Origin of the sequence: Geodermatophilus tzadiensis (assembly GCF_003002915.1) — a bacterium.
Classification (GTDB): Bacteria; Actinomycetota; Actinomycetes; order Mycobacteriales; family Geodermatophilaceae; genus Geodermatophilus; species Geodermatophilus tzadiensis.
Genome location: NZ_PVTG01000021.1, coordinates 57672 through 108856, shown reverse-complemented (window position 1 = coordinate 108856; position 51185 = coordinate 57672). Strand labels below are relative to the sequence as shown.

Genomic DNA, 51185 nt, shown 5'->3' with positions numbered 1-51185 from the left:
ACGCCCACGCCTCATCGGAGACCACGCATCGATGCTGTCGCATCGCCCGGAGCCCGCCGACTCCAACCAACAAGATCCGTGAGACACGCTCTAGCTGTACCCGGCCAGGACGTTGGTGACGGCGGGCTGAGCTTGAACGAAGGAGAACCTCCAAGTGGGGTGTGGCTTGTCGAAGGCCCAGTCCCTGCTCGGAGGTTCTCGTGTCCCACACTAATGCCCGCACGACCGTTCATGGCCGGCAATTGATCGTCCAGCGGTATCAGGCGGGGTGGAAGAAGGCCCACATCGCTGCGGCGATGGGGATCTCCCGCAAGTGTGTGCAGACCTGGATCGGGCGGTGGACGGCCGAGGGCGCGGCCGGGTTGGCCGACCGGTCCAGCCGCCCGCACACCAGCCCGCGGCGCACCACTGCCGAGACCGAGGACCGCATCGTCGAGCTCCATCGCCGCGAGCGTCGTGGCCCGGCGTGGATCGGCGCCGAAGTCGGCGTTCCGGCCCGCACCGTCTCCCGGGTCCTGACCCGCCGGGGTCTGCCGCGGCTGGCCACGCTGGACCCGATGACCGGTCAGGTCATCCGGGCCTCGAAGGCCACCGCGATCCGCTACGAGCGGTCCCGGCCCGGCGAGCTGGTGCACATGGACGTCAAGAAGCTGGCCCGTATCCCGGATGGAGGCGGCTGGCGGGCGCACGGCCGGGCCGCCGGCAGCACCAGCCGGAACCGGGCCAGCCGGGTCGGCTTCGACTACGTGCACTCCCTGGTCGATGACCACTCGCGGCTGGCCTACTCCGAGATCCTCACCGACGAGAAGGGCGCCACCTGCGCGGGCTTTCTGGCCCGCGCCGCGGCCTACTTCGCCGACCACGGCATCGGCCACATCGAGCGGGTGATGACCGACAACGCCTGGGCCTACCGGTGGTCACTGCGCCCGGTCATCCATGCACTCGGCGCCCGGCAGAAGTTCATCCGACCGCACTGCCCGTGGCAGAACGGCAAGGTCGAACGGCTCAACCGCACCCTGGCCACCGAGTGGGCCTACCGGCAGGTCTTCACCAGCAATGCCGAGCGCGCCGCCGCCCTTGCTCCCTGGCTCGAGCACTACAACACTCACCGCCGCCACAGCGCACTGGGCGGATTTCCTCGGATCAGCCGCCTGGCACCAACCTGATGGCCAGGTACATCTAGCCGCATCGGCGGCCCGCTCAGCCGGCCGGGCGGGCGCCGGCGAGCTCGCGGGCGGAGGCGGCCTCGTCCGGCGCGAGGGCGGCGCTGCGCTCCTGCTGCTCGATGGCCGCCTGGAAGCGGGTCCATGCCTCGGCGGGCGTGATGTCGAGGGCGGCGGCGATCTGCTCCCAGCTCGCCCCGCCCCGCAGCGCGGCGCGGAAGCCGGTCAGCTGGCTGTCGTGGGCCTTGCGCGCGATGACCTCGCCGAGCGCGAGCAGCTCCAGCGACTCCGGCACGTCGAGGGAGGTGTCGTCGGCGAGCAGGCTGCTCCAGTCGTCGCCGGAGGTGTCGCGGGCGGTGTTCAGGCTCGTGGACCCGGAGTCCCGCCGGCTCAGGAAGTCCAGGCGGGTGGCGGCCGTCTGCAGGCTGAACTCCTGTTCGAGTGCCTGCGGCGTGATCTCCATGTCCTCCACCTTCCCCGACCGGGCCGCAGGGGTCCATCGGGTGCGACGGGGATCTCCCGGACGCACGGAGGGCCCGCACCCGGGTCGGGTGCGGGCCCTCCAGAGGCTCCGGGCGTCAGTTGTCGACGCCGACGGCCTCCTTGGCGACCGCGGCGAGGGCGACCTGGGCGGCGCTGACCACGCTCGACCGGTTCTTGTGGGTCTCCTCGTAGCGGATGATCACGCGGATGTCGTGCGGCTCGCGCAGCTCCTTGACGGCCTTGGCCGCGTCGGAGGTCGACAGCGAGTCGAAGCCCTTGATGGGCAGCTCGTCGGCGGAGACGTCGCCGAGCTCCTCGCGGGCGGCCTTGGCGGCGTCGGCGGCCTGGCGGTTGCCCTCGCGGCGGGCGATCCGCTCGGCCCGGCGCAGCGCGGCGCTGCGGCCGACCGTCAGGGTCTCGCGGACGGCGTCGGTGAAGGAGCTGGCCTTGTTCGCGGCCTGGCTGACCTCGTCCTCGACGCGCTGGCGGCGCTGCGCGACGGTGTCGAGCGCCTCGTTCACGCGGTTGGCCACGAAGCGGTACGGGGCGTTGGCCGCGCGGGCGGTGGCACCGGCGACGGTCTGGAACGGCGTCGGCTGCAGGGCGGCGGGGCCACCCAGGGCCTCCTCGGCCAGGACCACGGTCAGCCACTCGACGGTGGACTTGTGGGCCGTGACGAGGCCCTCGGCGAGGCGCTCCACCTTCGGCAGCTGCGCCCGCTGGGCGAGCACCTTCAGGTAGGTGGCGCGGTCGAGCAGCTGGTGCTCGAGCGTGAGGTCCTGCAGGAGGGCCTCCTCGATCGGCGCGGCCTGCTCGAAGGTGGCCTTGAGGACGGCGGACAACCGGCCGACGGCGGGGGTGACGACGTCCGGGACGCCACCGAGCTCGCGCAGCTCGGCGGTGACGAGGCGGGTGCGCTCGGCGGCGTTGTCGGCGTTCTGGGTCAGCTCGCGGCGGACGGCGTCGGTCCGGGCCTGGGACACGCGCGTGCGGGCGATCTGCTCCTCGGTCTGGCTGAGCAGGACGAGCGCGCGGAGCTGGTTGACGATCTTGGCGTGGGTGGTGTCGGTCATGACGGGGAGGACTCCAACGATCGGGGATGACCTGACGCTCTCTTCCTGCCCCGCCGATCGCCGCCGCTAACTCCTGCAAGCGCATTGCTAGCGGTGAGGTCCGTCACGCCCCACCTGCGGAGGCAGGGACGTGAGCTTTCCTCGCCTCCCTGCCTCCGCACGTCGGGTCAGCGCTGTGGGCGCGGTACAGCGGGGCGCCGGCGGGTCTCCAGCCGCAGCACCGGCTGGGTCAGCTGCGCCAGCGCGGCGCAGCGGGAGCAGACCGGCCCGGGGTGGGTCTCGGTAGAGCAGGTCGCACAGGGCACGAGTGGTCTCCTCGCTCGGGAGTCCGCAGGGACTCAGGGAGCAGGAATGTGCCACCTCGTGCCAACGTCGCGGCCCGCCGGGTGACGGGTGGGACGACTCGTCAGCGTTCCGTCACCTGACCGGCACCCGGGGCCGCCGGGGCGGGGGTCCAGCGCGGCCGCCGCCGCACGATGATGATTGCCGTCGGACGCCGGTCCGCAGATCCGCTGCAGACAGCACCGGGACGACAGGGCGAAGTGAACACGGGGCCTCCCTGACACGAAGGCCACCGACGATTGCAGTCGCCGTCGCGTGCCGGGGGTCCTGGCCGGGAGATCACACGATCGAGACGCCCCCCGGACCTCCGTCGCCCCAACTTCCCACTTCCAGCACACCGGCAGTTCGTCTCGCACTCCAACCGATCAATCCGCCCCACGGGTCACACTCTCGGTCTCGTTCTGGGCACGGCATGGGTGGGAGTAGCGACACGAAGTCGTTCCCCACCTAGTCTGCCGAGGACCGGCGCACGGGGCACCGGCCGCGAGAGGACGACGCACATGACCACGTTGGTGCGGGGCGCCAACGCACCGCTGCGGACGGCCTCCTCGCCAGCGCCGGCGCAGGTGCGGGTCGAACTCGCCTGGCGCGGCTCGGGCGCACCCGCTGCGCTCGTCGCCGTCGCCTGCGACGGCCGCGGACGTGCGCTGAGTCCGGCGCACCAGGTCACATGGACGTGCCCCACTCCCACGGCTAGCGGCGAGCGCTTCGAACTCCTGGTTGACCTGGCCACCACCCCGGACGACGTCGTCAGTGTCGCCTTTGCGCTGGAGGTGTCGGGCCCAAGCGTGCGCTCGCTCGTCGGGTTGACCGCAACGGTCCGGACCGGCAGCACGGGGGAGCCGCTGGTGGCCTACCCGGTGGAGGACCTTCCCGACGCGCCCAGCGTGCTGGTCACCGAGGTTTATCGCCGGTCGGGTGAGTGGAAGGTGCGGGCCGTGGGCCAAGGAGTGTCGCAGGGCCGTATCGAATTCTTCCGCTCGGTGGGCCTATCAGGCTGACCAGAGTCAGCGAAGACCGCCTCAAAGCTCGTTGCCGCTGTCAGGACCGATGTCGATACTCGACCGGACTCGCACCCGCTGCGAAGCCGACCGAGGGGGGAACCGATGCTCGTCCCTCGCGTGCCCGCGGGCCCGCGGCCGTTCACCCGGAGCGCCGCGTGACCGGCCCGGCCAACCCCTGGGGCCCGCCGACCGGCGGACGCCCGGGCAGCGGCTCGCCCGGCGGGTTCCCCGCCCCTGGCGGCCCTGCGACGGGCGGCTTCCCAACGATCGGGGGCTTCCTGCCTCCCCCGCCGCCCGAGGGCTTACCGCCGGCCGGACCGCCCCCGGGCGGCGGCTCGCCGTGGGGCGCGGCGCCGGCCGGAGCCCCTGCCGAGCGGGCCAGGCCGCCCCTGGCGTTGCTCGGCGCCGCGCTGCTCGCCCCGCTGGTCACCGTGCCGCTGCTGTTCCTCGACGGGTGGGGCTGGCACGTGCTCGGCTGGGCGGTGGCCACCTTCGGCGCCGCCGCGCTGCTCATCGCGGCGACGCTGACCGACACCCGCCGCCGCGCCAGCGCCTGGTACCTCGGCCGCGACGGCGTGGTGCGTGCGCTGCGGCTGGGCACGGTCGTCCTCGCCCTGCTGGCCGCAGGGGCGCACGCCTGGCTGTTCGCCGACTGGTTCTCCCGTCTCGAGGTCTTCGCGTGACCCGCGCCCTGCCCCGCCGCGTCGTCGCCGCCCTGCTGGTCCTGATCGCGGCGGTGCTCGCCCTCACCGGACTTGCCGTCCCCGCCTCCGCCGTGCCGTCCCCTGCGGGGACTGCCGCGCTGCAAGACCTTGGCGCCTGCCTGGCCGAGACCGGGCAGGCCAACGTCCTCCTGTTGGTCGACGAGAGCGGCAGCCTCGGCCGCACCGACCCCGACGACACGCGCGTGGCCGCCGCGCAGCTGCTGCTCGCGCGGCTCGCCGACACCGCCGCCCGCAGCGGCGCGACCATCGAGCTCGCCGTCAGCGGCTTCTCCGCCGGCGTGCGCAGCGCCGCGGACTGGGCACCGCTGACGGTGGCGTCGCTGCCCGCCGCCTCCGCCGCCGTCGCCGACTTCGCCGCGCGCGACGACGGCTTCGAGACCGACTACTGGACGGCCCTGAGCACCGCCCGTCAGCGGCTCGTGGAACACCGCACCCCCGCGGCCGAGCGCCCCTGCCAGGCCCTGGTGCTGTTCACCGACGGCCAGTACGAGCTCTCGGCCCGCGACACCGACGTCGAGCGCCGGCAGTACGGCGAGACGCTGCCCATCCCGGGCGCGGAGGGCACGCCCATCACCTCCGACGCCGCCGCCGCGCAGGTGGCCGAAGCGGGCCGCGCCGACCTGTGCCGCGCCGGCGGCGTGGCCGACCAGCTGCGCGAGGACCGGATCCTGCTCATCGCCCTGGGCCTGTCCGGCGACGGAGTGGACCTGGGCCTGCTCAGCAGCATCGCCGAGTCCACGCCGACCCAGTGCGGTGCGGCGACCGCGTACGGCCTGTTCCTACCGGCGGACGACGTCCAGGACCTGGTGCTCGCCTTCGACGCCGTGGGCGACCCGGCCAATCCGCCGCAGCCGGTGGACGAGAAGGGCGTGTGCGTGGGCGCGGCCTGCCCACAGCAGGCGCACACCTTCACCCTCGACGCCTCCATCACCTCCATCCACCTGGTCGGCACCTCCGACGCGGCCGGCATCGACGTGTACGTGCAGCCGCCGGGCGTGCAGCCGCCGCAGGTGCTGAGTTATGACGCCGCGGACCCCTCGGACGTCGTGATGGCCGGCGCGGTCGCTCTCGACTACACCTGGTACGCCGACGGCGCCTTCGCGATCGACGCGACGATCCCCGCCGACGGCGCCAACTGGTCGGGCACCTGGCAGGTGGTCTTCGTCGACCCGACCGGCCGCAACCCCGACGCGGTGACCCGCACCCAGCTGACCATCCAGGCCGACCTGGCCGCGGTCGTCGCGCCCGGCCTCCCGGTCGAGTATCAGGTCGGCGAGGAGTTCGGCACGGTGCCGTTCGCGCTGGTCCGCTCCGACGACAGCCCCGCCACGCTCGGCGAGCCCGCACCCACGCTCGCCCTCGAAGTCACGCTGCGCGCGCCCGACGGCACCGAGGCCCCGCTCGCGACGGGCGTCCCAGGCGACCAGCTCGGCGCCGTCCCGCTCGACCCGGTCCCGGACGACTTCCCGCAGGGCCGGGCCGAGCTGGTCACCTCGCTGGCGGTCACCACCGTCAGCGGCCAGGTGCTGCAGCCACAGGTGCGCACCCGGCAGGTCGAGGTGCTCCCCCCGCTGGGCTTCCCGACCGTTGCCGTCGACCCGGTCAACGTCGGCCGGCTGGAGGGCACGGAGCCCAGCGAGTCCGTGGCCCTGCCCGTCACCGGCCCCGGCTGCGTGTGGGTGGAGTCCGCGACGGCCAGCGTCCGCCCGCGTGGCGTCGAGACGGTGGCCGCCCTCTCGCCGTACGACAGCGCCGGGAATTGCCTCGAGCTGGCCGAGGGTGAGACCGGCGAGCTGAGTGTGCAGCTGCAGTCCGACGTCGTCGGCGACGGTGACCTGCAGGGCACGATCGTCCTGCGCGCCGCGCCCGAGGGCATCGACGCCGGCGAGCGGGACGGGCGCGCGGTCGAGGTCTCCGTGTCCTACACCGCCGAGATGGTGCGGCCCGCCGACACCGGCGTGCTCGTGGGCGTCTTCCTCGCCGCGCTGCTCATCGGCATCGGCCTGCCGGTGCTGGTGTTCCTGCTCGGCCGCCGGATCGCCGCGAAGCTGCCCGACAAACCGCTGCAGTCGACCGTCCTCGACGTGCGCGTGGGCCCCGGCGGCCTGTCCGGCGCCGCCCTCGACCGCCCGTGGGCCCCGGTGCCCCCGCCCGACGGCGGACGCCGGCGCGCGGTGCTCTCCGGCATCCCGGTCCGTGCCCGCGCCGGCGTGCGGCTCACCGAGGCCGGCTTCGCCGAGGTCGAGGACCCGGCGCAGGTCGGCGTCTCGGGCGCTCCGGGCGGCCGGGCGCCGAAGACGCTGGCCGCGCGGCTGCCGCTGGCCCTCGCGGGCAGCTGGACGCTGCTGCTCGACCGCACCTCGGCGGCCTCCAACGCTCCCGAGGTGCCCGCCCGGCTGCTGCTCGTCGTCGACGCGGTCGCGCCGGAGGAGCAGCGGCAGGCGCTGCTGGCCCGGGCCCGCGCCGAGGGCGCCGGTGCCGTCGACAGCCTCCGCGCCGCGGCCCGGCAGAGCGCCGACGCCCCGGCCAGTTCCCCGCCCCCGCCGGACCCCTTCGGCGGTCCGTCCGGCGGCGGCCCGGCACCGGATCCGTTCGGTGGCCCACCGTCGGCCTGGCCGGGCGGCGGCGGTGCCTGGCCCCCCGCCGGCACGCCCGGGACCCCGGTGCCGCAGCCGGCCCACGACCCGTTCGCCGGCGGCGGCTCCCCATGGCCGTCCTCGTCCGATCCCCACCGGCGCTGAGCGCGCCCGGAACCCGCACCGACCTGGAGTGACCCCTCGTGTACAAGATCTGCGTCGTCGGCCTGGGCGGCTCGGGCGGAAAGACCCTGCAGTTCCTCATGGACCAGCTGCGCTCAGGGCTCGCCACGCTGGGCTGGACCGCCGACCACCTGCCCCGGTGCTGGGAGTTCGTGCACATCGACGTCCCGTCGGCGCCGGACGGGGTCGGCCCCGGTCTGCCGCAGACCGTGCCGGCGCAGGGCGGCACCTACGTCCCGGTGAGCACCCCGGTGGACAGCTACGCGGTCCTGGACGCCGCGCTGCAGTCGACCCTGTCCCACCAGCCCACCGGCAACCAGCTGCGCCAGCTGGCCCGCTGGCGCCCCGACCCCAAGGCGGTCACCACGCCGATCACCGCTGGCGCCGGCCAGTACCGCGCGGTCGGGCGGCTGCTGACGCTGGCACGGGCGGGCCTCGTGTACGAGCGGCTCGTCCCGGTCGCCGAGCGGCTCAACCAGAGCGCCGCCGACAGCGACCTGCGCACCCTCGCAGGCCTGCTCGACCTCCCGCAGGGGCCCGCTCAGGACACCCTCGTCTTCGTCGTCTCCTCCCTGGCCGGCGGCACCGGGGCGTCCATGACCCTCGACGTCTGCAACCTGCTGCGCGCCGTCGCCGGACAGGTGCCGAACTTCCCCGCTGAGCAAGCACTGGCCTTCCTCTACACGCCCGACGTCTTCGACCGGCTGCAGCCCAACCGCCGCGCCGGGGTCAACGCCAACGCCCTGGGCACCGTCGCCGAGCTCATGTCGGCGATGGCCGCACGCCAGACGCGGTGGACGGCCGAGGAGTGGTCGGTCTACGGCGGCGTCCCCCAGCCGGTCGAGCCGGGCCGCGGGCCGCTGCTGACCTTCCCCGTCGGCGCCTACAACGGCGTGACCGGCGCCCGCTTCGGCGACGGCGCCTCGGAGACCATCTACCGCGGCTTCGCCCGGTCGCTGGCCTCGCTCTTCCTGTCGGAGTCGCAGCAGACGAGCCTGCAGGCCTACGCCGTGGGCAACCTCGAGGCGGCCGCCAACCACCTCGAGGACCGCACCCAGCTCAGCCTGCAACCGTCCGCCCACAGCGCACAGGGCGAGACGACCGAGCCGCTGGTCTTCGGCTCGATCGGCTTCGCCTCCCTCGGCCTGGGCCGCGACCGGTACGCCGAGTACGCCTCCCAGCGGCTGGCCCGCCGCGGCCTGGAGCGGCTGCTGCGCGGGCACTGGGACGTCACCGTGCAGACGGGACAGCGCAGCCCCCAGCAGGCGGTCACCTCGACCGCCGCCGAGTACTACCCGCAGTTCCTCCAGTGGGCCGGGCTGCCCGACCTGCGTGCCCGCGACACCAGCTACCTGCGCCACCTCGTCGACGACGTGTGGACCGCCGAGGCGCGCGAGACGCTCGCCGCGAACTCAACCTCCGCGGCGGTGGCCCCGGCCATGGTCCCGGGATACACCGCCAAGGGAGCGCACTTCGCGCAGCAGCTGGCCGGTCTCATCAGCTCCTCGTTCCAGCGGATCAGCGGCGACGCCGACGCCGAGCTGCGCGAGGCCGCCGTGCGGTGGGTGCCGCACGTCCAGGCCCGGTTGGAGACGGCGGTGCTGCGGGTGGCCGGCGAGCGCGGGCTGCCCGTGGCCGAGCGACTGCTCGAGACGCTGGCCACGGACCTGCAGGTCGCCGCCGAACAGCTCTCCCGCAACTCGGCCATCACGATGCACCCGCAGGAGATTGCCGCCGACGTCACCGCCGAGCTGCAGACGGTCACCGCCGCCATCGACGCCAACCACGGCGTCGTCGGCCGGGCGACGACCCGCATCCGGCAGCACTTCGGCGACCTGTTCGTCCGCAAGGGCGCCGCGCTCGCCGGCGATCTCCTCGCCCAGCTGGGCACCGACCTGCTGCCGCCGCTGCGCACCGGGCTGCAGCACGCCCGCGAGGAGCTCGAGGCCGCCGAGCGGGCCACCGTCGGCCAGATCCCGGTGTCGACCGTGTCGACGACGCAGGTGCAGCAGTGGCCGGTCGGCGAGGACGTGCCCGCCCGCTTCGCGACCGCTCAGAACGAGGTCCTGCTCGAGGACATCGCCACCTACCCGCGGTCCTACGCCGACCAGCTGGTGCAAAGTTTCAACGGCTTCGCCCCCGGCGGTGGCGCGGTCTCGGCCGAGCGGGCCGAGGAGCACGCCGTCTTCGAGGTGCTGACCTGGCTGCACGCCGACGTGCGCAGCCGGCTGCGCACCGCCGACCGGCTCACCGGCATCGACACCAACGGCTCGCCGGTCCGCATCGGCCGGGTCTCGGAGTGGTGGCCGCAGGCGCTGGCCACGGTGAACCCCTCGCGGCGGGCCACCTACCGCGTCCGGCTCGACCACGTCGCGCTGCTCGACGGCGCCCGCGCCTGGGTCACCCGCCCCGACGAGGTCATGGGCGGCTTCATCACCCAGGGCCTGGACGCCTACCTCGACCGGCCGGGCGCGGGTGTGCACGAGCAGGAGGAGCTGGCCCGGCACTTCGTCGACCGCTTCGAGGCGGCCCTGCAGCTGGCCGCGCCGCTGGTCGCCGTCGACGCCGCCATGGTCCAGGCGGTGCACAACGAGCAGGTGCGGGTCACCTACCAGTTCAACGAGCTGCCGCTGGCGCGCAGCCCGCACGTGGTCGACCGGATGGCCGACGCGCTCCAGGACGGCCGGCGGCCGATCGACGGGGACGCTGTCACGCGGCTGCGCGCGGCGGTCACCGACGTCTCCCGCAGCCGGATCGACATCCTCGGCAACTACGCCGGCCTCTACAACCCAGTCGCCTTCTCCTCCCTCCAGCGCCCGGTGCGCAAGCAGTGGAACGAGTCGGCCTCCCCGCAGCTGCGCGGCAGCTTCTGGCGCTGGCGACGCGGCCGGTCGCTGACCGACTTCGTCCCGGTGTCGCGCAGCTGGCTGCAGTCCCTGGTCACCGGCTGGGTGGTCGGCCGGCTGACCGGGGAGGTCCTGCGCCCCGGCGAGGGCCCGATCCTCGACGGCGGCGTCGCCGTGTGGTCGGAGGAGCTGCGCACCTTCACCCGGCTCCCGCACCCGCTGCTGGGCGCCGAGGACCCGGCCCGCGATGCGCCGGGTTGGGGTCTGCTCGCCGCCGCCGTCGAGTCGCTGCCGCTGGCCCTCGCCCTGTGCGACAGCGACACGCAGCTGCCGGCGCTGCGGCCCTACCAGGCCCTGTTCCACCTCGGCCGGTACCTGCAGTCGGCCGACGAGCGGCAGCCGAACGAGGCTCTGCTGACGTGGATCCGGGACGGGCGCACCCGCAGCGGTGCGCTGCCCTGGGGTGAGCCGGCGGCCGCCTCGACCGCCGAACAGCGGCTGGCCGAGGCCCGGGACTGGTGCGCCTCGCTGCGCGACGACGCCACGAGCCTGCTCCCGCCGGACCCGGCCGTGCCCGGTGCGCGCGGCGACTTCAGCTCGGTCACCGCGCACAACTTCTGGCAGGTGCCGCGCGACTGGGAGATCGCCGCGCAACTGGTGACGGCGAGCACCCAGGTGCTGACCAATCTGGAGCTGCCCGACCACGTCGGCGCGTCGTTCGTGCCCACCGCCACCCGCGGCATCACGGGGACCCGGGCGTGACCGCCCCCGCCGGTCCCACCACCGTCGTCCTCGCCCGGCTGGGCAGCGGCGCGGCGACGGACGTGCGCGAGGTCGTCCGCGACTGGACCGCCGCCGACCTGCTCGGCCCGTCCGTGTGGATCGACCTCGACCAGCCCCCGGGCCCACCCCTGCTGACCGTCGTCGACCGCGACGGCACCCGGACCTCCCCAGCCGAGCAGTGGCTGGCCGTCTCCGGCATCACCGGGGCACGCGTCCTGCTGCTGCAGGTGTTCACCGACCGCGCCGGCGAGAAGCCGGTGCCCGCGGTCCCGGTGACCTCCGCATCGCTGGCCCTGCTGGACCGGATCGGCCTCGGGACGGCACCGCTGGTCAACCTGCTGGTGCCCGCCACGGGCAGCACGCCGGTGCCCGAGGACGCCGTCGTGGGATCGCGGCCCAACGTGCTGCTGCAGGCGCGCGACGGGCAGAGCCCCACGGCGGTGAGCCGTCCGGTGCCGGCCGACGAGTTGGCCGCGCACGCCGCCACGGGCCTCGCCACGGTCGCCGGCCTCTGGACGGCGATGGCAGAGGCGCCCCTCGACGGCACCCAGGTCTGGCCGGGGACGCAGGTCACCGTCGCCCGCGCCTACGCCCGCACCCTGGACTCGCAGGCGGTGTTCACCGGCCTGTCCGAGCAGGTGTACCGAGCCGAGGGGACGCTCCCCCGGGCCCGCACCCAACGCGGGGACCGGCTGACCGACGTCCCCGACGTGCAGGCGCTGCCCGCCGCGGAGGCCGCCGCGACCGCCGTCCTGGGTCTGCACCGCGACCTCACCACCTTCGCTGCCCCGCCCCCCTACCAGTCGCCGCCCAAGCGGAGCGTCGGGCTGCTGCAGGCGGTGCGGATGTTCCTGTCCTTCCTGTGGGCGGCGATCCGCAACGCCCCGGCGGCGTGGGTCGCAGGCGTCCTGCACCGGACCGCGAGCGGCATCGCCGGCTGGGCCAACGACCGGCTCTTCGGCGACCGCTCCGGTTACGAGGTCCTCGTCCTCGGCGTGCGACCCGCCGACCGGGCGCCGCAGTCCGCCGACGAGGACGACATCAGCGTCCTCATCGACGAGGCGACCCGGTTGGCAGCGCAGGTCTCCCCCGGCACCGAGACCAGCACCGTCGACGCCGGCACCTTCTGGTCCGACGTCACCACGGTGGGCGTCAGCCTGGCCGACGGCTCGGCCGTCCACCCGGCCGTGCACATGCCCCAGTTCGGCCAGGACCGGCAGGTGCTCGACCGGCCCGAGGCCGTCGTCCCGTCCCCCGACGAGCCGGTGCACCGGCTGCCGGTCGGCGCGCTGCCCGAGGTCGGCGCCCTCGCGGTGCACCCTGACGACCCCTACATGGCCGCGCAGGCCGAGCGGCTGCTCGTCGCCGAGCGCGACCGGCCCGCCTCGGGACCGGGCGATCCCGCCCGTTACGGCGTGCTCGACGGGACGCTGCGCTCGCTCGGGGCGTGGATGGGACGTCAGCGCAGCTTCACCTGGGCGCTGGGCTCGGCGCTGTCGTGGCAGCTCGAGCAGGCCCGTCGGACGCTGGGCGAGGCGATCGGCAGCGCCGACGAGACCGGCGACGACCAGCCGCCCGCTCGGATCCTCGAGACCCAACGGCGCACCCGCAGCTTCGTCCTCGGCGCGCTGGCCGCGGTGGTGGTCGCACTGCTGCTCGTCGTCGGGCTGGTCGTCGGGGACGTCCTCTCCCCGCTGATCGGCGGCCTCCTCGCCGTCCTCCTGCTCCTCGTGTGGTTCGTCGGCTCCGCGCTGGTGTTCATGCGGCGGCAGAAGGAGCTCTTCACCTGGCTGCACGAGCGGGACGAGCGGCGGGCCCGCCGGGCGTGGGCGCAGCAGCACGTCGCCCACGTCGCCCGCGAGGTGCAGCGGCTCGGCGTGCTCTACCGGCAGAGCCGGCTGTGGACCCGGGTGCTCTCCCACGTCGTGCACGACCCGTTCGGCGCGGCCGGGACGGCGGACGAGGAGTCGGCGTACCCGACCGGGCTGTCCGGCGCGCTGCCGCTGTCGGTGGCGGTCGGGTCGGCCGGGTTCTTACCGGAGGACCACGCGCAGCTCGTGCACGAGGCGCGACGGGCGCAGGTGCACGTCGGCTGGCTGGGCGCGCAGCTGCACGCCCGGATCGAGACCGCCCTGGCCGCCCGCTCGCAGCGCTACGGGCGCGCCGAGCACCGCGCCGTCTGGAGCGACACCGGCTACTCCGACCAGGGGCCGCTCCCGGAGCTGGTGCGCACGCTGGGCACCCCCGAGGACCGGCGCGCCGCCGCCGCAGCCGCGGACGCCCGGCTGGTCGACTGGCTCACCCGCCTCGGCGCCGAGCGGGGGCTGGAGTGGTCGCTGGCCGTCGTCCACCCGACGGTGACGGTGACCGCGGGCATGCGCCTTGAGACGGTGCCCGGCCCGGTCTTCCTCTCCCCGGTGCTCGGCACGGTGGCGCACCTCGACCGGGATGGCTTCAGCTCCACCGGCGCGGTGGACCTGGCCAATCAGGTCGAGTCCACGGTGCTGGCCGCGGTCGGCGTCCCGGTGCCACCCGGCGCGGCCACCCAGCTGCGGGTCGTCCCGCCCGGCGGACGGCACAGCATGGACCGCTTCGTCGCCCGGCTCGACCTCACCCGGCAGCTGACGCTGGACCAGGTCGAGCACTTTACCCCGTCCGCCCCCGAGGTGCCCGGGCCGCAGACGCAGTCGTCGGGCGCCATCGGGACGAGGAGCTGACCGCCGTGCTGTGGGACCTGCTGTCCCTGACCGGCCAGCTCTTCGGACTCCTCTGGCTGGCCACCGCCGTGTTCTGGGGGCTGGCCGGGGCCGCGCTCGCCGCCACGCTGGGCCGCCCGGCCTGGCAGGGCCTGCTGCTCGGCGCGGCGGTCCCGGTGATCGGCCCGGCGGTGCTGCTGGTGGTCGACGTCGTCCGCCGGGGCGGCACAGCCGGACTGCACGGCCGGCTGCCGGGCCCCTGGCCGGCGCGCGGCGCGCGGGAGGCCGCGGTCGCCCTGACCGTGCTCGGGGCCGTCGCGGTGGTCGTCGTCACCGGCCTGCGCGACACGCGGCTGGCCGTGGCCTCCGGCGCGATCTCGCTGACCGTCCGCGACCTGGGGCTGGCCACGGTCACCGGGGTCACCGTGGTCGTCCTGCTCGCTGCGGCCGCGCTCGCGTGGCGGCGGCCGAGCCGGATCGCCGCCCTCGCGGTCGCCTGGTGCGCCTCGTGGTGGCTGCTGTGGGCGGCCGCAGCGCTGCTGGTCGGCGACACGCTCCGGGTGTTCGCCGACTCGACCGGCCTGGCCGACGCCCTCGACGCCTCCGTCCAGGTCGGCACGTCGTGGTGGCTGGTGCTCGGGCTCTCCGTCGTCCTGCTGGCGTGGAGCACCGTGCTGCTGCTCACCGGGAACCGCTCCGGCGTCCCGGCGCCCCTGATGACCGGCCTGCCGCAGCCGGGCGTGCCCCTCCCCCATGCCGCGGGCGACCCGTTCGCCTCGCCGTTCCCCCGCGCCGTGGGTCCGCCTGCGTCGCGGTTCCCCAGGTCGAGCGACCCGTTCACCGGTGCGGCCGACCTGTTCGCCGGCCCGGCCGACCCGTTCACCGGGCCGGCCGGTACCCGGCCGGGCTCAGGCGGCTGGTGAGGACGCGTGCGCCAGAGCCCTGACCACCGACACCGCATCGGGCCGGGGCTCCGGGACGACGACCGTGCCGGCCCGGCTCGCGGTGACCGCCCGGCCCTGCTCGGGGGCGGCCAGCACGACGCGGTAGCCGGGAGCCGCGGCGCCGCCCTCCTGGTCGGTCACGGTGATGACGAGGCCGGGCCGACCGGCGCCGGCGGCGGCGACCGGCGCGGACCCGGTGCGCAGGCCGATGTCGCGGGTCCAGGCGCGGACGAACTCCTCGGGGTCGTCGGCCAGGCCGAGCTCTCGCGGCGGGTGCGGCCGGTCGCTGACCGCCACCACCGTGACGGCGGGCTGGTCGGCGGCGGCGGCGAGGGCCTGCACGGCGGTGAGGACGCTGGCGACGGTTCCGGCGACCAGCCGCGGGCGCATCGACGCGGACAGGTCGAGCACCGCCGTCACCGGCACGCCGTTGCCCACCAAGCCGGAGTGGCCGGCCAACGCGCTGGCCTCGCGCAGCGCCGGGGGGACCTCCACCAGCGTGGGCGCTATGCCGCCGCGCCCCCACGGGTCGCGTGTGGCGTCGTAGGGCGACTGCTGGGGGACGACGGCGTAGCCGCCGTCGACCTCCGCCAGGCTCAGTACCGCGGTCTCCGTGCCGGCGACGGCGTCCACGCCGGGGTGCTGCAGCACCTGCTCGGCGGCGGCCGGCGAGGGAGAGCGCACGGCAAGCAACAGCGACAGCGAGTGCGCGGCGGGGCTCCTGACCACCATGTCCAGACGCTGCCAGCCCGCGGGGAGCGCGTCGGCGTCGAGCAGCCAGGTGTTCTCCGACCACGGCTGCCGGCGCAGTCCGGGGACCTGCGTCGCCGGGAAGTCCAGGCGCTGCCCGGAGGTGGTTACCAGGTGCGCACCGACCTCGTCCCCGGGCCGCAGACCCTGCCACTCGACCCGGCACTGGGCCCCCGACAGCGCCTCCCGCTGGTTGACCGTCATGAGCACCGTCATCGGGTAGCTTCCCCCTCCGGTTCCGGTTCGTCCGCCCCCCGGCTCCCCGGCCGGACGCCGCCGCAGTCTGGCAGAGCATCGACACGCCCGGGCCTGTTCCCGGTCCACCCGCGCGTCCCCTTCGGAAGGCCCCCTCCGGCCACCCCGTCCCCGCACCACACGAGGAGTTCCAGTGGCGTCAGCCCTCTACAACGAGCTGCGTACCGCGCGTGACCACCACGGGGTCGCTCCCGATGCGAGCGACGGTGTACTACTGCTCGTCGCCCGGTCCCGCGTCGGGGACCCCGACGAGCTCGCCGAGCTGCTGCGCGGCAAGGGCATCACGCTGGCCCCGGCCTCCGTGCAGGCGCTGGCCCAGCTGGTCCGCGACACCGGCGGCGCCCCCGGCCGCGCGGCACCCGCAGCTCCTGCGGGAGCGCCGGCTGGCGGCGCCATGGACTTCCTGACCCGGGTCGACGACGCACCGGCGGACCGGGTGGTCGACAGCATCCCGCTGGCGCCCGCCGCTCCTACGGCGCCCCGGCGGACCCGCACCGGGCTCTCCCCGGAGCACACCCCACCAGCCCCGCGCCGGCCGGTGCCCGTCCCGCCGGCCCCTGGGCCCCCGACTCCCGTGCCTCCGGCTCCCGAGCAGTCGACCCCGCCGCTGGAGCCGGTGCGCGACTCGCAACCACTGGCCGCCACCGTCCCGCCGCCTCCGTCCGCGCCGTCCCCGTCCGCATCACCCCTGTCTACGCCATCCACGTCCGCACCGACCCCGTCCGCACCGCCCCCGGCCGCGCCGCCTGCCGCCGTGCCCGAGCCTGCTGGCGGGGACAGCGGCCTGCCCGGCCCGGAGGCCCTCTCCAACGATGTCGACCAGTGGTCCACCCGCGACCACCGGGTGTCCTTCCGCCGCGTCGACGACGCCACGGTCGACGTCTCCTGGCCGGCCCTCGATGCACCTGGCGAGGCCGTCGTCTACCTGCTCGTCTCCTCGCCCACCGGCATCCCGTCGCGCCCCAGCGCCGGCCACCGTGTGCTGGTGACGCCGTCCCCGCGGGCCTCGCTGCCGGCCGGCACCGGGCCCTACGTGTCGGTGTTCAGCTACGCCGCCGACGACGACGCGGCGCTGACGTCGGTGCAGCCGGTGCACCACGCCGCTGGGCGCGTCGTACCGGAGGTGGCTGGGCTGCGGGTGAGCGTGCACCCCGACGCGGTGGTGCTGAGCTGGACCGCGCCGCAGGGGGTCAGCCGGGTGCGGGTGCTGCGCAGCCGGCCCGACGAGGCCCTGCCGCCTCTGTTCGACGCCGGCCTGGAGATCGAAAGCACGCCGGCGTTCGCCCGCGACACCGCCGTGCTGCCCGGCCGCCGCTACGAGTACCGAGTGCTCACCCAGTTCGCCGAGGGCGGCACCACCCACCTGTCGCAGGGCATCGAGGCCGAGGCGACGATCCCGGCGACCCCGCAGCCGGTTACCGACCTGACCGCTACGGTGGCCGGCGAGTCGGCGATGGCCCGCGTCGAGCTGCGCTGGACGACGCCGGCGCTGGGCACCGTGGTCGTCTACCAAACCGACGACAAGCCGCAGCACCCTGCGACCGGCCGGGTGATCAGCCGCGGCCAGCTCGACGCGCTGCCGATCGGCGACCCGGTCAGCGAGCCGGTGCTGGCCGACGGGCCGGCGTCGATGATCCCCAGCATCCCCTTCCGGCAGGCGGATGGTGCGCGGCGCGCGTACACGCCGGTCACGCTGGTAGGCGACCAGGCCGCCGTCGGCCCGGCGGCGGTGGTCGACGTGCTCGGGCAGCCGCGCGACGTGACCGTCACCGAGCGGGTGGGCTGGCAGCTCCTGCGCTTCGCCTGGCCCGTGGGCGCAGCGTTCGTCGAGGTGGAGCGTGGCGGCATCGGTGCTGGCCCCGACGGCACCCCGGCCGTGCGCATCTCCCAGCAGGACTACGACCGGCTCGGGGGGCTGCGGCTCGAGCAGCTCCCGGTAGAGGGCTGCGACCTGCACCTGCGCGGGTCGGTGCGCTCCGCCGGCGACTGGACGTTCGGACCGTCCGCGGTGGTCACCTACCCCGGCCGATGGGTGCTCGGGTACCGGATCGAGCGGGTGGGCCGGATAAGCCGCCGTCGCCAACTGCTGCTATATACCGAACGCAAGTGGCCCGACTTCCAGGTTGCTCTGGTCACCCGGCAGGACCGGATGCCGCTCCACGGCATGGACTGGGTCGAGCGGCCCGAGCCGATCGCCATCCCACGCGGGGCGGTCGTGGCGCACCAGTGGACGCAGGTGGCCGATCTGCCGGCCGAGACGCCCGGCTTTTGCCGGCTATTCGCCTACCACCCCGAGGCTGGGTGGTCGGTGGTGGTCGACCCGCCGACGGCGGGGCGCCTGCCGGCCCCCGGGCCGCTGCCGCTGGCTCCGGGCCAGGTGCGGTGCGCGACCTGCGCGTCGCAACAGGACGAGCTGCCGCACGTGTTCCGCTGCACCGGCACCTGCCGGCCCACCCCCGACCTGGTGCTGTCGGGCTTCCGCAGCGAGTCCACGTCGGCTCGACCGCTGTTCGCCTCGCCGGTCACCGGGATGGACAGCGTCGCCTGCCCGACCTGCTCGACGCCGTCGCGCGAGGTGGTCTGCAAGGTTTGCCACTCGCCGCTGCAGACGCAGGCGGCGACCACAGACCCGGTCAGCGTCACGGTCGTGGGGGCCAAGGGCACCGGGAAGACGACCTTCATCGTCCGGCTGTGCGACTGGATCGAGAAGGTGTGGGGACCGGCCACCGGCGCCGCGGCGACGCCGCTCGACTCACAGACCGAGGGCCGGCTGCGGGTCCTGCGGGAGTCCCTCACCGCCGGCCGCTCACTGTCCGCGACGGGCACCGTGCAGGGCAACCCGGAACTGCTCACCCCGATGCTGATGGCGCTGGACCACTGGGGCGGCCGCATGCGCACGCTCGCGCTTTACGACGTCGCCGGGGAGGACGCCGAGCGCCCGGACGCGCTGTCCGCCTACGGGCCCACGATGGCGCGAGCCGACGCGTTGCTGTTCCTGCTCGACCCGCTGCAGATCCCGGAGGTCCAGGCCTTCCTCGACGGTCAGATCGTCCTGCCGCCGGTGGCCGGCAACCCGCCGACCGTGCTGAACAACATCATCACCGAGATCCGCCGGCGCACACAGGCGCCCGGCCGGCTGGAGATGCCGCTGCTGGTGGCGGTGAGCAAGCTCGACGGCATCCACGAGGCGGTGGCCACGCCGGGCACCGACCTGTCCGGAGCGCTCAACGGCGGCTCACCGCTGATGTACGACCGCACGCCGCCCGACACGCTGCGCCTGGACCCCTTCGACCGGTTTCAGACACACGAGGAGACTCGCAGCCTGCTGCTGCGGCTGGGGGCCCTCCGGTTCGTCACGGCGGCCGAGAACGCGTTCGCCCGGGTGGAGTACTTCGGGCTGTCCGCGCTCGGGGACGCCCCCGCGGACAACGTGACACTCTCTGATCTCGGTCTGTCGTCGTTCCGCGTCGTTGACCCGCTGCGCTGGTTGGTGGCCAGCCGCTGGCCGGCGCGCTGAGGTTTTCCGATGCTGCGCGCGCAGTTCACCTACACCGCCTCTAGCCGGCCCGGCCCGTTCGACACCACCGCTGGCTGGAAGGTCACGGCCGTCAGCAAGGACGAGTCGCTTCCCGACGACGTCATCCGCGCGGCAGCCCGCAACGTCGGCGGATTCGTGCCGCCGGCGCTGCCGGAGCTCGCCTCGAAGGCCGACGTCGACGCGCTGGCGCACTGCCTGCGCCTCGACCCGCTGGACGACGCCGAGGCCCCGGCCTGCCTGAGCCACATCGTCGCGGCCGGACCGGACTACTCGGGCCGGCCCAACCTTTTCGCCCACGGGCTGGTCGTCTCCCCCGACGGGCTCTCGGACGGGCGTGGGCCCGTCCGCCCGGCCGACCTGTGGGACGCCGACCTGTGGCTGCGCCCCCTCGGCACGCGCGCGGCGGAGGAGAGCCGGCCCGACGGGCAGCTGCAGACGGTGCGCCAGCGTCCGCTTGACGACGCCACGGTCACGTCCTTCACCCGCGCACACCCCAACCAGCTCGGCCTCGTGCTGGCCGCGGTCGAGCGCTTCGTGGTCGACCAGGCGCCGCTCGTCGTCGTCGGTGACCGGTCCTTCGCCTCGGTCGCGACCTGGGTGCACCTGGTGGGCCGGCTGCTGCTGCCAGCGTCGGCGTGGCGGCTGCCCTTCAGCACCTACGAACGCCTGCGGGACGCCCGCGGGGCGGCAGGCTGGCCGTTTGCCGTCGTCGGGGTCCCCGCCGCTGACGCCGCGGCCGCGGCGGCGCTACCGGGCCGCTCCTTCACCGTGCTGCGGGACGACGGGCAGCCGACGGCCGCGGGGCTCGGCCGCTGGGCACTGCAGGACGGGACGGAGCTGGCGGCGGGCCCGTGGGCCCGGCTCGCCGAGGCGGTCATCACCTCCGAGTTCCTGCCGGTGGTCGCCGATCAGGTGGAGGAGCTGGCCGCGCGGGTGAGGTCCTCGACCCTCGACCGGCCGCTGTGGGCCCTCGGCGCCGCGGTCCTCCTCGACGAGGACCTGGCGGAGTTCCTCGGCGCCGCGGCCGCCGACGTCGTCGCGGACCACTGGCCGGCGGGCCTCGACGCGGACGACCTGTTCGAGCGGCTGCTGGAGAGCGTGGGCCGGCACGCACCGGCGGGCGCCCGGGCCGTCGACCGCGTCCTGCGGGGCGCCCAGTCCGATTCCGCCGCCCCGATGGCCCAGCGCGCACGGCTGCGCCCGTTGACCGAAGCCCTCGCCTCCCCCGCCGCCTTCGAGCGGCTGCGGCACACGCTCCCGGAGCAGCTCGACGTCGCCCCCGCGGCGCGCGCCGCGCTGGACGCCGCGATCGCGGGCGCACTGGCCTGGGTGCCCGATGCGCCGGACCCGGCGCGGGCGCTGCTGGCCGTGGCGTCGCTGATGGACGGGACCGCGGGCCCCGACCGCGACGCCGCCGTCGCGCTCGCGCGGGAGCTGCTGGTGCCCCGGCTGCTCGACCCGGACCTCGACCCCGGACGGCTCGCGTGGCGGCCGGTGCCGGCCTGGCTGTGGGGCGAGCTGGTGCCGGTGCTCGCCGCGACGTCGCAGCTGGAGTACGGCCGGGAGCTCCCGGGCCAGAACCTCTCGCGGGCCACGCACGAGTGGCTGGGGCCGAGGTCGCTGCCGGCGGGGCCGCTGGACGCCACCGCACTGCGGCGCATCGGCCCGGTGGAGTGGGAGCGGGCGGCGTACCGGCTCTTCGTGCGCAGGGCTGACGACCTGACGCCGCTGGAACGGGCCGCCGCCTTCCTGGCCACCGTGCACTCGGCGGCGGTGAACGAGGGGGCGCCCATCGAGCGCTGGGCCAACAGCGCGGCCGAGGACGCTTACAAGCGGCCGCCCCTGGACCCGGCCACCGCGCTCGTCCTGATGGACGTGCTGCCGCCAACCATCCCGTTCGCCTACGCCCTGGCCGCGGTGCTACAGCGCAACCCCTCGCCCACCGCTGCGACGCGCGCCGCGGTCGCCCGTCTGGGCGAGCGCGAGACCGTGCCGGGCACGCTGAAGCGGCTGGTCGAGCGGTATGCGGGCGCCGAGCCGGCGGCCGGGGTGCCCGCGACGGTGGAGCTGCGGGCCGTCCCCGGCTGGGTGCCGGTCGCCCCGCCGGCCGTTCCCGGCGAGGTCCTGGTGACCGCGCAGACGCAGCTGATCCCCCTAGTCGTTGCGGCACAGGGCTCGGCGGCGCCGCGCCGCGTGGCCTGGGCCCCGGTGGCCGAGGCGCTGCTCCGCGTCGACGTCCGGGTGCTGCCCATGGAGAGGCTGCCCAGGTCCACCTGGGACGAGAGCATGCCGTGGGGCGAGGGTTGGGCCCTCCTCGACGCCGGACAGACCGATCCCCGTGCCCGCACGGAGCTCGCCGCGCACCTGCTCTGCCGCGGCGCCCGTGCCCGGCTGTGGCCGCGCGACGACTGGGCCGCCGGGTGGCTCACCGACGCCGGGGAGGAGCGGCACACGCGGTGGGCTGAGACGGTCGCCGGACGGCTGCTCGCTACCGGTGACCCCCGGACCGATGTGACCGCGCTAGTGCGGGTGCTGACCGAGCTGGCGCCGCGCAAGCCGCTCACAGCCTCGCCGGACAGCAGGCGGCGCGAGGACACCTGGCGGGAGGACGCGCTGACGTGGGCCCGACGGGTGGCATCGGTGAAGCGGCCGTCGTCGAAGCCGCGGACGTGAGCGGGCCGGTCCGCGGCCACGTCGTCGGCAGCGCCGTGTGGCGGCCCGGCACGGCGGAGCCGCTCCGGTGGCAGCCGGAGGTCGTCTCCCGCGACCTGCCGGACGACATCGTCCACCGGGTCCTGGCCGACGGACCCTCCGCCCTGCCGCCGGCGTCGGCGGTCCCACGGCGGCTCGGCGACGTCGACCGGCCATACCGGCTGGCGCTCTCGCCGCCGGGGAGCGACGGTCTGGTGTGCCTGCGCGCGACCACCGCCGGGCGCCCCGACGCCTCTGGAGCGCTACGCCTGCGGCTCGCCGGGCTGCTGGTCGACCCGTCCGTGATCGGTAGCGCCGTGCTGCGCCCCGCCGACCTGTGGGACGCCGACATCTGGTCGATGGACCCTGGTCCGCGACCGGGCCGGGACCTGCGCCGCGGGTCGCTCGACGACGCCGGCCTCACCGCGTTCGCGCGCGCCCATCCCGACCAGCGCGAAGTGGTGCTGGCCGCCGTTAGCTCGACGATGCGCAGCGGCGGCCCGCTGCTCGTGGTGGGCGACGAGCCGGCTGCCGCGGCGCACTGGGCGTGGCTGGTCGGGCGGCTGCTCCTCCCGGTGGCGACCTGGCTGCTCCCGTTCAGTACCTACGAGCGGCTGGTCGCCCCGCGCCCGGCCGGCACGCTGCCCTTCGCGCTGGCCGGCGTCCCCGGCGCCGACGCCTCCGCTGTCGGCGCGATCGCCGAGCTCGGCGCCACGGTGCTCGGGGACCGCGAGCAGCCGGTGCGCGGCGGCCGGGACCGGTGGGTGCTGCGGTCGGGCACGGCGGTGTCCGCAGGGCCGTGGGCGCGGCTGGCCGAGACGGTCGTCGTCCTCGACCTGCTGCCCGAGGTCGCGCGGCGGGTCGACGCCTTGGCCGCGGAGGTCGGCGGTGCCGGCGCCCGCCGGCCGCTTTGGGCGCTGGCCGCGGCGGTCCTGCTGCTCGACGACGCCGACGACCTCACCGCCGACGCCGCGGCGCTGGCCCGGGACGAGTGGCCCGCGGGGGTGCCCGTCGGCGCGCCTCTGGTGACGCGGGTCCTCGAACTCGTCCGGGAGCACGCGCCGCCCCCGGTCGTCGCGGCGCCCTCCGCCCGGCCGGACGCGTGGTGGGAGACGGCGCGCGGCCGGGTGCCGGCCGATGCCGGTGAGTCGCTGTCGCGGACCTGGTTCCGGCTCTCCGGCGCGGTCCGCCGCGGTGTCGAGACGGCGCGGGAGCGGGCGCGCGAGCGCCAGGCGGAGGCCGGCGACCTCCCCTCGTCGCTCCTCTCCGTGGCCGCGCTCCTTGACGACTCCCCCGCTCTCGCGGAGGACAGGCGGCAGATCGCCGAGTTGGCTCGCGAGGTCCTCGTGCCGGCCGTGCTGGACCGCTCCACCGATCCGCTCCGGGACGGCTGGGAGCCGGTCGCCGACTGGCTGTGGGAGGAACTGGTGCCCGAACTGGAGGTCGCCCCGCAGCTGACGGACGGCCGGGGACTGCCCGGCACGGTGCTCTCCGCTGCGACGCACGAGTGGCTGGGACACCGGTCCCTCCCGGTGGGGCCGCTCACCGTGGCAGCGCTGCAGCGCACCGGCCCGGTGGAGTGGGAACGAGCGGCCCACCGGCTCCACGTGCGCCGCGGGACGGATGTCACGCCGCTGGAGCGCGCCGCGGCCTTCCTTGCGGCCGTCTCCTTCGGCGCCGGGAACGGCGGAACACCGGTGGAGCGCTGGGCCGGGCGCGCGGCCGAGGCGGCCTACCCGCACGGCTCACTCGACCTGGACACGGCACGTGTGCTCATGGAGGTCCTGCCGGCGGACATCCCGTTCGCGTGGGTCCTCGGCGCCGTGCTGCAGCGCACGCCGCCGGGCGCCGTGACCCGGGCGGCCGTGCTCCGGCTGCTCGACCGGGAGGTCGTCCCTCCGGCCCTGCAGCGGCTGATCGAGTGGCACCTGGGGTGAGACGCACGACGGCCGCGCCTTCGCGGGTGCGGCGGCGCGGCCGGTCCGTGCGGGCCCGGCTCAGGCGGCCCCAAGCGACCGCCAGTAGGCATTGAGGGCGCCGTTGGTCCTGACGAACCAGACGAGCGGGCCGACCAGGATCAGGAAGCCCGGGAATGACCAGAGCCCGGTGGCACCGCTGACCGGCTTGGCCCGGCCCATCCGCTCGTAGAGGTTGCCCACCTCGCTGCTGGCCACGAACGGCGAGGCGACGCCGAAGACGATGGTGATGAGGAGAGCCAGACCGCCACCGAGGCCCTGCCCGGTGTGCCGCCTCATCTCCTCGTGCACTGAGTAGGTCCACACGAGGCCGTAGATCCCGAAGGTGACGATCATCAACAGGATGGCGACGCCGGTGCCGCGCACCCTGCCGACCGGGCCGGCCTGCGGGACGGGGGCACCCGCCGGGACGGGCGGCATCGGCTGGCCGGCGTACGCGCGGTGGGCCGGCGCCTGACCGTACGGCGCCGGCGCGGACGGGGCCTGACCGTAGGGGACCTGACCGTAGGGCGCCGGCGCGTACGGGGCCTGACCGTGGGCTGAGGCGGCACCGGAGGCGGGCTGCTGCGCGGCCGCGCCCGGGGACTGAGAGGTGGTCATGGGAATCCCCCGCTTCGTGTGGGCCGTCGGCGTCTCCGGCGGCGTCGTCGGAAGCTAGGCGGTCCTGTACCGCAATGGGCGACACGGAACGGCCGACACGGACCAACGCCCCGCGTCCGCCCCACCGGCCCCATCCGTGTGCCGACCGGCGGCGGTCCCGGCCGCCGGGAGGCATCGGCAGGTCGACGCCTGGCGGGGTCAGCCGAGCAGGGCCGCGAGGCGGTCGAGGTAGGGCAGCTGGCCCCTCACCAGCCGCGTGCGCGCCTCGTCGACCGGGAGCCAGGCGGCGCGGTCGACCTCCGGGAACTCCTGCACCCGGCCCGACCGCGGTGGCCACTCCAGCGCGAAGGTGTTGCTGCGGATCGCGGCGGCGTCCAGGTCGCCCTCCGCGGCCCACACGGTGAGCACCTTGCCGCCGGCCCGCAGCTCGCCGAGCGGGACCAGCTCCGCCGACGGGACGGGGCTGCCGAGCTCCTCCTCGAACTCCCGGTGCGCCACCGCGAGCGGGTCCTCGCCCTCCCCGTACTCGCCCTTGGGGATCGACCAGGCGCCCTCGTCGCGGCGCGCCCAGAACGGGCCGCCCATGTGCCCGAGCAGCACCGCCACCCCTCTGCCGGGCTCACGCCGGTACAGCAGGACCCCCGCGCTCCGCCTCGGCACCGGTCCACCCTGGCACGGCGCCGGTGCAGGGCCGGTGCACGGTGCCGGCCCGCGGGACCCGCCCGTCAGGGGCAGGAGGGGCCGCCGCGGCCGCGGGCGTGCTCGCTGTTGCCCGGCGCGTCGCACGGCTCGGCGGCCGGCGGCGGGGGCGGCGCGGGCGTGCTGCTCGGCGTCGGTGCGGGGACGGGCGCCGGGACCGCCGTGGGGACCGGCGCGGTCGCGGCGGCCGGTGCGACCGGCGCGGGCGGCGGGGCGGGCGTGCTCGTCACCGGCGACGGCCGGGCCGGGGGCGGCACCTGCCGCGTCGGCTCCGACGGCGTCGCGCTGGGGATGGCGACGGCGCTCCGGCCCCCGCTGCCCGGCACCCCGGCGGGGGCGACGAGGACGGCGAGCACGGCCACCGCCAGCACCGCGACCCCGGCCGCGAGGGCGAGCCACCGCCGGCGCACGGGTCTGCGGGGTGCCCGGTGCGCCGGGACCGCCAGGACGAGGGTGTCGGGGTCCTCGGGACCGTCCGCCGCGGGACGGGGGCTGCTCGGCATCCCCGCGACCGTCGCACGGCGCCACCGGTGGCGCGGGGCGCCGGGCCGGGCGGCGCCCGCCCCGGCCCGGCGGCCGACCCCGCGGGCCACACCCGCACCATGGGAGAGGTAGGGGGCGGCGCCTCCCGAGGGGGGACACCCGGGAGGCGCCGCCGTCTACGCGGGGCGCTGGAGGCAGTCAAGCGCCCCGGACAGGTCGACGACGTCGGCGTACTTGGCGTCGAGGTCGGCGAGGTTGTTCTCGTGCAGCGCCGGGCTGCGGTCGGCGCAGGCCTCGCGCACCACCTGCGGGCGGAACCCGGAGTTGAGCGCGTCCATCGCGGTGGCCCGCACGCAGCCCGACGTCGACACCCCGGCGATCACGAGGGTGTCCACGCCGAGGCCGACCAGCGTCGGTGCCAGCGTCGTGCCGAAGAACGCCGACGCGTACTGCTTGACCACCACGGGCTCACCCGGGTCCGGAGCCAGCGTCAGCTCGCCCCAGCCACCGGGCGCGTCCTCGGCGAAGGCGGCCAGCGCCGGCACCTTGCGCACGAACAGCCCGCCGTCGGCCAGACCGCGGGTGTAGCGGACCGCCGTCCACAGCACCGGGTGGCCGCGCCCGCGGGCCGCCGTCACCAGGGCCGACGCCGCCTCGACCGCCGGCCCGGGGTCGGGCAGCGCGAACGGCCCGCCGGCCTCGGTGTAGGCGCGGCAGAGGTCGATGACCAGCACCGCCGGGCGGCTCCCCCAGCCGACCCGCCCGGAGAACGCCGTCCCGTGCGGTCCGGGCTCCGGCACGCTCACGGCCCCTCCCCCCGCGGCGAGATCCGCACACTCGCGCCCTTCCGGCCCGGGACGGCGACCGGTGTGCAGATCTCGCGCGAGCGGTGGGGGGCGGAGCGGTTCATCCCGCCGTCCACACCGGACGCCGGGGCGCGGGCAGGCCGGTCTCCTCCTCGCAGCGGGCGAGCAGCTCCTCCACCGGCGGCCCCATGTCGAACACCGGCAGCTCCGCGGGCCGGTCGGCGCGCAGCTGGTCGCGCACCGTCTCGGTGGCCTCGGCGTCCACCTCGCCGTCCTCGGTGACGACGACGCCGTAGCGCCGGGCGCCGGCCTGGGTGACCAGGCCGCGCCGCACTTCGCGGGCCACCAGCTCCGGGTCGCGCAGCAGGGGGTCGCCCCACCCGCCGCCGCCCCAGGTGACGAAGTGCAGCACGTCGCCCGGGTGCACCGGCACGCCGTGGCACTTGCTCGGCAGCACCTCGCGGGTGCCGTCGGCCCGGTCGATCCACTTGCGGCCGCGCGCGCCGGGCTCGCCGCCGTTGACGCCCCAGGGATAGGTGAGCCAGCGGTCGTCGTGGATGGCGATCTCGCCGGGCTCCTCGAAGACGTAGGCCACGTCGACGCCGTTGCCGCCGCGGTGCAGGCCGGCGCCGCCGGTGTCGGGCACGGTCTCCCACGTCTCGATGCGCAGCGGGTAGTAGGACTCGAGGTACTCGCAGGGGATGTTGACGAAGCTCGGCCACAGCGAGTGCCCGTCGGGGCCGTCGCCCAGCGGCCGCCCGGGGATGCCGCCGAAGCCGATCGAGTAGAGCTGGAACCACTCGCCCTTCCGCTCGCCCGACGAGTAGTGCCCGGAGTACATGAAGTGCGGCGAGGAGGAGAAGCCGGCCGCGTTGAGCAGCGCCGGGTTGGTCTGCCCGAGCAGCCCGCCGAACAGGTCGAACACCCGCCCGATGCCGTGGTTGCGGCCGTTGAGCGCCGCCGGGTGCTTCGGCTTCCAGTACGAGCCGTCGGGGATGGTGACGTCGACCAGCGGGTAGAAGCCGTCGTTCCACAGGATCTGCGGATCGGCGACGGTGATCATGTAGATCCCGAAGAACATCCGGGTCAGGTTCTCGTTGATGTAGTAGTTGATCGGCCCGGCCGCCTGCGGCGAGGACCCGGTGAAGTCCAGGTGCACCTTCTCGCCGGTGCGGGTGAGCGAGAGCTTCAGCTCGTAGGGGCCGTTGCCGACGCCGTCGTCGCAGATGTAGTCGGTGAACGACAGCGTGCGGCCCTCCTCGAACACCGCCTGCAGCAGCACCTTCATCGCGTCGTGGTTGCGCTGCAGCAGCGCGTCGAGGGCCGACAGGTAGGTGGCGGTGCCGAAGCGCTGGCACATCTCGACCACCCGGCGGGCGGCGGTGCGGCAGGCGGCGACCAGGCCGTTGAGGTCGGCGCGGTTCCAGTCGGGCATGCGGACCTGGTTGAGGATGATCCGCAGCGCATCGTCGTTGGGCACGCCCTTCCGGTAGAGCTTGAAAGGGGGTATCACCACCCCCTCCTCGTAGATGGTGCGGGCGTCGGTGGGCATCGACGACGGCGTCTTGCCGCCCACGTCGGACATGTGCCCGAACATCGACGCCCAGCCCACCACCCGGCCCTCGTGGAACACCGGCATGACCAGCAGCCAGTCGTTGGCGTGGCTGATCGCCGCCCCGCAGGCGTAGGGGTCGCTGGTCAGCAGGACGTCGCCCTCCTCGACGGTGTCGTCGAAGCCGTCGAGGAAGTCGGGGATGGACAGGCCGAACTGGCCGACGACCATCTTCCCGCTGGGGTCGCCGATGAGCGGGAACTCGTCGTGCTGCTCGCGGATGCCGGGCGAGAGCGCGGTGCGGAACAGCACCTCGTCCATCTCGTAGCGGGCGTTGCGCAGCCCGTTCTCGATGAGGTCGAGGGTGACCGGGTCGACGTCGACCCGCTCGACCTCGCCGGTGGCGGTCTCGACGATGCGGGCCACGGTTCACGCCTCCGGGGTGATGAGCAGCGAGCCCGAGGCGTGCACGGCGGCCGCGTGCCCGGGCAGGACGAGGGTCGTGGAGTCCATCTCGGTGACGATCGCCGGACCGCGCACCACGTCACCGGCCCGCAGCCGCGCCCGGTCGTAGACCCGCGCGGTCACCTGCTCGCCGCCGACGTGCACGGGGTGCTCGGTGACCAGGGCGCCCGCCGGGTCGCCGTCGCTCTCCTCCAACCGCACCGGGGCGACGTCGGGGCGCGGTCCGGTGACCGTGGCGCGGGCGTTGACCAGCTCGTGGTCGACGTCGAGGAGGAAGGAGAACAGCCGGTCGTGCTCGGCGTCGAAGGCCTCCCCCAGCCGGGCCAGCGCGCCTGTGCTGCCCCCACCCGCCCCACCGGCGCCGTCGAGCCAGGCGGGGTCCACCTCGACCGGGATCTCGAAGCCCTGCCCGTGGTAGCGGACGTCGACCTGGAAGCCGATCGTCTGGTCCTCGCGCGCCAGGCCCTGGGCGGCGAGCCGGCCGGCGGCCTCGTCGGCCAGCTCGCGCAGGATCTGGCTCAGCTCGCCGTCAGTCAGCTGGCCGAAGCGGCGCAGCACGGTGCGCGCGGACTCGTCGCGCCGGCTGGTGGTGGCGTCGCCGAGGGCGCACAGCACCCCCGGGGACGGCGGGACGATCACCGGCCACGCGCCGGTCAGCCTGCCGAGCGCGTTGGCGTGCAGCGGGCCGGCGCCGCCGAAGGCGACCAGCGCGAAGTCGCGGGGGTCGAAGCCCTGCTGCACCGACACCAGCCGCAGCCCGCCGAGCATGTTCTCGTTGACGATGTCGACGATCCCGGCGGCCGCGGCCTCCGGGGAGTCCAGCCCCATCGCCTCGGCGACCTTGCTCACCGACGCCCGCGCGGCCTCGGCATCCAGGGTGATCTCGCCGCCCGCCAGCGCCGAGGGCAGGTAGCCGAGGACGACGTTGGCGTCGGTGACCGTCGGCTCCGTGCCCCCTTTCCCGTAGGCGGCCGGGCCCGGGTCGGCGCCGGCCGACTGCGGGCCGACCCGCAGCGCGCGGGTCAGCTCGGGCACGTGCGCGATCGACCCGCCGCCGGCGCCGACCGTGCGGACGTCGACGCTGGAGGCCCGCACGGTCAGGTCGCCGACCTTCGTCTCCCGGCCGATCCGCGGGGACAGGCCGCGCACCAGCGCCACGTCGGTCGAGGTGCCGCCCATGTCGAAGGTGATGAGGTCGCGGTGGCCGCACTGCTCGGCCACCCACACCGCGCCGGTCACCCCGCCGGCCGGGCCCGACAGCAGCATGGTCACCGGCGCGGCGACCGCGGCGTCGGCCGACTGCAGGCCGCCGTCGCTGCGCAGGATCGACAGCTCCCCGGCCACCCCGCCCTCGTGCAGCCCCGCCGACAGGTGCCGCACGTACTTCTCCACCTGCGGCTGCACGTAGCCGTTGGCGACGGTGGTCAGCGTGCGCTCGTACTCGCGCAGCTCCGGCAGCACGTCCGACGACAGCGACACCGGGACGCCGGGCAGCACCTCGGCGGCGAGCTCCCGGATGCGCCGCTCGTGGCCGGCGTCGGCGAAGGAGTTGACCAGGCTGACCGCCAGCGCCTGCACGCCGCGCCCGGCCAGGCGGGTCAGCTGCGCGCGGACGTCGTCGTCGTCGAGGGGGCGCACGACCGAGCCGTCACTGGCGATGCGCCCCTCGACCTCCACGGTGTCCTCGAGGTCGGCCAGCGGCTCGGGCTTGGGCCAGATGATCCAGCCGGCCAGCCCGCCGGGGACGAAGGAGCGGGCGATCTGCAGCACCTGCCGGAAGCCGCGGGTGGTGACCAGCCCGACGCGGGCGCCCTTGCCCTCGAGGATCGCGTTGGTCGCGACCGTGGTGCCGTGCAGCACCTGCGCGACCTCGGCCATCGCGATGCCCGCGTCGGCACACACCTCCTCGATGCCGCGCAGCACGCCGACCGCCTGGTCGGCCGGGGTGGAGGCGGTCTTGGCGCGCCACGTCGCGCCGCTGTCCTCGTCGACGAGCAGGACGTCGGTGAAGGTGCCCCCCACGTCGACTCCGAGCCGGTAGCTCATGCGGTCTCCTCTTCCGGGGTCGCGGTGGCGGTGGTCTGCAGCCGGGCCGCCCGGACCATCACGGCCCGGGCGTTGGCGATGTGCGAGGTCATGACGGCGCGGGCCCAGTCCGGGTCGCCCGCGCGCAGCGCCGCGACGATCTCGCCGTGGTGGGCGAGGCTGCGGCGCAGCGACTCCTCGTCGTAGGTGAGGAAGTTGCGGCGCACGATCGGCGGGTGGATGGCCGCGGCCAGCGCGGCGGCCAGCGCCGGGTGCCCGGCGAGGGCCACCAGCCGGTCGTGGAAGGCCCGGTTGAGGGGGACGAGAGCGTCGAGGTCCTGCCCGGGACCGGGGCTGCCGACCTCGCACATCCGCCGGGCCAGCGCGTCGAGCTCGTCGACGTCGGCGGGCCGGGCGTTCGGGACGGCGAGCGCGGTGAGCCGCGGCTCGAGCACCGCGCGCAGGTCGAACACGCCCTCGAGCTCGGCGACGGTCCAGGTGGCCACCCGGGCGCCGCGGTTGGGGACGACCTGCACCAGCCCCTCGGCGGCCAGCCGGGACAGCGCCTCGCGCACCGGGGTGCGGCTGACGCCCAGCCGGTCGGCGAGCTCGACCTCCCCGAGCCGTGCGCCGGCGGCCAGCTCGCCGCCCATGATGAGCTCGCGGAGGGCCGTCAGGGCCCGTTCGGCGGACGTCACCGGCCGTGTCACAGCTCACACCCCCCGTTCGATTGCATGCAAGGTAGGGGTGGGGGCGGGTGCGCACAAGGGGTCGCCGGAGAACCTCCGCGTTCCGTTTCCTGCGTTGCGGTGCACGTCGCGGCCGGTGCAGACTGCTCCCGACCCGGACCACCCCGCACCGGCCCGTGTATGCAACCGACCGTGTCGGGACGCGCGCACCCGGTCGGCGGGGGCCGCTCACCGAGGAGGCGTCGTGGGGGATCTGCTGGGGGCCGGAGGGGCGCCGCGGGCCCGGCTGCGCGAGCTGCTCGCCGGCCCGGCGCCGCTGGTCGCGCCGGGGGCCTACGACGCGCTGTCGGCCCGGCTGGTGGAGCAGGCCGGCTTCGGCGCCGTCTACATGACCGGCTTCGGCACGACGGCCTCGCTCATCGGCCGCCCCGACGTCGGGCTGCTGTCGGGCGCGGAGATGGTCGACAACGCCCGCCGGATCGCCGCCGCCGTCGACGTCCCGGTCATCGCCGACGCCGACACCGGCTACGGCAACGCGCTCAACGTCGTCCGCACGGTGCAGCTCTACGAGCAGGCCGGGGCCGCGGGCATCCAGCTCGAGGACCAGGTCATGCCCAAGAGGTGCGGGCACATGAGCGGCAAGGCGCTCGTCCCGACCGAGGAGATGGCCGGCAAGGTCCGGGCGGCCGCGGCCGCCCGGCGCGACCCCGACCTGGTGCTCATCGCGCGCACCGACGCGGTCGCGGTCAGCGGGGTGGACGACGCCCTGCAGCGCGCCCGCGCCTACGCCGAGGCCGGCGCCGACCTGCTCTTCGTCGAGGCGCCGACGACCGAGGCCGACGTCGAGCGGGTGGCCGGCGAGCTGGCCGGCGTCGCGCCGCTGGTCTTCAACTGGGCCGAGGGCGGGCGCACTCCCCCGCTGTCGCTGCAGCGGATGACCGAGCTGGGCTTCGCGCTGGTCATCTACCCGATCGGCACCCTGCTGGCCGCGACCGCCGGCATCCGGGCGCTGCTCGACGGGCTGCGCACCGAGGGCGTGCCGCCGCTGGACGGGCTGCCCACCTTCGGGGAGTTCACCGACCTCGTCGGCCTGCCCGAGGTGACCGACCTCGAGCAGCGCTTCGCCGGCTGAGCGGAGCCGTTCTCGGCAGCGCGGCAGGGTCTCCGGACAACGTCTCGGCCCTCCCGTCACACCCGTCCCAGACTCGTCCGGGGATGACCGGACCGGTCCGTCCGGACCGGTAGACAGGGCGCCATGGGCACTCCGGACGGCCGGCCGCATCCGCACGACGGGGCTGCCCGGGCGAGCGTGGCGATCACGGCCACGAGCACGCCGGTGCTGTCGGCCGCGCTGGCCGCCGGCGGGGTGCCCGTGGTGTCCCGGCTGGCGCTCACCGCCCACGGCGGCCCGCTGCCCGGCGCCACCGTGCGGCTCGGCGTCCGCGACGCCGAGGGACCCATCGGCACCCCGGTCGAGCTGACCGTCGACCTCGAGGCCGGCCGCACGACGGTGCTCAGCGACCTCGGCCTGGTCCTCGACCCCGCCGCCATGCAGCAGGTCGGCCGGCAGCGCCCGGGCTCGGTCGAGATCGACGTGACCGCGGCCGGCGCCGACGTCGGCGGCACCGCGCTGCCGGTGCAGGTGCTGGCCGCCGGGCAGTGGCTGGCCGCCCCGGTGCCGCTGGCCCTGGAACTGCTGGCCGCGCACGTCCAGCCCCAGCACCCGGCCGTGACCGCGCTGCTCGGTGAGGCCGCGGCGCGGCTCGACGCGGGCACCGGCGACGCCGGCGTCCCGGGCTACGCGGCCGGGCCGGAGCGGGTCGACGAGGTCGTCACCGCGGTGGCCGCCGCACTGCGGGCCCGGGGCGTCCGGGCCGGCGAGGCGCCCGCGGGCTGGGCCGAGCACGCGCAGCAGGTGCGCACCCCCGGCGAGGTGCTCGACGGGCGGGTGGGCAGCTGCCTGGACGTCGTCGTCACGCTGGCCGCCGCGCTGGAGGCGGCCGGCGTCCGTCCGCTGCTGTGGGTGGCCGACCGGCACGCCGTCCTCGGCTACTGGCGCGAGGAGCGCAGCGCCGAGAGCGCCGCCACCACCGACGTCGCCCCGCTGGTGGACCTGGTCGGCCGCGGCCTGGTCCGGCTGGTGGAGACCACGCTGCTGACCACCGGCGACGGGCCCGACGCCGAGCCGGACGCCGACGCGCTGCACCGCGCCGCCGACGCCTGGCTGACCGGGGCGCCCGACCGGCTGCTCGGCGTCACCGACGTGCGCCGCGCCCGGCGCGACGGCATCCTGCCGCTGCCCGTCCGCACCCGGGGTGCCGACGGCGCGGTCCAGGTGATCGAGTACCGGCCGGTCGCGGCCGACCCCGCCCGGCCGCCCGGCCGGCACGCCGCGCCCGCTCCCGGCGAGCGCCCGGGCGTGCCCCCGCGCGTGCAGCAGTGGAAGAACGCCCTGCTCGACCTCAGCCTGCGCAACCGGCTGATCAACTACACCCCCGGCGCCGGCCTGCCGCTGACCGTCCCGGGCGCCTACCTGGCCACGCTGGCCGGCCTGCTCACCGGCGGGACGGCGGTCGGCCTGCTGCCCGCCGACCGGCTGCCCGAGGAGCAGCGGGAGCGGGGCGTCGACACCGCCCGGCGGCTGCCGGTCGGCGAGCTGGCCGAGGTGCTGCTGGAGCAGGGCGCCGTGCACGCCGACGTCTCCGAGGGCGGGTACCTGCCGCGGCTGCGCGCCCTGGCCCACCGCGCGCGCACCGTCCTCGAGGAGACCGGTGCCAACAACCTGCACCTGGCCCTCGGCAGCCTGGTCTGGGAGGTCGACGAGCGGCCGCTGCGCTCCCCGCTGGTGCTGCTGCCGGTGGTGCTCGCCCCCGCCGGCGCCTCCCCCGACGGCGCGGAGAGCTACCGGCTGTCGGCCGACGAGACGGCCGGCGCCAGCCCGAACTGGTGTCTGCTGGAGAAGCTGCGGCAGGAGCACGGCCTGGAGCTGCCGGGCCTGAGCGCCGACGCCGAGGCAGTCGACGTCGACAGCGTCCTGGCCACCCTCCGCCAGGCGCTGGCCGACGCCGGGCTGCCGTTCCGCGTCGAGGCCACCGCCGACCTCGCCGTCCTGTCGTTCGCCGGGTACCGGCTCTGGCGCGACCTCGACGAGCACTGGGCGGAGCTGGCCGCCAACCCGCTGGTCGACCACCTGGTGCACGCGCCGCACCAGCCGTTCGTCGACCCGGTGCCGGCCCCGGCCGTCCCGGCCGACCTCGACGAGCTCGCCGCCGCCTGCCCCGTCCCGGCCGACGCCTCGCAGCTGCGCGCCGTGGCCGAGGGCCTGGCCGGCCGCACCTTCGTGCTCGAGGGGCCGCCGGGGACGGGCAAGTCGCAGACCATCACCAACCTGCTCACCCGGGCGGTCGCCGAGGGCATGCGGGTGCTGTTCGTCGCCGAGAAGCGGGCCGCGCTCGACGTGGTGGCCCGCCGGCTCGAGGCGGTGGGCATGGGCCCGTTCACCCTCGACCTGCACGACCGCGGCGCCCGCGCCTCCGAGGTCCGCGCCCGCGTGCGCGCGGCGCTGGAGCACGCGGTCGCCGTCGACGAGCCGGGCCTGGCCGCCGACGGCGAGGACCTGCGCGCGGCCCGCCGCACCCTGGCCCGCTACGCCGACCGGCTGCACGCGCCCAACGCCGCGGGGCTGTCCTACTACTCGTCGCGGACGGCGCGGCTGGCCGTCGGGGACGACGTGCCGCACCTGCCGGTGCCGCTGACCTTCGCCGCCGCCGCACCCGCCGAGACGCTGGCCGCGGTGCGCCGCGCGCTGGCCCTGCTGCCCGACGTCGCCGACCTGGCCCGGCCCTCGGCGCGGCACCCGTGGGCGTTCGTCGACTCCGCGCGCGTCGACCTGGCCGCCGCGCACGCCGCCGCCCTCGAGGTGGACGCCGCGGTGCGCTCGCTGCCGGCGGAGGAGCACCTGTCGCGGGCGCTGCGCGAGGTGCGCACCCCCGCCGACCTCGTCGCCCTGGCCCACCTGCTGGCCGGCCCCGGCGTGGGCCTCGACGTGCTCGACGAGGTGCCCACGCAGCGGTGGACGACGGTGACCGCCGCGGTGCTCGCCGACCTGGCCGCCTTCTCCGGGGCCGTGCACCCCGGCCTGGAGCTGGCCACGCCGGAGGCGGTGGAGCTGCCGCTGGCCGACCTCTACGTGCAGGCGCAGACCGCGCAGGCCGCCCGCTGGTGGACCCGCCGGCAGGGGCTCAAGGCGGTGCGCGCCCGGCTCGCGCCGGTGCTGCGGCCCGGCGTGCAGGTGCGGCTGCGCGACGTCCCGGAGCTGACCGCCGCGCTGTGGCGGGTGCAGCAGGCCGCGGCGGCCCTCGTGGCGCGGGCCGCGGTCATCCCGGGCCTGTCGGTGCCGGCCGGCTGGAACCCGCTCACCGACCCGACGCTGCTCGACGGACAGGTCGGCTGGCTGCAGCGGGCCGGCGCCGCGGTCGACAGCGCTCGCCCGTTCGCCGTCGCGCTGCGCCGCTACCTCGTGGCCGGACCCGGCCCGGACGCCGCCGCGGCCGCCGCGGTGACCCGGCTGCGCCGGGCGCTGACCGCGCTGCTGCGGGCGTGCGACAGCAGCCCGGCCGCGTTCGCCGAGTGGTGCGGGGACGACGGCGTGCTGCTGCGCTGGGCGCTGACCCGCCCCGAGCGCGGCCTGGACCACCCCGGCCTGATCTCGCTGCGCCGCTGGGCGGAGTTCCTCGACACCGTCGAGCCGCTGCGCGCCGCGGGCCTGACCGAGGCCCGCCACGCGCTGGTCAGCGGCCGGCTGCCCGCCGAGGACGCCCCGCGCGCGTTCGAGGCCGGGCTGGCCACGGTGTCGGGCGCCGAGCGGCGCGCCGCGACCGGCCTGGACGCCTTCGACGAGGTCGCGCACGACCGCGCGATCGCCCGCTTCACCGCCGCCTCGCGCGGCGTCCGCCGGCACCTGACGGCCGCGCTGCCGGCGGCGGTGCTGGCCGGTCGCCGCCTGGACGACGACCGGCTCGGCGCGCTGCAGCGCGAGCTGACCCGCTCGCGCAGCGGACCGAGCGTGCGCGCGCTGCTCGCCGAGCACGGCGACCTGGTGACCGCGCTGCTGCCCTGCGTGCTGGTCAGCCCCGACTCGGTGGCCCGCTTCTTCCCGGCGCGGGCCGGCCAGTTCGACCTCGTGGTCTTCGACGAGGCCTCGCAGATCCGGGTGGCCGAGGCCGTCGGCGCCCTGGGCCGGGCACGGGCCGCGGTCGTCGTGGGCGACAGCCAGCAGCTGCCGCCGACGTCGTTCGCCGAGTCGACGGCGGCCCGCGACGACGACCCGGCCGGCCTGCTGGGGACCGCCGCCGAGGACGAGGAGTCGATCCTCACCGAGTGCGTGCAGGCGGGGCTGCCGCGGCACTGGCTGTCGTGGCACTACCGCAGCCAGGACGAGTCGCTGATCGCCTTCAGCAACGCCCACTACTACGACGACCGGCTCGCGTCCTTCCCGGCACCGGCGCACGGCCGGCCCTCCGCGGACGTCGACGGCCGCGGCATCTCGCTGGTGCGGGTCGACGGCACCTTCCACCGCGCGGGCGCCGGCCGGCTGCTGCGGACCAACCCGATGGAGGCCAAGGCCGTCGTCGCCGAGATCCGCCGCCGCTTCGCCGCCTCGCCGGACGCGGTGCCCTCGATCGGCGTGGTCACCGTCAACGCGCAGCAGCGGGCCTACGTCGAGTCGCTGCTGCGCGACTCCGGCGACGAGCGGCTGGTCGCCGCGCTCGACCGCACCGACGGCGAGGGCCTGTTCGTCAAGAACCTGGAGAACGTGCAGGGCGACGAGCGCGACGTGGTGCTGTTCTCCACCGGCTTCAGCCCCGACGAGCGCGGCGTGCTACCGCTGAACTTCGGCCCGCTCAACCGGGTGGGCGGCGAGCGCCGGCTCAACGTGGCGATCACCCGCGCGCGGCGGCAGGTCGTCGTCTTCACCTCCTTCGACCCGTCGGCGCTGCGCGCGGAGCAGACGTCGTCGGTGGGCATCAAGCACCTGCGCGCCTGGCTGGACCTGGCCGCGCTGGGCCCCGACGCGCTGCCCCGCGCCGCCCGCCGGGTGGGCCTGCCCGACCGGCACCGCGAGGAGGTCGCCGAGGCGCTGCGCTCGCGCGGCCTGGTGGTGCGCACCGACGTCGGGCTCTCCGACTTCCGCATCGACCTGTCGGTGGCCCGCCCCGGTGATCCGGACACCCCGGTGCTCGCCGTGCTGCTCGACGGCCCGGAGTGGGCGCGGCGGGGCACCGTCGGCGACCGCGACGGCCTGCCCGTCGAGGTGCTCGGCGGCCTCCTCGGCTGGCCGCTGGTCGAGCGGGTGTGGCTGCCGTCGTGGCTGCGCGACCGCGAGGAGGTGCTCGACCGGCTGGTCGCCGCCGTCGCCGCGGTGCCCGCTCCGGCCGCGCCGAGGGCCGCGGCGCCGGTGCAGCTGAGCAGCGTCCCGGCCGCTCCTGCGCCGGTCGCCCCTGCCGCGCCGCCCCGGACGCTGCACACGGTGGTCACCGGGGCGCTCGCCGCACTGCCCGGCCCGCGCACGGCCGACGCCGGGCCCGCTCCCGAGCCGGAACCGGCGACGGCCCCCGTGACGCTCACCGTGGTCCCCGACCTGGCCGAGCCCGAACCCGCCGCACTCGAGACCCCCGCTGCCGGGGCTCCGGCCGCTGAGGCGCCCGCCGCGCCGGCCCGGCCGTCGGCCGCCCGCCGCCCGGCTGCGGCTGCGCTGGAGGGCGAGCTGCCGTTCCGCCCCTGGGCGCCCAAGCCGGCGGGGGACCGCAAGGCCCTCGACGGGCTCGCCGACGCCCGCACCGCCCGGCTGGTGCGGCGGGTGCTGCTGGCCGGGGTCAAGGCCGAGGGTCCCGTGCACCGGGACCGGCTCGCCCGGCTCGCGGCCGGGGCGTTCGGCCTCTCGCGGGTCGGTGAGGCGCGCCGCGACGCGCTGCTGGCCCTGCTGCCCGAGGGGACCGTCGACGGCGAGTTCGTCTGGCCCGAGGGCACCGACCGGGCCGGCTGGACCGCGTTCCGCCGGCAGGCCACGAGTGCCGGCCGGCCGCTGGAGCACGTCGCGCCGGAGGAGGTCGGCAACGCGATGGTGGCGCTGTGCCGGGCCGCGGACGGCGGGCTGACCACCGACCAGCTGTTCGTGCGCACCGCCGAGGTGTTCGGTCACCGCCGCCGCACCCCGTCGCTGACTCCGCACCTGACCGCCGCTCTCGACCGCCTCACCGCCGTCGGCCGGCTGACCGTGCACGAGGACGGCCGCGTCACCTCCTGAGCCGGGTACTCCTCCCCGGCCCGGTCGTGCTCTGCCCACTCCGCGTGGGCAGAGCACGAGGGCGGGGGCGACACCTCCTGCCGGCATAGTCGTGCTCTGCCCCGCCAGGCGGGGCAGAGCACGACCCACCGCCGGACACCTCTCCGTCCCTCCTTCGTGCTCTGGTCCGCATCGGGGGCAGAGCACGACCGACCCGGCGGGGACACCCACCGGGGCCCGGCGAGGCCCGGCGGGAGGATGGACGCCGTGAGCAGCACCGCGACGAGCCCCGACCTCGCCCGCTTCCCTGCCGACGTGCGCGACGCCGTCGGCCGGCTCGCGGGCACCGCCGAGCGCACGCCGCTGCAGCGCAACCAGCGCCTCAGCGACCTCACCGGCGCCGACGTCTGGGTCAAGCGCGAGGACCTGCAGGTCGGCCGCTCCTACAAGGTCCGCGGCGCCTACAACACGATCAGCCGCCTCGACGGCGCCGCCCGCGCCGCCGGGATCGTCTGCGCCAGCGCCGGCAACCACGGCCAGGGCGTCGCCCACGCCTGCCGCTCCCTCGGCGTCCGGGGCGCGGTCTTCGTGCCGGGCACGACACCACGGCAGAAACGGGCCCGCATCCAGGCGCTCGGCGGCGACGCGGTCGAGCTCGTCGTCACCGGCGACACCTACGACGACGCCGCGGCGGCCGCGGCCGCGCACGCCGCCGGCACCGGCGCCACGCTGGTGCCGGCCTTCGACGCCTGGCCGGTCGTGGTCGGGCAGGCGACCGTCGCCGTCGAGGTGCTCGAGCAGCTGGGCCGCGCGCCCGACGTCGTGGTCCTCCCCCTGGGCGGCGGCGGGCTGCTGGCCGGCTGCGGCACCTGGCTGCGTCAGGCCAGCCCGGGCACCCGGCTGGTCGGCGTCGAGCCGGCGGGTGCGGCCAGCATGGCCGCGGCCCTGGCGGCCGGCGGGCCGGTCGACCTGCCCGCGATCGACACCTTCGTCGACGGCGCCGCCGTGCGGCGGGCCGGCGCGGTCACCTACCCGCTGGTGCGCGACTGCGGCGCGGAGCTCGTCGCCGTCCCCGAGGGGCAGGTCTGCACCGAGATGCTCGAGCTGTACCAGGTCGACGGCGTCATCGCCGAGCCCGCCGGCGCGCTGGCCACCGCGGCGCTCACCGGCGGCACCGTGCGCGTCGAGCCCGGCCAGACGGTCGTCTGCCTGCTCTCCGGCGGCAACAACGACGTCAGCCGGTACGCCGAGGTCGTCGAGCGGTCCCTGGTGCACCAGGGTCTCAAGCACTACTTCCTGGTCGAGTTCCCGCAGGAGCCCGGGGCGCTGCGCCGCTTCCTCGACGACGTGCTCGGCCCCGACGACGACATCGTGCTGTTCGAGTACGTCAAGCGGGACAACCGGGAGACCGGCGCCGCCCTCACCGGCATCGAGCTCGGCGACGCCGACGACCTGCCGGTGCTGCTGCAGCGCACCGCGGCCAGCCCGCTGCGCATCCAGCACCTCGACCCCGGCTCGCCGGCCTACCGCTACCTGGTCCGCGGCGGCGCCGGCTGAGGATCAGACCCGCGCCAGGCCCACCACGGTGACGTCGTCGTCGCCGGGCGGGTCGAGCGCGGCCACCACGCCGTCGACGACCGCCTGCGGCTCCCCGGCGACGGCGGCCACGGCCTCGCGGACCGCCTCCAGTCCCTCGGGCAGCGGCCGGTCGCGGCGCTCGACCAGGCCGTCGCTGTAGAGCAGCAGCCGGTCGCCGGCGTCGAGCCGCAGCTCGGTCTGCGGGTAGCCGACCGCGTCGAGCAGGCCCAGGGCCGGGCCGCGCCCGTCGGTGACGAGCCGGCCGACGCCGCCCGCGGCGTGCACGGCCGGCAGGTGCCCGGCGTTGGCCAGCGCGACCCGGCCGGTGGCGAGGTCGAGCTGGGCGACGACGGCGGTGGCCATCTCGCCGGGCAGCAGCGCGCCGACGAGCTGGTTGAGCGCCGACAGGGCGGCCGCCGGGCCCTCGTCGCGCAGCAGCACGGCGCGCAGCGCGTGCCGCAGCTGGGCGGTCACCGACGCGGCGGACAGGCCGTGGCCGGCGACGTCGCCGAGCACCACGGCCAGCTCCCCGCCGGGCAGCGGCACCAGGTCGTACCAGTCGCCGCCGACGACGTCGGCCTGGCTGGGCCGGTAGCGGGCGCCGAGCGCGACGCCGGGCACCTTGGGCAGCTCCTCGAGCAGCAGGGTGCGCTGCAGCGCGGCCGACAGCCGGTCGTCCTCCGCGGCGCGGGCCAGCACCGCCTCGGCGAGGTGCCCGGCCAGCGCCCGCGCGGCGGCCACCTCGTGCTCGCGCCACGGCCGGGCGGTGCCGCGGACGGTCTCGGTCCAGCGGGCGAACGAGCGGCGCGGGGAGAGCCGGCCGTCGGTGACCTTGGAGGTGTGCGGGTCCCCGCCCCAGGACACCTCGCGCGGTGACTCCGGGCGGAACCAGGCGAGGAAGTCCCCGCGGCCGCCGCCGACCTCGACGGCCAGCACCCCGCTGGCGTCGGCAGCGAGGTCGTCGAACCCGGGCAGCGCGCGGGTCAGCCGGTCGATGGCCCCGCCGGCCCGCAGCACCGCCGGGACGACGGCGGCCACCCGCTCGGCCGGCGGCGTGGTCCCGAGCAGGTGCAGCCGCCCGTCGAGGCGGACCGCCGCCCCGGCCGCGGGGAGCAGGTCGAGCACGGTCAGCGCCCCGCCGACCAGCGCGGCCGCCGGCGTGCGTGGCGTGCGGCCGACCGCGGCCGCCAGCTCGGCCTCGCGCCGGGCCACCGCGACCGCGCGGTCGTGCTCGCCGGCCTCGACGGTGGTGTGCAGCAGCAGCGAGGCGGTGCGGCCGAGGAACTCCGCGGCGGTGCGGTCGGCGTAGGAGGGCCGGTGCGGGCCGCTGTAGGAGTGGCAGGCGACGAGGCCCCACAGCCGGCCGCGGTCGACGAGCGAGACCGACATCGAGGCGGTGACGCCCATGTTGGCCAGGTACTCCAGGTGCACCGGGGAGACGCTGCGCAGCATCGCGCCCGAGAGGTCCAGCGGCCGGCCGGTGCCGGGCACCAGCGGCGGCTCCAGCGGCACCGGCGTGTAGCGGGCGTCGGGGATCAGCCGCAGCCAGTGGGTGGCGTACAGCGCCCGGGCCTGGGCGGGGATGTCGCCGGCCGGGTAGTGCAGGCCGAGGAAGGGCTCGAGGTCGGCGCGGCGGTCCTCGGCGACCACCTCGCCGTTCCACTCGGCGTCGAAGCGGTAGACCATCACCCGGTCGAAGCCGGTCAGCGCGCGCACCTCGCGGGCCAGCACCCCGGTCAGCCCCTCGAGCGACGTGGGCGCCGACAGCCGCTGCAGCACCGTGGGCAGCCGCCGGTGCCAGGCCGCACCGGCCTGCCCGGCGCCGGCGACCGGCTCCCACTCGGTGACCAGCAGTCCGTCGCTGCGCGAGAGCACCAGGTCCAGCTCGCGGCCGCCGGGTGAGACCCGCAGTGGTTCCGCCTCGGGGAGGTCGCCGGCCAGCGCGGCGCGCAGCCGGTCGAGCTCGGCAGGGCCGAGCAGGTCGGCCAGCGTCCGGCGGGTGAGCTCGACGCCCAGGACGTCGGCGGCGTTGGCCGAGGCGAGGACGACGGCGAGGTCGGCTTCGGTGACCGCCAGCAGCGCGCCGTGCGGCTGGACGGCGCCGGGGACGGCGATCGGCTCGTCGGCGCAGCGGGCCAGCGCGTCAGCGTCGACCTGCCGGCGCACCGGGTCGGGGACGGCGGGCGGCGGGGACGAGGTCACCGCCGCGACCCTAGGACCCGACCTCCCCGTCGGTGAGCCCGGCGGTCTCGACCACGGGCACCAGCCGGTCGAGCTCGAGCAGGTCGATGACCAGGCGCACCGGGGAGTTCGCGCGGGGGCAGACCACCTGCAGCGCGGTGCCGGTCTCGGCGGCGCGCTTGGCGGTGCGGGCCAGCTGCCGGGCGCCGGAGGAGTCCATGAACGCGGTGTCGGTCAGGTCGACCACCAGCGCCCGCGGCGCGGCGGACAGCTCGGCCTCCACGCACCGGGCCAGCTGGGCCACCGTGGCGACGTCGAGCTCACCGCGTACCCTCAGCGCCGGCCGTCCGTGCACCGCTGTGCGGTCGACGGCGAACTGCACGATCGGGCTCCCTCGGTGCGGTGGTCGGACCCAGGGAGCGTAACCGGACGCTGCGCGGGGAGGCCCGGGGTGGAGATCAGCTTCACCGTACGTCTTCCGGTGGACGTCGACAGCGTGCCGTTCGTGCGGGGGCTGTGCCGGCAGGCGCTCGAGCACCTGCGCATCGACCGGCCGGTGGTGGAGGAGACCACGCTGGCGCTCACCGAGGCGTGCGCGAACGTCGTCCGGCACGCCGGTGCGCACGCCGAGTACGAGGTGTCGGTCGCCATCGCCGGCGAGGTGTGCCGGATCACCGTCGTCGACGACGGCAGCGGCTTCGACCCGGACGAGGTCGCCGGGCGCGAGCCGTCGGCCGACGGCGGCGGCGCGGGGCTGAGGCTCATGCAGGCGCTGGTCGACTCGCTCGACTTCCGCAACGACCCCGACGGCCGGCACCGGGTCAGCCTGGAGAAGCGGCTGTCCTCGCGCCCGACGCTGCGGCTGCTCGACCGCCCCTGACCTCGCTCAGGACGGCGGGGCGTCGCGGCCGGCCTCCTGCGCGGGCGGGGAGGTGGCCTCGACCGCGGTGAACGGCTCGACGATCTCGTAGGTGTGCCGCACCCCCGCCGGCACCACCCACGAGTCGCCGGGCCCCAGCTCCAGCGTCTGGTCCTCCGCCCGCAGCCGGGCCCGCCCGGAGACGGCGTAGCCCACCGTCTCGTAGTCGCGGGCCACCTCGGGCTCGCCCTCGCTCGGCTGCTGCGCGGCCCACAGGCGCATCCCGATCCGGGAGCCGGCCGCCAGGTTGCGCTGCCCCATCCCCCCGGCCTCCACGGCGACCGCCTCGACCTTGCTGACCCGGCTCTCGCTCGTCCCGCTCATGGACGGCGGGCTACCCGGGGAGGTGTCGCGCAAGCGTCCCCACCCGGGATACGCGTCAGGACGACGGGGTGAGCGCGCGGACCCGCTCGATCAGCCCGCCGGCGCAGGCGTCGATGAAGCCGTCGGGGTCGGGGCCGGCGTTCTGCAGCACGATGTGGTCGAAGCCGGCGTCGACGTAGGGCTGCACCTGCTGCACGTGCCTGTCGACGTCCGGGCCGCAGGAGAACTGCTGGCGGATGTCGTCGGGCTTCACCGTGGCGCTGGCCGCGTCGAAGTTCACCGGGTTGGGCAGCTCGCTCATCACCTTCCACCCGGTGAGCGCCCAGCGGCTGGTCGTGAGCGCCTCCTGGACGGCGGACTCCTCGTCGGTGGCCCAGGCCATCGGCACCTCGGCGTAGCGCGGGCCGGCGCCGCCGGCGTCGCGGTAGGCCTCGACCAGGTCGCTGCGCGGCTCGGTGGCGAACAGCCCGTCGCCGTGCTCGGCGGCCAGCGTCGAGGCGTTGTGCCCGCCGCTGGCGACGGCGATGACCGGCAGCCGGTCGGGCAGGTCGAACACGCGGGCGTCCTCGAGCTGCAGGTACTGCCCGTCGTAGGACTGGTAGCCGCCCTGCCAGAGCAGCTTGATGATCTCCAGTGCCTCGGTGAGCATCTTGTGCCGCGTGCGCACGGCCGGCCAGCCCTGGCCCACGACGTGCTCGTTGAGCCGCTCACCGGCGCCGATGCCGAGGGTGAACCGGTTGTCCGAGAGGATCTGCACCGTCGCGGCGGCCTGGGCGATGACCGCCGGGTGGTACCGGATGATCGGGCACGTCACGCCGGTGACCAGGCCGATCCGCTGGGTCCGCGCCGCCATCGACCCGAGCATCGACCAGGTGAAGCCGCTGTGGCCCTGGACGTCCAGCCACGGGTGGAAGTGGTCGCTCAGCTCGACGAAGTCGAAGCCGGCCTCCTCCGCGCGGACCGTCTGGCGGACCACCTCGTTGGGCGGAAAGGCCTCGGTGGCGAGCTTCAGTCCGACCTGCATCGCGGTGTCCTCACTGTGGGGTCCGGCTGTCCCCCGCCGCCTGCCCGGGGCCCGCGGAACGGAAACGGCACGCCGGGTCGACCGGGCACGGCGCCGGGTAGTGCGGTGGCGGCGCGCAGCCCGCGGCAGGAGGAAGGCAGGACCATGGAGGAGATCAGCGAACGCCTGCTCAACTGGGCGTCGATCCTGGAGCCGACCACCCGGGCGCAGGCCGAGCGGACGGCGTCGATGCCGTTCATCCACCCGCACGTCGCGCTGATGCCCGATGCGCACCTCGGTCTCGGCGCGACCGTCGGCTCGGTCATCCCGACCGACCGCGCGATCATCCCGGCCGCGGTCGGGGTGGACATCGGCTGCGGGATGATGGCCGTCCGCACCCAGTTCACCGGCGACGACGTCCGCGGCCGGGACCTCGCGACACTGCACCAGCAGATCTCGCGGGCCATCCCCCTGTCGGCCGGCCGCTACAACAAGAAGGTGCGCGACAGCGCGGCGGCGCGGGTCGGGGAGCTGCGGGACCTGCCGGGCGCGGCCCAGGCCGACGGCGTCGCGCCGAACTGGCCGCAGCAGCTGGGCTCGCTCGGGTCGGGCAACCACTTCATCGAGGTCTCCCTCGACGAGGCCGACCGCGTGTGGCTGTTCCTGCACTCGGGCTCGCGCGGGGTCGGCAACAAGCTGGCGTCGAAGCACATCCGGATCGCCCAGGACCGCACCCGGGCCAAGGGGGTCGACGTCCCCGACCGCGACCTGGCGTACCTGGAGGAGGGCGAGCCGGAGTTCGACGCCTACGTCGAGGCGCTGCACTGGGCGCAGCGGTTCGCCGCGCTCAACCGCGAGGAGATGATGGACCGCGTCGCCGAGCAGCTGTCGCGGTTCTTGAGTGGACACGGCCTCACCGAGGAGGTGCACCGCGCGCAGGTCGTGCAGTGCCACCACAACTACACCGAGCGCGAGCGCCACTTCGGTGCCGACGTGTGGCTGTCCCGCAAGGGCGCGATCTCCGCGCGCGCGGGCCAGTGGGGACTGATCCCGGGTTCGATGGGCGCGGCGTCCTACGTCGTGGTCGGGAAGGGCAACGCGGAGTCGCTGATGTCGGCGCCGCACGGCGCGGGCCGCGCGTTCTCCCGTGGCGCGGCGCGCCGGCAGTTCACCCGCGCCGACCTCGACCGCCGGATGAGGGGCATCGCCTGGGGGCACTCCGACGCCTTCCTCGACGAGCACCCGGATGCCTACAAGTCCATCGACGTCGTCATGGCCGACGCCGCCGACCTGGTGGAGGTCCGGCACACGCTGCGCCAGGTGGTCAACGTCAAGGGCGACTGACGAAAGCCCCCCTGCCCCTACCGGTGGAACGTGCAGGACAGTGAGCGCGCAGCCGACGCGGGACCGGCCGACGCCGGAGGCACCCGCGAGAACGGATGGGACGTCATGGAGCCGCTCTGCCAGGCCCACCGCCCGCAGCCGGCGGTCCGGTGAGTACCGCGATCGAGGCCGCGACGCTGCAGCAGGTGGCACCGGGCGTCTTCGCCTACGTGCAGCCCGACGGCAGCTGGATGATCAACAACACCGGCGTGGTCACCGGCGACGACGGCGCCGGGCTGATGGTCGACACCACCTCGACCGAGGCGCGCAACCGGGCGCTGTTCGCGGCGGTGGCCGACGTCGCCCGCGGTCGGCTGCGCGCGGTGGTGAACACCCACCACCACGGCGACCACACCTTCGGCAACTGGCTGGTCCCCGAGGGCACGCCGGTGGTGGGGCACGCGCACAGCCGGGAGGACCAGGTCGCCGCGGGCCTGCTGGCCGCGCAGGTGCTCACCGGGCCGGACTACGGCCACCTCGAGGTCCGCCCGCCCGACGTGACGTTCACCGGCGCGATGACGCTGCACCTCGGCGAGCGGGCGGTGGAGCTGCACGCGGTCGGGCCGGCGCACACGCGCGGCGACGTGGTCGTGTGGCTGCCCGCGGAGCGGGTGGCGTTCGCCGGGGACATCGCGTTCGCCGGCGGCCAGCCCTTCCTCGCCGAGGGCAGCGTGGCCGGGTACCCGCGGGCGATCGAGGCGCTGCGCGCGCTGGAGCCGGAGGTGCTCGTGCCGGGGCACGGGCCGGTGTGCCGCGGCGCGGAGGTGCCCCGGCTGCTCGACGACCTGGCCGGCTACGCGGCGTTCGTCGACTCGACCGCCCGCGAGGGCCACGCGGCCGGGTGGTCGCCGCTGGAGACGGCGCGGCGGCGCGCGGACAACCCGTACGCGGCGTGGCAGGAGTCCGAGCGGCTGGTGGGCAACCTGCACCGGGCGTACGCGGAGCTCGACGGCGGAGCACCGGGAGAGCGGCTGCCGCTGACCGCGATCTGGCCGGACATGGTCGCGTTCCACGGCGGCCCCATCGGCTGCCGGGCGTGAGGGAGGAGAGCTGGTGCGCTGGGTGACCTACGTCTCGCCGTCCACCGGGGCCGAGCGGGCCGGGCTGCTGCGCGACGGGCAGGTGCACGGGCTGGACGCCGCCCTGGTCGACCTGCTGCCCGACCTCGCCGCGGCCGCCGACCGCGAGCCGGTCGAGGTGCTGCCGGAGGAGGGGCTCGTGCTGCGGGCGCCGGTGCCGCGGCCGCCGTCGGTGCGCGACTTCCTGTCCTTCGAGGAGCACGCGCGCAACGCCTCGGCCGCGTTCGGGCGGGAGGTGTCCCCGGTGTGGTTCCGGCAGCCGGTCTTCTACTTCGCCAACCCGGCGGCGATCCGCGGCCCGGGCGAGCCGGTGCCGGTCTCCCCAGGCTCGGAGGCCTTCGACTACGAGGTCGAGGTGGCCGCGGTCGTGGGCCGGGGCGGGTCGGACCTGACGCCCGAGGAGGCCGAGGCGGCGATCGCCGGCTACACGGTGTTCGTCGACTGGAGCGCCCGCGACGTGCAGGGCGTGGAGTCGCAGGTCGGACTCGGGCCGGCGAAGGGCAAGGACGGCGCGACGACGATCGGGCCGGTGCTGGTGACGCCCGACGAGCTGGAGCCCTACCGCTCCGGGCACGGCTACGCGCTGCAGATGAGCGCCTCGGTGGACGGGGCCGAGCAGGGCGGCGGCAGCTGGGCCGACATCCGCTGGTCGTTCGGGCAGATGCTGGCCTACGCGTCCCGGGGGACGGAGCTGCGGCCCGGCGACGTCGTCGGCAGCGGCACGGTGGGCACCGGCTGCCTGCTGGAGCTGCGGTCGCTGCACGGCGAGGAGCGGCACCCGTGGCTGCGGCCGGGCGTGGAGGTCGCGGTGACGGTCGAGGGGATCGGCACGGTGACGGCGCCGATCGTCGCGGGCCCCGATCCCGTTCCCCTGGGTCCGCCGGCGTCGACCTCCTGAGGAACGCCGAAGGCTGCCACGGCCTCGAGCCGTCGACGCGGACGCCGTCGTCCCGGACGTGCAGCGCCACCCCACCGATCCCGGGCGCACCACACCTCACCGCGACGTACCTCGTGCTCTGCCCCGCCTGGCGGGGCAGAGCACGACCGTCCTCAGGTGGTCGTCCGCTGTCCGTTGGCTGCCCGGGGTCTAGCAGCACGGCCGTCCCCGGACACGACGCGACCCCCGTCCCGGGGGTCCGGGACGGGGGTCGCGAGGTGAGCCGGGATCAGTACCCGCGGCGGGCGGTGCCGCCGCCGCGACCGCCCTTGCTCTTGGCCTGGTAGTCGCGGATGAACTGCTTGATCTTGGCCTGGTTCTGCGGCTTCTGCAGCTCCTGCACCACCTTGGCGGCGACGCCCGAAGCCACGAGCTTCCTCAACATCCCCATGGGGAGCCTCCTCCTGTCGGTCCCTGGACCCGTGCCCCGTCAACGCGCGTCGCAACCGTGGCGCTCCCGGCGTCATCCGGTCGGCCGACCGTGGCCGCGTCCTGACGGTGCGTGCGGACGCACCGCATCGTCCTTTCTTCTCGGCGGCGGCGCGTCACGGCGGAGGGCCTCGGCGGGGCGGCGGGGGCCGGACGACGACGGCGCAGGTCAGACCCGTGAGTCGGACACCGACGCCGGCGTCAAGTCGATCGTGGTCGCCCGGGCGTGGCGGCCCGAACGGTCGGTTGAAGGCTCACCAAGGCCTACCTAGCGTCGTCGCGGTTCGGCCAGGGCCCTTCGTCACCTACCCCGTGACACCCGCCGGACACGCCTAACCGGGTGCCGGCCTCCCGCCGCACCCGGGCCGGGGACCCACCGCACCACTGGGGTGGAGCGCGACTCGTCGCGCCGGGCGACTCCTCCGTCCGAACCCGTCAGCTAACCCGGCAGGCGATCGTGGAGAACAGGAGAACCGTCGTCGATGACGACTGCACGCACGTCCACCGCTCGCCGCTCGTTCCGCGGCATCGCCGTCGCCGCCGTCGCCGGGGCCGGCATCGTCCTGGCGCCCGTGCCGGCCTCGGCCGCCGTGGGTGGTGTCACCGGTGGGACCGTGGCCGCCGCGCCGGCCGCTGCGCCCAACAGCGCGGCCCAGACGGCCGTCGACACCGCGCTGGCCCAGGTCGGCGACCCCTACGTCTACGGCGCCACCGGTCCGAACTCCTTCGACTGCTCGGGCCTGACCAGCTTCGCCTACAAGGCGGCGGGTGTCACCGTCCCGCGCACGTCGAAGGCCCAGTCGACCTTCGGCACCGCCGTGGCGAAGGCCGACCTCAAGCCCGGTGACCTGGTGTTCTTCTACAGCCCGGTCTCGCACGTCGGCATGTACATCGGCAACGGCCAGATGGTGCACGCCTCGACCGCCGGCAAGCCGGTGGCCGTGGTGAGCCTGGACTCCATGCCGAGCTACCAGGGCGCGCGCCGCGTCGCCTGACGCACACCGCTGCACGGTGCCCCGGCCGGACTCCCGGCCGGGGCACCGTCGCGTCAGGAACGGGCAGGGACGGGTAGGGCGACGACGTGGACCGACGCACGCTGCTGCTGGGTGACTGGACGCCGGTCGTGCGGGACGGCATCGACGTCCTCCGGCTGCTGGTCCTGGGCGGGGCCGTCGCCTACGCGGCCGCCGGGAACTGGGGATCGGCAGGGGTCCTGGCCGTGCTGGGGAGCGTCACGCTCGTCGCGCGCCTGGTGAACCTGCCGCGGCTCTACGACCTGTCGCTGACCCTGGGCATGGCCCTGCAGGGGTTCGGCGAGACGTTCGGTCTCTACGACCAGTGGGTCCGCTTCGACGACCTGGTGCACTTCACCCTGCCGATGCTCACCGCCCCGGTCGTCTACATCGCACTGGCCCGGCTGGACGTCGTCCCCGACCCCCGCGACGAGACGCACGTGCGGCACTACGTCGGCATCGCCGTGGTGACCGCGGCCCTGGGCATCGCCGTCGGCGCGCTGTGGGAGCTGTACGAGTGGCGGTCCGACGCCTGGTGGGGCACGCAGCTCTCGGAGAGCAACGACGACACCAACGGCGACCTGCTCCGCGACACCCTCGGCTCGCTGGTCGGCGCGGGCCTGCTGGTCGTGTGGGCCCGCTTCGGCTGGGGCTCGGTGCGGCGCATCCCGGGCGTGAACACGCACGAGGAGATCAGCGCCTAGCGTGCTGCCGTGACCTCCCCGGGCCCGGACTGGCCGCACCCGGCCGGGCGGGGACCGGTCGTGGCGGTGGGCAAGCTGGTCGCCGACCAGGTGCTCGAGCTGTCGGCTCCCCTGGTCGTCGGCGGCCAGCAGCGCGTCGTGCGGACGACGACGGCGGGCGGCGCCCCGGCCAACGTCACGGCCGGCGTGGCCCGCCTCGGGGCGCCGACGCGGCTGGCGGGCTGGGCCGGCGCCGACCCGCCCGCCGACGGGCTGCTGGCCGGGCTCGCCGCGCGGGGTGTCGAGGTGGCGGTGGTGCGCCGCGGCCGGGCGCCGCTGTCGACGGTGCTGGTGCACCCCGGCGGCGAGCGCACGCTGCTGAGCGACCGCGGGGAGGGCGGGCTGGAGCCCTCCGACGTCCGCGACCCGTGGGTCGCCGACGCGGCCGTCGTCCACCTGGACGGCTACGACCTGCTGCGCTTCCCCGGCGCACTGCGGGCCGTCGCGTCGGCGGCGCACGGGCGCGGGGTGCCGGTCAGCGTGGACGTCGCCGCCGCGACCCGGATCGCCGCCCACGGGATCGGGGCCTACGTCGACCTGCTCACCGGCTGCGGCCGGACCTGCTGTGCGGCAACGCCGACGAGGCCGCCGTCCTGGGCCTGGACGGCGCACGGCCGGCCTGGGCGCCGCCCCTGGTGCTGGTGCACGACGGCGTGCGCCCGACCCGGGTGGTCACGGCGGCGGGTGTCCGGCAGGTGCCGGTCGAGCCGCTGCCGGAGGGACGGCTGCGCGACACGACCGGCTGCGGGGACGCGTTCGCGGCCGGCGTGCTGACCGGCTGGCGGGCCGGGCTGCCCCTGCTGGACGCCGTCCGGTCGGGTCACGCGGCGGCCGCGGTGGTCGCCCAGGTGGTCGGCGCCCAGCCACCGTCGTGAGGCACTGCGGCCGGACGACGTCGGCGCGGGGAGCACCCGCCGGGTTCACGCGGAGCAGACCGACTCGGCCACCATGGCCACGAAGTCGT

Annotated in this window: 36 protein-coding genes, 1 pseudogene and 1 riboswitch (1 of these 38 only partly in view); of the genes and pseudogenes, 21 read left to right on the top strand and 16 right to left on the bottom strand. The window is 75.9% G+C overall.

What is annotated here, in order from left to right; genetic code table 11:
* Positions 1–200 precede the first annotated feature (200 nt).
* Positions 201–1166 (top strand): IS481 family transposase, encoded by a 966-nt coding sequence (locus tag LY71_RS21535; RefSeq protein ID WP_106281663.1) that lies wholly within the window; start codon positions 201–203, stop codon positions 1164–1166.
* A gap of 34 nt (positions 1167–1200) precedes the next feature.
* Here the strand turns inward: LY71_RS21535 and LY71_RS21530 are convergent, their stop codons facing one another.
* Both LY71_RS21530 and LY71_RS21525 read right to left on the bottom strand, forming a co-directional pair.
* Entirely contained in the window at positions 1201–1626 is a 426-nt protein-coding gene (locus LY71_RS21530; RefSeq protein WP_106281661.1) for a hypothetical protein, read from the bottom strand.
* A gap of 115 nt (positions 1627–1741) precedes the next feature.
* Positions 1742–2719 carry a hypothetical protein gene (locus LY71_RS21525; RefSeq protein WP_106281658.1) on the bottom strand — a complete coding sequence of 326 codons (978 nt, stop codon included), beginning with the start codon at positions 2717–2719 and terminating at the stop codon, positions 1742–1744.
* A gap of 842 nt (positions 2720–3561) precedes the next feature.
* Between LY71_RS21525 and LY71_RS21520 the strand changes: the two genes are divergently transcribed.
* The 6 genes from LY71_RS21520 (at position 3562) to LY71_RS21495 (ending at position 14797) form a co-directional block, all read left to right on the top strand.
* On the top strand, positions 3562–4062 hold the full coding sequence (locus tag LY71_RS21520; protein ID WP_106281656.1) for a TerD family protein: 501 nt from the start codon (positions 3562–3564) through the stop codon (positions 4060–4062).
* Between the two features lie 398 nt (positions 4063–4460).
* Positions 4461–4748, top strand: coding sequence for a hypothetical protein (locus tag LY71_RS21515; RefSeq protein ID WP_106281654.1), 288 nt, complete (start codon positions 4461–4463; stop codon positions 4746–4748).
* Complete coding sequence (locus LY71_RS21510) at positions 4745–7531, top strand: vWA domain-containing protein (RefSeq protein ID WP_106281651.1); 2787 nt, start codon at positions 4745–4747, stop codon at positions 7529–7531. The genes LY71_RS21515 and LY71_RS21510 overlap by 4 nt, the downstream gene beginning before the upstream one ends.
* Before the next feature lie 38 nt (positions 7532–7569).
* The gene (locus tag LY71_RS21505) at positions 7570–11157 is read left to right on the top strand and encodes a tubulin-like doman-containing protein (RefSeq protein WP_106281649.1); all 3588 of its coding nucleotides are present in this window, start codon (positions 7570–7572) and stop codon (positions 11155–11157) included.
* A complete protein-coding gene (locus LY71_RS21500) occupies positions 11154–13895 on the top strand; it encodes a hypothetical protein (protein ID WP_106281646.1) in 2742 nt (913 codons plus the stop codon). Before LY71_RS21505 ends, LY71_RS21500 begins: the two co-directional genes overlap by 4 nt.
* A gap of 5 nt (positions 13896–13900) precedes the next feature.
* A complete protein-coding gene (locus LY71_RS21495; protein ID WP_106281644.1) occupies positions 13901–14797 on the top strand; it encodes a hypothetical protein in 897 nt (298 codons plus the stop codon).
* Here the strand turns inward: LY71_RS21495 and LY71_RS21490 are convergent.
* Positions 14783–15784 (bottom strand): hypothetical protein, encoded by a 1002-nt coding sequence (locus LY71_RS21490; protein WP_106281642.1) that lies wholly within the window; start codon positions 15782–15784, stop codon positions 14783–14785. The two genes, LY71_RS21495 and LY71_RS21490, sit on opposite strands and share 15 nt — an antisense overlap.
* Positions 15785–16577: 793 nt before the next feature.
* Here LY71_RS21490 and LY71_RS21480 point away from each other — a divergent pair.
* Genes LY71_RS21480 through LY71_RS23625 form a run of 3 tightly spaced genes read left to right on the top strand, consistent with a single transcriptional unit; the run spans position 16578 to position 23989 of the window.
* Positions 16578–19340, top strand: coding sequence for a SaeA-related protein (locus tag LY71_RS21480; RefSeq protein ID WP_146146207.1), 2763 nt, complete (start codon positions 16578–16580; stop codon positions 19338–19340).
* Positions 19341–19349: 9 nt separating this feature from the next.
* Complete coding sequence (locus tag LY71_RS21475; protein ID WP_106281636.1) at positions 19350–22034, top strand: GAP1-N2 domain-containing protein; 2685 nt, start codon at positions 19350–19352, stop codon at positions 22032–22034.
* Positions 22031–23989: a GAP1-M domain-containing protein gene (locus LY71_RS23625; RefSeq protein ID WP_170121434.1), complete on the top strand. Its 1959-nt coding sequence runs from the start codon at positions 22031–22033 to the stop codon at positions 23987–23989. Before LY71_RS21475 ends, LY71_RS23625 begins: the two co-directional genes overlap by 4 nt.
* 60 nt (positions 23990–24049) lie before the next feature.
* Here LY71_RS23625 and LY71_RS21465 read toward each other — a convergent pair whose 3' ends face one another.
* The 7 genes from LY71_RS21465 to LY71_RS21435 form a co-directional block, all read right to left on the bottom strand.
* Positions 24050–24628 carry a DUF4234 domain-containing protein gene (locus LY71_RS21465; RefSeq protein WP_245888189.1) on the bottom strand — a complete coding sequence of 193 codons (579 nt, stop codon included), beginning with the start codon at positions 24626–24628 and terminating at the stop codon, positions 24050–24052.
* A 198-nt stretch (positions 24629–24826) separates the two neighbouring features.
* Positions 24827–25288, bottom strand: a complete 462-nt coding sequence (locus LY71_RS21460; protein WP_106281631.1) for an NUDIX hydrolase — start codon at positions 25286–25288, stop codon at positions 24827–24829.
* A gap of 65 nt (positions 25289–25353) precedes the next feature.
* Positions 25354–25830 carry a hypothetical protein gene (locus LY71_RS23845; RefSeq protein WP_211297473.1) on the bottom strand — a complete coding sequence of 159 codons (477 nt, stop codon included), beginning with the start codon at positions 25828–25830 and terminating at the stop codon, positions 25354–25356.
* Between the two features lie 156 nt (positions 25831–25986).
* A complete protein-coding gene (locus LY71_RS21450; protein WP_106281627.1) occupies positions 25987–26616 on the bottom strand; it encodes an isochorismatase family protein in 630 nt (209 codons plus the stop codon).
* Between the two features lie 100 nt (positions 26617–26716).
* A complete protein-coding gene (locus LY71_RS21445; RefSeq protein ID WP_106281625.1) occupies positions 26717–28594 on the bottom strand; it encodes a hydantoinase B/oxoprolinase family protein in 1878 nt (625 codons plus the stop codon).
* A gap of 3 nt (positions 28595–28597) precedes the next feature.
* Positions 28598–30679, bottom strand: coding sequence for a hydantoinase/oxoprolinase family protein (locus LY71_RS21440; protein WP_106281623.1), 2082 nt, complete (start codon positions 30677–30679; stop codon positions 28598–28600).
* Positions 30676–31356 (bottom strand): GntR family transcriptional regulator, encoded by a 681-nt coding sequence (locus LY71_RS21435; protein ID WP_245888186.1) that lies wholly within the window; start codon positions 31354–31356, stop codon positions 30676–30678. The genes LY71_RS21440 and LY71_RS21435 overlap by 4 nt, the downstream gene beginning before the upstream one ends.
* A gap of 235 nt (positions 31357–31591) precedes the next feature.
* Between LY71_RS21435 and LY71_RS21430 the strand changes: the two genes are divergently transcribed.
* From LY71_RS21430 to ilvA, 3 genes are all read left to right on the top strand, one after another.
* Positions 31592–32479, top strand: coding sequence for an isocitrate lyase/PEP mutase family protein (locus tag LY71_RS21430; RefSeq protein ID WP_106281618.1), 888 nt, complete (start codon positions 31592–31594; stop codon positions 32477–32479).
* Between the two features lie 177 nt (positions 32480–32656).
* The gene (locus LY71_RS21425; protein ID WP_245888184.1) at positions 32657–38653 is read left to right on the top strand and encodes a DUF3320 domain-containing protein; all 5997 of its coding nucleotides are present in this window, start codon (positions 32657–32659) and stop codon (positions 38651–38653) included.
* A 246-nt stretch (positions 38654–38899) separates the two neighbouring features.
* Positions 38900–40189 (top strand): threonine ammonia-lyase IlvA, encoded by a 1290-nt coding sequence (ilvA, locus tag LY71_RS21420; RefSeq protein WP_245888183.1) that lies wholly within the window; start codon positions 38900–38902, stop codon positions 40187–40189.
* A gap of 3 nt (positions 40190–40192) precedes the next feature.
* Here the strand turns inward: ilvA and LY71_RS21415 are convergent, their stop codons facing one another.
* Together LY71_RS21415 and LY71_RS23225 are read right to left on the bottom strand one after the other, a co-directional pair.
* On the bottom strand, positions 40193–42412 hold the full coding sequence (locus tag LY71_RS21415; RefSeq protein ID WP_106281610.1) for a SpoIIE family protein phosphatase: 2220 nt from the start codon (positions 42410–42412) through the stop codon (positions 40193–40195).
* Positions 42413–42422: 10 nt separating this feature from the next.
* Positions 42423–42773, bottom strand: a complete 351-nt coding sequence (locus LY71_RS23225; RefSeq protein WP_170121433.1) for an STAS domain-containing protein — start codon at positions 42771–42773, stop codon at positions 42423–42425.
* Between the two features lie 99 nt (positions 42774–42872).
* Between LY71_RS23225 and LY71_RS23220 the strand changes: the two genes are divergently transcribed.
* The gene (locus tag LY71_RS23220; protein ID WP_170121432.1) at positions 42873–43271 is read left to right on the top strand and encodes an ATP-binding protein; all 399 of its coding nucleotides are present in this window, start codon (positions 42873–42875) and stop codon (positions 43269–43271) included.
* A gap of 6 nt (positions 43272–43277) precedes the next feature.
* Here LY71_RS23220 and LY71_RS21405 read toward each other — a convergent pair whose 3' ends face one another.
* Complete coding sequence (locus tag LY71_RS21405; protein WP_106281604.1) at positions 43278–43634, bottom strand: cupin domain-containing protein; 357 nt, start codon at positions 43632–43634, stop codon at positions 43278–43280.
* Between the two features lie 55 nt (positions 43635–43689).
* A complete protein-coding gene (locus tag LY71_RS21400) occupies positions 43690–44658 on the bottom strand; it encodes a TIGR03557 family F420-dependent LLM class oxidoreductase (protein ID WP_106281602.1) in 969 nt (322 codons plus the stop codon).
* A gap of 144 nt (positions 44659–44802) precedes the next feature.
* Between LY71_RS21400 and LY71_RS21395 the strand changes: the two genes are divergently transcribed.
* From LY71_RS21395 to LY71_RS21385, 3 genes are all read left to right on the top strand, one after another.
* The gene (locus LY71_RS21395; RefSeq protein WP_106281599.1) at positions 44803–45981 is read left to right on the top strand and encodes an RtcB family protein; all 1179 of its coding nucleotides are present in this window, start codon (positions 44803–44805) and stop codon (positions 45979–45981) included.
* A 149-nt stretch (positions 45982–46130) separates the two neighbouring features.
* The gene (locus tag LY71_RS21390) at positions 46131–47060 is read left to right on the top strand and encodes an MBL fold metallo-hydrolase (protein ID WP_211297472.1); all 930 of its coding nucleotides are present in this window, start codon (positions 46131–46133) and stop codon (positions 47058–47060) included.
* A 13-nt stretch (positions 47061–47073) separates the two neighbouring features.
* On the top strand, positions 47074–47997 hold the full coding sequence (locus tag LY71_RS21385) for a fumarylacetoacetate hydrolase family protein (RefSeq protein ID WP_211297471.1): 924 nt from the start codon (positions 47074–47076) through the stop codon (positions 47995–47997).
* 268 nt (positions 47998–48265) lie between these two features.
* Here the strand turns inward: LY71_RS21385 and LY71_RS23620 are convergent, their stop codons facing one another.
* Complete coding sequence (locus LY71_RS23620; RefSeq protein WP_170121431.1) at positions 48266–48427, bottom strand: hypothetical protein; 162 nt, start codon at positions 48425–48427, stop codon at positions 48266–48268.
* A 380-nt stretch (positions 48428–48807) separates the two neighbouring features.
* A riboswitch (cyclic di-AMP (ydaO/yuaA leader) is annotated at positions 48808–48935 on the top strand.
* Positions 48936–48947: 12 nt separating this feature from the next.
* On the opposite strand from LY71_RS23620, the gene LY71_RS21380 reads away from it, so the two are divergent.
* The 4 genes and pseudogenes from LY71_RS21380 (at position 48948) to LY71_RS24585 (ending at position 51096) form a co-directional block, all read left to right on the top strand.
* Entirely contained in the window at positions 48948–49460 is a 513-nt protein-coding gene (locus LY71_RS21380) for a C40 family peptidase (RefSeq protein ID WP_106281593.1), read from the top strand.
* Positions 49461–49546: 86 nt separating this feature from the next.
* Positions 49547–50182 carry a DUF2238 domain-containing protein gene (locus tag LY71_RS21375; protein WP_106281591.1) on the top strand — a complete coding sequence of 212 codons (636 nt, stop codon included), beginning with the start codon at positions 49547–49549 and terminating at the stop codon, positions 50180–50182.
* 9 nt (positions 50183–50191) lie between these two features.
* Positions 50192–50755 (top strand): annotated as a pseudogene (locus tag LY71_RS24340) (carbohydrate kinase family protein); the annotation flags it as partial.
* A 14-nt stretch (positions 50756–50769) separates the two neighbouring features.
* Positions 50770–51096, top strand: coding sequence for a PfkB family carbohydrate kinase (locus LY71_RS24585; RefSeq protein WP_106281676.1), 327 nt, complete (start codon positions 50770–50772; stop codon positions 51094–51096).
* A 45-nt stretch (positions 51097–51141) separates the two neighbouring features.
* Here LY71_RS24585 and LY71_RS21360 read toward each other — a convergent pair whose 3' ends face one another.
* A protein-coding gene (locus LY71_RS21360) for a hypothetical protein (protein ID WP_106281587.1) crosses the window boundary here: on the bottom strand, positions 51142–51185 show its 3' portion. Its footprint extends 460 nt past the window's final position; 44 of the gene's 504 nt are visible here — the last part of the coding sequence; its start codon lies off the right edge, out of view — the gene reads right to left on this strand; the stop codon is at positions 51142–51144.

Coding starts and splice junctions, on each gene's coding strand:
- LY71_RS21465 (WP_245888189.1), bottom strand. CDS start 24,628: ATGACCACCTCTCAGTCCCCGGGCGCGGCCGCGCAGCAGCCCGCCTCC.
- LY71_RS21520 (WP_106281656.1), top strand. CDS start 3,562: ATGACCACGTTGGTGCGGGGCGCCAACGCACCGCTGCGGACGGCCTCC.
- LY71_RS21400 (WP_106281602.1), bottom strand. CDS start 44,658: ATGCAGGTCGGACTGAAGCTCGCCACCGAGGCCTTTCCGCCCAACGAG.
- LY71_RS21440 (WP_106281623.1), bottom strand. CDS start 30,679: ATGAGCTACCGGCTCGGAGTCGACGTGGGGGGCACCTTCACCGACGTC.
- LY71_RS21380 (WP_106281593.1), top strand. CDS start 48,948: ATGACGACTGCACGCACGTCCACCGCTCGCCGCTCGTTCCGCGGCATC.
- LY71_RS21525 (WP_106281658.1), bottom strand. CDS start 2,719: ATGACCGACACCACCCACGCCAAGATCGTCAACCAGCTCCGCGCGCTC.
- LY71_RS23845 (WP_211297473.1), bottom strand. CDS start 25,830: ATGCCGAGCAGCCCCCGTCCCGCGGCGGACGGTCCCGAGGACCCCGAC.
- LY71_RS21490 (WP_106281642.1), bottom strand. CDS start 15,784: ATGACGGTGCTCATGACGGTCAACCAGCGGGAGGCGCTGTCGGGGGCC.
- LY71_RS21530 (WP_106281661.1), bottom strand. CDS start 1,626: ATGGAGATCACGCCGCAGGCACTCGAACAGGAGTTCAGCCTGCAGACG.
- LY71_RS21475 (WP_106281636.1), top strand. CDS start 19,350: ATGCTGCGCGCGCAGTTCACCTACACCGCCTCTAGCCGGCCCGGCCCG.
- LY71_RS21405 (WP_106281604.1), bottom strand. CDS start 43,634: ATGAGCGGGACGAGCGAGAGCCGGGTCAGCAAGGTCGAGGCGGTCGCC.
- LY71_RS21395 (WP_106281599.1), top strand. CDS start 44,803: ATGGAGGAGATCAGCGAACGCCTGCTCAACTGGGCGTCGATCCTGGAG.
- LY71_RS23620 (WP_170121431.1), bottom strand. CDS start 48,427: ATGGGGATGTTGAGGAAGCTCGTGGCTTCGGGCGTCGCCGCCAAGGTG.